This window comes from Streptomyces sp. NPDC001714 (assembly GCF_042892755.1).
Taxonomy (GTDB): Bacteria; Actinomycetota; Actinomycetes; order Streptomycetales; family Streptomycetaceae; genus Streptomyces.
Genome location: NZ_JBIAUL010000025.1, coordinates 56,429 through 112,778, shown reverse-complemented (window position 1 = coordinate 112,778; position 56,350 = coordinate 56,429). Strand labels below are relative to the sequence as shown.

Genomic DNA, 56,350 nt, shown 5'->3' with positions numbered 1-56,350 from the left:
GGTTGCTGCGGCCTGCGGCGATCTCGTCGCCGAAGCCGGGGACGAAGCGGTAGATCATCGCGCTGGCGAAGATGGCGAGCAGGATGATGGCGAGGCCGGAGACGACGGCGGAGAAGGAGTCGGGGCCGCCGTCGGAGGACAGGGCGCCGGCGAGGCCGAGCACTATCACGATGACCGGCTTCACGAGGATGACGGCGATCATGATGCCGGCCCAGCGGCGGACGTGGCCCCAGAGGTTCTTGTCGACGAGGCCGGCGTAGACGACGGTGCCGAGGAGGGCGCCGACGTAGAGCAGGGCGGCCCTGATGACGAGCTCCAGCCAGAGGACGCCGGCGGCGAGGATGCTGACGAGGGAGACGACGATCAGCATGATCGGGCCGCCGCCGATGTTGTCGCCCTTGCTGAGGGCGCCGGAGAAGGTGCCGAAGAACGTGTCGGTCTGGTCGCCGGTGGTCCTGGCGAGTACGTCGGTGACGCCGTCGGTGGCCGAGACGACCGTGTAGAGGATCAGCGGGGTGAAGGCGGAGGCCAGGACGGTCAGCCAGAGGAAGCCGATGGCCTCGGAGATGGCGGTGGTGAGGGGGACGCCTCGTACCGCGCGCTTGGCCACGGCCAGCAGCCACAGGAGCAGGGTCAGGATCGTCGACGCGGCGAAGACGACGGCGTACTGCTGGAGGAACTTCTCGTTGGTGAAGTCGACGTTGGCGGTCTCCTTGACGGCGTCGCTGAGCTTGTCGACGGTCCAGGAGGCGGCCTTGGCGCAGCCCTGGGCGAGGGAGGAGAGGGGGTCGAGGGTGGAGGTGAGAGGGTCGGTGGTGGAGCCGCCGCCGCTGCCGCCGGAGCCGCTCTCGCAGAGCTGCAGGGACGGGCCGGTGATTCCGGCGCAGTTGTCGCTGCTCGGCGTGGCGGACGGGGTCGCGGAGGGGGTCGGCGTCGGGGCCGCGAAGGCGCGGGCGGCCAGGAGGACGGCGGAGGCCTGTACGGAGGCCACCAGGCCGGTCAGCTTGAGCACGCGGTGCTGGCTAGCGGGCATAGGTGAACCCTCCGAATTCCTGGACCGCCTTGCTGATCTCGTCGGTCCCGGAGACGGGATTGTCTCCGTTGACCGGGGTGGGGCCGGTTCTCTGACTGGACTCCAGGACCTTCCAGTCGCCGCCGCTCCAGCTCAGCTTCATGGTGATGGTGAACCAGTTGCTGGTGACAGGGGTGGTCGACTTCTCGCCGGCCATGCCGAACAGGCCGTTGCACCAGACCTCGACGGTGGCGGCGGCGTCGGTGTACGACGTGACCTTGGTACCGGCGGGCAGCGTGCGGTTGACGAAGGTGCTGCCCTGGGGGGCCGTACCGTCGGTGTTGAGGCCGGCCTTCTTCAGGAAGTCGGCCGAGTAGTCGGCGTCGAAGCCGGACTGCATGCTGTTCATGACGCCGGGGTCGGCGACGGTCTGCACGATCGCGTGCCGGGTGGCGGTGATGAACATGCCGTCGGAGCCCAGCGCGGTCGCGTAGTTGGCCGCCGCGCTCTGCGCTCCCTGCCTGCTGTGTGCGTACCCCGTCGGGATTCCGTCGCTCTTCGTCTCCACCGGCTTGGTCCCGCTGGCCGCGGTCGAGGAGGTCACCGGCCCGCCGTTGCCGGTGCTGTTGGTGTCGGCGCTGTTCGAGGAGGTGTCGTTCCCGCCTCTGTTCGCGAAGGCGATCGCCGCGATGAGGAGGACGACCACGCCGACGACCGTGACCAGGCTCCGGGAGGAGGACCGGCCGCCGCGGCGGGAGGCGCCGCCGTACGGGTCGCCCTCGGGCAGGCGGGTGCGCGTGTGGCCGGTCTCCGGGTAGCCGGGCTCGTCTCCGAGGCTCATGCCGGGTGCTCCCCCTCCACGTCGTACCGGAACGCGTAGCAGTACGACGGTAGCCGTGCTGGTTCCCGCGCGGGCGCGGTGTGGTGACTCGACATCAGGGAAACGCAACCTCGGAGCGGGGGATACGGAGGTCCAGGCGGCTAGACGGCCATGCCGTACACGATGGTGAACAGGGTGCCGAGTGAGCCGATGATGAAGACTCCGGTCAGTCCGGCGATGATGAGGCCCTTGCCCTGTTCGGCACTGAAGGTGTCACGGAGGGCCGTGGCGCCGATGCGCTGTTTGGCGGCACCCCAGACGGCGATGCCGAGGCAGAGCAGGATGGCGACGGCCATGACCACCTGGATCATCGTCTTCGCTTCGTTGCCCAGGCTGCCGAAGGGGCCCCAGTCCGGAGCGATTCCGCCGATGATGGTGTTGATGTCGCCCTTGTCGGCTGCAAGGAACATGTAAGTCACCGCCCCTGGTGGGTAGTTCTGTCCGCCCCTGCTCGGTGCAGAGGTCACGCATCATTGTCGCCGACAACGTCGCCGGAGTATGTCGACTTGACGTCATTGATTGGCGGGTTTCGTACGAAGGGTTCGTACGGTCACTCTGTGTATCACGGCAGGTCACGCCGGGCAATGAGGCCTGGGCGGAACCTGTGGTGCAGTTCCGTCGTTGACACCTTTTACGACCTGGCGGGGTTTTTGACGGCCAGTCGGGTGAATACCACCGTCCCGATGTTCTCATGACGAACGGGTCGCGGCTGGTTGCCGCGACCCGTGAGCCCGTGAGAGGGAGGAGCGCCGGTACTAGTTGGCGAAGGCGGTGATGCCCTCGGGGGTGCCCCAGCCGGTCGGGCCGTCGTAGCCGGTGCCCGCGGTGCAGAAGTACGAGGTGGAGCAGGAGCCGTTGTTGCCGCTCGTCACGTCGTTGAGGTACGAGGTGCCGGCGTAGTCGTACGGGTACTGCGCGGGGTAGGTGCCGCTCGCCGGGGTGCCGGCGAGGGCGTAGACGCCGGCGATGATCGGCGCGGAGACGCTGGTGCCGCCGAAGGTGTACCAGCCGGCGGTGACGCCGTAGGAGTCGTAGACGGAGACTCCGGTGGCGGGGTCGGCGACGGCGGAGACGTCGGACTCCATGCGCTTGGTGCAGCCGGTGTCGGTCTGCCAGCTGGGCTTGGCGTCGTAGGAGGAGCAGCCGGAGCCGGTGCCCTCGGTGCTGGACGTCTTCCAGACGGTCTCGGTCCAGCCGCGGGTGGTGGAGGACGTGGACAGCTTGGTGCCGCCGACCGCGGTGACGTACCGGGAGGTCGCCGGGTACTCGGCGCCGTAGGCGCTGTCACCGGAGGAGACGGTGATGGCTACGCCGGGGTGGTTGTAGTACGAGGTGTCGTACGAGGTCTGCGAGGAGGACTCGGAGCCGCCGTAGCTGTTGGAGACGAACTTGGCGCCGAGGGTGACGGCCTCGTTCTCCGCGGTGCCGAGGTTGGCGTAGCTGGCGCTGGTGGCCTCGACGAGCAGGATCTTGCAGTTCGGGCAGATCGCAGAGGCCATGTCGAGGTCGAGGGAGATCTCCTCGGCCCAGCCGCTGTCGGAGGAGGGCAGCGAGGTGGTGGAGCCGGTCTGGCTGACCTTCTTGAAGCAGCCGTTGGCCGTCGTGCAGGCCGACAGGCCGTAGTACGAGCGGTAGGTGGCGAGGTCGGACTCGGCGTTCGGGTCGTTGTAAGCGTCGACGATCGCGATGGTCTCGCCCGAGCCGTTGGAGGCCGAGGCGGAGGTGAGGCCGTAGGCCGACCGGAGGTTGGTCGGGCTGTAGCCGGAGGGGGTCGACGCGTCGGCCGCCTTCGGGGTGATGCCGGTCTTCGCGGCCTGCATCTTCTGGAAGGCGGTGAGACCGCCGGTGACGCGGTAGGACTTGCAGGTGAGGTCACCCGTGTGCTTGGGGGTGGCACAGGGGGTCGAGACGTAGGTCACTTTGGTGGACGCGGTGGCAGCCGCGTCGGCCTGGGCGGCGGTGCCGAGGCCGGTGAAGACCAGCGCGGCCGTGGCCACTGCTGCGGCGCCGATCCGGCGCCAGCTACCGTGGGTGGACGGTCTGTTGGGGGGAGTGGAACGCATACGTGCAGCCTCCTGAGTTCCGGAACTGGGGTGGGAACAGGGGCGGTGCGGGTGGTCGGTACGGGTTCCCCGGCGGCGGGGCGGCGGCCCGCGAAGAGAATCCTTTGTTGAGTACGTGACAACAAGAGGCTGCTGGAATCCTGACTTCCGCATTGCCGAACGGGGCCTTCGCGTGACCTTTCGATGGCCGCCCGTTGGATTGCGGGTGACGGGCGTTTGACTCAACTCACAGGAACCTCACGGGAGTTGCCAAGGACAGGAAAAACGGGCCACGGCCGGCTGCCGTGGCCCGTCTCTCTTTCCCTGCCGCCGAGGGGACCCCACGTCCCCCTCACGGTGGCGGCTCCCCGTGACCCGACGGGGAGGTCAATCGGTGCGGGGCTCAGCCGGTGAAGGCGTCGGTCCCCTCGGGGGTGCCCCAGCCGGTCGGGCCGTCGTAGCCCGACTTCGCGGTGCAGTAGTACGAGACGGAGCAGGAGCCGTTGTTGCCGCTGGTCACGTCGTTCAGGGCGGAGGTGCCGGCCGCCGCGTACGGGTACTCGGCCGGGTAGTCGCTGCTGCCCGGGGTGCCGGCCAGCGCGTAGACCGAGGCGATCAGCGGCGAGGAGGCGCTGGTGCCGCCGTAGGTGTTCCAGCCGGTGCCGTCGGAGCCGTAGGAGTCGTAGACGGAGACTCCGGTGGCGGGGTCGGCGACGGCGGAGACGTCGGCGATCATGCGCTTGGAGCAGCTGGTGTCGGTCTGCCAGCTGGGCTTGGCGTCGTAGGCGGAGCAGCCGGAACCGGTGCCCTCGGTGCTCGACGTCTTCCACACCGACTCGGTCCAGCCGCGGCTGTTGGAGGAGGTCTTCAGGGCGGTGCCGCCGACGGCGGTCACGTACCGGGAGGCGGCCGGGTACTCGGCGCCGTAGCCCTCGTCACCGGCGCTCGCGGTGATGGCCACGCCCGCGTGCTTGTAGTACGAGGTGTCGTACGACGTGTCCGAGGACGACTCGGAGCCGCCGTAGCTGTTCGACACGAACTTGGCGCCCAGCTTGACGGCCTCGTTCACCGCGGTGCCCAGGTTGGCGTCGGAGGCCGACTTGGCCTCGACGAGCAGGATGTTGCAGTTCGGGCAGGTCGCGCTGACCATGTCGAGGTCGAGCGACTCCTCGCCGGCCCAGCCGCTGTCGGCGGAGGGGAGCGAGGTGGTGGAGCCGGTCTGGGAGACCTTCTTGAAGCAGCCGTTGTCGGTCGTGCAGTCCGACAGGCCGTAGTACGAGCGGTAGGTCGCCAGGTCTTCCTCGGCGTTCGGGTCGTCGTAGGCGTCGACGATGGCGACGGTCTCGCCCGAGCCGTTGGAGGCGGCGGCGTCCGTCAGGCCGTAGGCGGACTGGATGTCGCTCGGGCCGTATCCGGTGGGGGAGTCGGATGCGGCGTTCGGCTTGACGGTCTTCGGCGCGATGCCCTTGAGGGCGGCCTGCTTCTCCATGAAGGCGGTGGTGCCGCCGGTGACCCGCAGGGCGTTGCACGCGGCGTAGCCCGTCTTCGGGGTGGCGCCGCAGCCGGCCTTCTCGTACCGGACGTGGGCCTTGGCGACCTGGGCGGCGATGGCCTTGGCGCTGACCTTGTGGGTCGCGGTGGCGGTCGCGGTGGCCGCGCTGGCGTGGGCCGCGGTGCCGAAGCCGGCCACGAGGAGCGCGGCGGTGGCGGCCGCTGCCGAGCCGAGCTGGCGCCATCTACCGCGTATGTGGGGGGAGTTGGGGGTGGGCGTGCGCAACGTACAGCCTCCTGGGAGAGGTGGGACAGAGGCCTGCGGGTGGGGGACCACCGGTGTGGTTGCCGGTGGGGGCGGCGGCCCGCGACGAACCATCCCCTTGTTGAGTACGCGACAACAAGGTGGGTTTCGGAATCCTGACTTCCGCGTTACTGAAGGGCGGGAAGGACTTACTGATCATTGGGGCCCGGATGGCCGGAAGTTGGGGTTCGATTGACCCGAAGGCCCTCCGGGGCGGGGTTCAATGCGCGTTGATCGGGGCGTACCGAGCCCCCGTAAGCCCTCAAGTGGGCCGGGATCAGCGGGGCTTGAGGCCGTGCAGGACGAGGTGGACGTGCTGGTCCAGAGCGGCGAGGACCGCGTCCGGCGGGAGGGTGCCGTTGGTGGCCAGCGCGGCCAGGCCGTGGATGCAGGCCGCGGCCGTGAGGGTGACGGTCTCCGGGTCGCCCTGGACGATCTCGCCGCGCCGCTGGGCGTCGGTCACCAGCAGGACGAAGGAGCCCAGGGAGTGCTCGGCGGCGGCGGCCAGGTCGGTGCCGATGCCCGGCTCGTGCTTGCGGGAGTACATCAGCTCCAGCAGCTCGGGGTTGCCGACGGCGAAGCCGACGTAGGCGCGGGCGAGCGCGGTCATGCGCGGTTCTAGCGCGGCGTCCGGGAGGTCCGCCGAGGCCAGGGCCTGATTCAGCCGCTCGTAACCGCTGAGGGCGAGCGCGTCCAGCAGGGCCTGCTTGTCCTTGAAGTGCCGGCCGGGGGCCGCGTGGCTCACCCCGATGTCGCGGGCCAGTTCGCGCAGGGACAGGGCGGCGGTGCCCTTCTCGCGCAGGGTTCGCTCGGCGCTCGTGAGCAGGGCGGCGCGCAGGTCTCCGTGGTGGTAGGGGCGGCTTTGCGGCATGGGGGCCATCGTATCCCGATGTAGTCGACGTCAGCTTTGTTGTCGTTGCCATCTTTGTTGTCGTTGACAGCATTGTTGTCGACGCCTACATTGGCGGACATGGCTGAGAAGAATCGCAAATGGAACGTTTCCGACCTGCCCGCCCTCTCCGGCCGTACGGCCGTGGTCACCGGTGCCAACAGCGGGATCGGTTTCACGGCCGCGGACGCGCTGGCCCGGGCCGGTGCGCATGTGGTGCTGGCGGTACGGGACCCGGAGCGCGGGCGGGCCGCCGCGGCGCGGGTGAACGGCAGCACCGAGGTCCGCCGCCTGGACCTGGCCGACCTGGCCTCGGTACGGGAGTTCGCCGCGGGCTGGGACCGGCCGCTGGACCTCCTGGTCAACAACGCGGGCGTGATGATGCTCCCGGAGCTGCGCACCAAGGACGGCTTCGAGATGCAGTTCGGCACGAACCATCTGGGCCACTTCGCGCTGACCAACCTGCTCCTGCCGTACCTCACGGACCGCGTGGTGACGGTCTCCTCGGGCCTGCACCGGGGCGGCGACGGAGTGATCCACTTCGAGAACGTGAACCTCGAGGGCGCCTACAACCCGACCCGCGCCTACGCCCAGTCCAAGCTGGCGAACCTGTTGTTCGTGCTGGAACTCCAGCGCCGGCTGACGGCGGCCGGCTCCCGCGTCCGCGCTCTCGCCGCCCACCCCGGCTACGCGGCCACCAACCTGCAGAGCCACACCGCCAACCCGCTGGCCCGCCTGGGCATGCGGGTCGGCAACCGCCTCTTCGCCCAGGACGACCGCGCGGGCACCCTCCCCACGCTGTACGCGGCGACCCAGGACCTGCCGGGCGCCAGCTTCGTCGGCCCGGACGGCCTGGGTGAGATGCGCGGAGCGCCGACCCTGGTCGGCCGCAGCGCGGCGGCGAGCGACCCGGCGGCGGCCCGCAGGCTGTGGACGCTGTCGGAGGAGATGACGGGGGTGACGTGGCCGCTCGGCGTCGAGGCCGCGTGAAGGTGCCGTGCCCGGGGTGACCGCCCAGTTTCTGGACGCCCGGCGGGCCCGTCTCGGCACCCGGATACGGTGAGCGGACACGACGGACACGACGATTCTCCGGGAGGTGGCCGGATGAGCGGCGGCGCCGTGGACTTCGCGCTCGACGGGCGTACGGCCCTGGTGACCGGCTCCGTGCGGGGGCTGGGCCTGGAGATGGCGCGGGGTCTGGCGGGCGCCGGTGCGCGGGTGGTCCTCAACGGCCGGGACGCGGCCACGCTCGAGGAGATGGCGGCGGCCCTGCGCGAGGACGACGGCCTGGACGTCACGGCCGCCGCCTTCGACGTCACCGACCGCGAGGCGGCCGAGGAGGCGGTGACCGCCCTCGGCGCGATCGACATCCTTGTCAACAACGTGGGCCACCGGGACCGCAGGGGCGTCGAGGAGATGGCCCCCGACGAGCTGTCCGCGCTGCTCGACGTCCACCTGACGTCGGCGTACGCGCTGAGCCAGACGGTCGCCCGGGGCCTGGCCGCACGGGGCACCCCGGGCCGCATCATCAACGTCTCGTCCGTCGTCGGCCAGCTCGGCCGCATCGGCGACGTCGCCTACGCCACCGCGAAGGCGGGCCTCGACGGCCTGACCCGGGCGCTCGCGGCCGACCTGGGCCCCAGCGGCACCACGGTCAACTCGGTGGCCCCGGGCACCTTCGCCACCGACGTCAACGCGGAACTCGCCGAGGACCCGGAGTGGGGCAGGTGGCTGCGGACCCGGACCGCACTGGGGCGATGGGGCCGCCCGGCCGAGATCGCGGGCATCGTCGTCTTCCTGGCGAGCGACGCGGCGTCGTTCATCACGGGGCAGACGATCGCGGTGGACGGGGGGATGACTACGACGTTCTGAGCGCGGGGGCGGCGCATGACGCCTTCGCGTCGCCGGCCCTCAGGAAGACGGGCCTCAGAGGCAGTCCGAGGCGCGATGCCGTGACCGACGGGTTCCCTCTCCACGGCGAGGCCGGTCGGCCGCAAGGGCGGTTCCCGGAAAAAACTCAGTGAAGTCGGGAACCGTTTCTCACCTTTGTGGGGGACAGTAGGCGCTGATGAAGCGCACCTCACGCATCTCTGCCACCTCGCGACGCGTCGCGCTCTGCGCCGTCGTCGTGCTGGCCGCCACCTCGGCCTCCGTCGCGGCCGCCGACGAAGCTGCGGGGCCGTTCGGGGTGACCGCGGTGGTCGGGGCCACCGCCGAGAGCGCGAAAGTCGGGGCGCTGTTCGGCGCCGACAAGGCCGGGAGCCTGTCCGGCAACCACTTCTGCACCGCCTCCGTCGTGCACAGCCCGCAGCGGGACCTGATCGTCACCGCCGCGCACTGCATCGACGGGGACGGCGACGCCACGGGGCTGGTGTTCGTGCCCGGGTACCGGGACGGGCAGGCGCCGTACGGGGTGTGGAAGGTCGGGAAGCGGTATCTGCCCGACGGGTGGGCCCACGGGCAGAGCGAGGACAGCGACGTCGCCTTCGCCGTCGTGGAGAAGCGGGACGGGAAGCAGGTCGAGGACGTGACCGGGAGCAATCGGTTCGCCGCCGGGGTGGCCACCGGCGCCACCGCGGTCACCGTCACCGGGTACCCCGACCTGCGTGAGGTGCCCGTCAGCTGCACCAACAAGCCCGTCGCCCACAGCGCCACCCAACAGCGCATCGACTGCCCGGAGTTCACGGGGGGCACGAGTGGGAGTCCGTGGGTGAACGGGGACCACGAGGTGGTCGGGGTGCTGGGCGGGCACGAGCAGGGCGGCTCGACCCCCGACGTCTCGTACAGCGTGGTGCTCGGCCGGGAGGCCGCCGAGCTGTACAAGGACGCCACGGGTGACTGAGACGGCCTGCTGAGGGCGCGTCATGTGCGCCGTCTTCCTGTGAAATAGCGCCACTCTCGGCCGAAATGGCGTTGAACAGCCCTGACATGGGGGAGGGTTGGGGCGTGCGGAAAGTATGGGTGGTCGGTGGCGCGGTGACGGCGCTCGGGGTGAGCTTCGTCATGCTGCTCGTCGTCGGCGTGTACGTCGTCGCCGGGAACCTCCTCAACGGGGTCGGCGGCGCCTCCAAGACCCTGGCCAAGGGAGCCGTGCCGGCCGCGTACTCCACCCTCGTGCAGAAGTGGGGCAACCTCTGCTCCGCCATCAACCCCGCCCTGCTCGCCGCACAGCTCTACCAGGAGAGCGGGTTCAACCCGCACGCGCAGAGTGCGGCGGCCGCGCAGGGGATAGCTCAGTTCATCCCCGGCACCTGGGCCACGCACGGCATCGACGGCGACGGCGACGGCGACCGGGACGTCTGGGACCCGAACGACGCGATTCCGTCGGCCGCCTCCTACGACTGCCAACTGGCGTCCTACGTGAAGGAGGTGCCCGGCAACATCTCCGACAACATGCTCGCCGCCTACAACGCGGGGGCGTACGCGGTCATCAAGTACCAGGGCGTGCCGCCGTACAAGGAGACCCAGAACTACGTCAAGACCATCACCACCCTGGAGCAGAGCTTCGCCGCGCCCGTCAGCCGGCTCTCGCCGACCAAGCAGGCCGCCGGGGCCATCAACTACGCCCAGAAGAAGCTCGGCACCCCCTACCTCTGGGGCGGCAACGGCACCGCCGCGGACGGCGGCCGCTTCGACTGCTCCGGGCTGACCAAGGCGGCGTACGCCAGTGTCGGTATCACGCTGCCGCGGGTCGCCAACGACCAGTACAACGCGGGACCGCATCCCTCGCGGGGCGAGCTGCTCCCCGGGGACCTCGTCTTCTTCTCCACCGACCTCTCGAACTCCCGCGCCATCCACCACGTGGGGATCTACGTCGGCGGCGGCTACATGATCGACGCGCCCTACACCGGGGCCGTGATCCGTTTCGACCCCATCGACTCGGCCGACTACTTCGGGGCCACCCGGGTCACCGAGGATGGCGCGAAAGCACTCCCCACCACGGTGTGAACGGAGCGTATAACCCACCCCCTGAGCTGGGGGTTTGTGTTTCTCTTCGATAACGTCTGCGTGATCATTCGGTGGAACCTGGAACGTAGTGGTGTCGGCCGTGCGTTCCTGTTGACGTAGCCGACCACGGGGGTGGCAGCGAGCGACGCACACCAGGTGCGTCCCGGAACGACGACGAAGGGGCCGCAGCGCGATGGCTGTAATCGCCGAATCCGGGTCGAACCCTGACGTCGACCTGCTCTACGACATCAATGGCCTGGCCAAGGACGCACCGCACTGGTTCGACCGGGCCATGGAGTTCGTCGGGGAGTACGGGCTGCTGGTCGCGATGGTGCTGCTGGTGGTGTGGTGCTGGTGGTCCGTGCGGCGCCGTGGCGACGAGGACGCCCCGTCCACCATGGCCGCGCTGGTCTGGGCGCCGCTCGCCGCCGCGATCGCCGTCCTCGTGAACGTTCCCATCCGCGGCTTTGTCGAGCGGCCCCGGCCCTTCCTCACCCACCAGGGGATCGACGTCCTCGTCTCCGGCAAGACCGACTACTCCTTCGTGAGCGACCACGCGACGATCACCATGGCGCTGGGGGTCGGGCTGTTCGTCGCCAACCGGAGGTTCGGGGTGGCGGGGATAGGGCTGGCGCTGGTGGAGGGGTTCTGCCGGGTGTACATGGGGGTGCACTACCCGACGGACGTGGTCGGCGGGTTCGCGCTGGGTACGGCGGTCGTCCTGCTGCTGTCTCCGCCGGCGACCGCGCTGCTGACGCCGGTGATGAAGGCGGTCGGGGGGTCGGCGCGGGTGGGATGGATCGTGCGGGGCCGGTCGGCGCGGGTGGGACTGGTGCCGGGGGCCCGGGCGTCGGTGAAGGCCGAGGAGCGGGACCTGGCGGCGTAGGCGGGGGCCGAGGTCGGGGGGTTTCACTCGCCCGCGTTGGCGGGGTGCCTCCCCCAGCCTTCGGCCGGGGGAGGAACTGCGCGATCAGCCCCCACGCACCCGCGGATGCACGACCCGCCGAGCCACCCCTTCTTACAACCCCTGCGGAGAAGAGAAGAACCGATTCGGGTCGTACTGCTGCTTCACCTTGCCGAGCTTCGTCACGGCGTCGCCGTAGTACGCCTTCTTCCAGTCCGTCAGCGTCGGGTCCGTGTAGTTCTGGTAGGCCGCGCCGGAGGCGTACGGCTTCATGGCCGTGTGCGCAGCGTTCAGCCAGGACTGACCCGTGCTGCCGGAGGACCCGGCACCCCACGACACGATGTACTGCGCCAGCATCCGCGACCGGCGGTGCACGAACGCCGTCGCCGTCGGCGAGACCCTGTTCACCGCTCCGCCCAGCGCCGTGAACGCGATGCTGCCCGCGCCGCCCCGGACGGCGGCGATCTGCCGCAGCGCCGTCTGGATGCCGGCCGCGGACAGGGAGCGGTCGAAGAAGTCGGAGCGGGCGGTGTAGGTCTCGCGGCCGAGCCTGCCCTGGGGGGAGCGGCCGGGGGTGGAGCCGGGCAGGTGGCACTGGGGCTCGGTGGAGAAGGAGGAGCAGCCGGCGTAGATCTCCATCGCCTCCTCGTAGCCGTGGCGGCGCAGAGAGACGGAGGAGGCGTTGGCGCCTGCCCGGTGGGCGAGGGCGTCGACCGCGTTCTGGAGCTCGCCGTACGTGCCCATCGAGAAGCAGGCCACCGAGACGCGCGGGCCGCTGCCCGAGTTCTCCAGGTGCAGGGACGACCAGATCTCGTCCGGCTGGGACGGGCCCCACTCCTGCCAGGCCTTGAACACCTGCGCCGCCTTCGACCACGGCCAGGTCAGGTACGCCGTCACCCCCTGCGGGGTCGGGTGGGTCCTGAACTGCAGCTCCGTGACGACGCCGAAGTTGCCGTTGCCGGCGCCGCGCAGCGCCCAGAAGAGGTCCTTGTTCGTCGCCGCGTTGGCCACGACCTGCGTGCCGTCCGCGGTGATCAGCGTCGCCTGGGTGAGGCTGTCGCAGGTCAGGCCGTACGCGCGGGACGCGACCCCGTGGCCGCCGCCGAGGACCAGGCCGGAGACACCGACGGTGGGGCAGGAGCCTGCCGGTATGGTCACGCCCTTGGCCGCCAGGCCCCGGTAGACGTCGATCAGCTTGGAGCCGGCGCCGACGACCGCCGTACCGCCGCTGACGCGGATGCGGTTCAGTTTCGAGACGTCGAGGATCAGGCGGCCGTCGCCGGAGGAGTAGCCCGCGTAGGAGTGGCCGCCGTTGCGGATCGAGACCTTCAGCGCGATGGGCCTGGGCGTACGACAGCGTGGTGCGTATGTCGCCGGCGTGCGCCACGTACGCGACCGCCGCCGGCTTCAGGCCGTCGAACCGGGTGTTGTAGAGCTGGTGGGCGGTGGTCCAGGAGGCGTCGCCGGGGCGGACCAGGGTGCCGTCCAGGGCGTGGGCGAGGGCCGTCCAGTTGGCCGCGGCCGCTGCGCTGGTGGTCTTCAGCGCCGTACGAGAGGATGTGGTCGCGAGTGGCGCGCCGGTCGTGTGGGTGGCGGTGGCGCTGCCGGAGCTGCACCCCGTCAGGGCGGTCGCCGCGAGGGCGGCCGCTCCGCCAGATATGAACGTACGCCGTTCCATGCCCGTGCCTTTCGCGTCGGCTTTCGTGGGACGAGACGGCGTCCGTCGCACACGGGTTCCCGTGCGGTGTAACGAACGCTGTGACGTCGTAACGACTGCGATGGCGAACGGCGAAGAAATGTTCGCGTAACCCGCCTGTTGGAACCGGCGTGTGCCCTCACCGTAAGCGTTCCGTGACCTAACCGGGTTGACGGCAGGGGTTCACCCTCCGTTCACCTATGGCCATCGGCCGCTTCACCTGTTCTGCCTAATTTCGGCCTTACCGGGTGCGGTGAGCGGCCATGAATGCCCAGTCAGGAGGTCCTCGCCCACCACTTACTTCGCACGCCGCCGAAGGTGGCGCCCCTGGAAGGAACTCCCGAAAGTGAAGCTTCAGCGCAAGAACCGGCTGCGCGCCCTGTCTCTCGGTGCTGTCGCTGTCTCCGGCGCCCTGGCCCTGACGGCGTGCGGCTCGGACGACAACGGCGGCGGCAGCGGTTCGAGCACGTCTTCGGCCTCCGCCAACGCCAGCTCCATCAAGTGTGACGACGCCAAGGGTCAGCTCCTCGCCGACGGCTCCTCCGCGCAGAAGAACGCGATCGACGCCTGGGTGAAGAACTTCTCCCAGGCCTGTGGCGTGCAGATCAACTACAAGGGCTCCGGCTCCGGCGCCGGTGTGACCGCCTTCACGCAGGGCCAGGTCGCCTTCGCCGGTTCCGACTCCGCGCTCAAGCCGGAGGAGATCACCGCCTCCAAGAAGGTCTGCACCGGCGGCGGCCAGGGCATCGACCTCCCGATGGTCGGCGGTGCCATCGCGATCGGCTACAACGTCCCGGGTGTTGACAACCTGGTTCTGGACGCGCCGACCCTCGCCAAGATCTTCGACAGCAAGATCACCAACTGGAACGACGCGGCGATCAAGAAGCTGAACCCGACCGCGAAGCTCCCGAACCTGAAGATCCAGGCGTTCCACCGCTCGGACGAGTCGGGTACGACGGACAACCTGACCAAGTACCTGATCGCCACCACCCCGTCCAACTGGAAGTACTCGGGCGGCAAGGCCTGGCAGGCCAAGGGCGGCCAGTCCGCTCCGCAGTCCGCGGGTGTGGCCCAGCAGGTCAAGCAGACCTCCGGCGCCATCGGCTACTTCGAGCTCTCCTACGTCTCGGACGGCATCAAGGCCGCCAGCATCGACACGGGCGCCAGCAAGCCGGTCGCCCCGTCCACCGAGTCCGCCACCGCCGACATCGCGGCCGCCAAGGTCGTCGGCGTGGGCAAGGACCTCGCGCTGCAGCTCGACTACAAGACCAAGGCCGAGGGCGCGTACCCGATCAGCCTGGTCACCTACGAGATCGCCTGTGACAAGGGCAACAAGGCCGACACCCTCCCGGCGACCAAGGCGTTCCTGCGCTACATCGCCTCTGCGGACGGCCAGAAGATCCTGTCCACGATCGACTACGCCCCCGTCCCCGACGAGATCATCGCCAAGGTCCGCACCACCATCGAGGGCCTGAGCTAAAGATTCCGAGAGTGCGGCCGAGTTCCGGAGGGAACCCGGCCGCACCGTCCGGTGCACCGCCGCCCGGAGCCGTACACCCCTACGTGCGGGACGTACGGCTCCTCCGAGCCGCCCCCCAGGGCGACTCCGCAGACCGGAGAACCCGATGGACATATCGACGCAGACAGCAGACGCATCTCCCCCGACGCCCCCACAGCCCTCCGCGGCCCAGCAGAAGCGCAACGCGCGCGGTGCCACCCGGGTCGGTGACCGAGTCTTCCTCGGTCTCTCCCGCGGTTCCGGTGTCCTGCTCCTGGTGATCATGGCCGCGATCGCGGTCTTCCTCACCTACCGGGCCGCCCTCGCGATCAACCGCGACCACGGCAACTTCCTCACCACCTTCGAGTGGAACACCAACCTCATCCCGCCGAGCTTCGGCATCGCGGTCCTCGCCTTCGGCACGATCGTCTCCTCGATCATCGCCATGGCCATCGCGGTCCCGATCGCGGTCGCGATCGCGCTGTTCATCACGCACTACGCGCCGCGCCGCCTCGCCGGCCCGGTCGCCTACGTGATCGACCTGCTCGCCGCCGTGCCCTCCATCGTGTACGGCCTGTGGGGCGGCCTGGTCCTCGTACCGCACATGACCGGCCTGTTCGGCTGGCTGAACGACTACTTCGGCTGGACCGGGATCTTCTCCTGGGACGGCGGCGCCCCGCGCTCGATCCTGACCGTCTCCATCCTGCTCGCGATCATGATCCTGCCGGTTATCACCAACGTGAGCCGCGAGGTCTTCCGTCAGGTCCCGCAGATGCACGAAGAGGCCGCCCTGGCCCTCGGCGCCACCCGCTGGGAGGTCATCCGCATGTCGGTGCTGCCCTTCGGGCGCTCCGGCGTGATCTCCGCCTCGATGCTCGGCCTCGGCCGCGCGCTCGGCGAGACGATGGCCGTCGCCACCGTGCTCTCCCCGGACTTCGACATCCACGCCAGCCTGCTCAACCCGGGCGGCGGCACCTTCGCCCAGAACATCGCCAGCAAGTTCGGCGAGGCGACCTCGGACGGCCGTGACGCGCTCATCGCCTCCGGTCTGGTCCTCTTCGTCATCACCCTGCTGGTCAACGGCGCGGCCCGCATCATCATCCAGCGCCGCGCAGAGTACTCGGGGGCCAACGCATGAGCACCGCAGCAGCCAGCACCCTGCGCGGTGCCACCCTCCCCAAGTGGTCCTCCTACGCCATCGTCGCCGGGGCCATCGTGCTCGGCGTGGCCATCGGCCTGGTGGGCGGCCTGGACAGCAAGATCCAGTGGGGCCTGATCGCCGGCCTCCTCTACGTCCTCGGCACCTATGTCATCGCCGCCCGGGTCGAGGGCCGCCGGCAGGCCAAGGACCGCGTCGCCACCTCCCTGGTCTGGGTCGCCTTCATCGTCGCCGTGGTCCCGCTGGTCTCTCTGCTCTGGGTGACCATCTCGCGCGGTGTGAAGGTCCTGGACCCCTACTTCCTCTCCCACTCCATGGGCGTCGTCGCCGACTCCCAGCCCGGTGGCGGTGCCTACGCGGCCATCATCGGCTCCCTGGAGCAGGTCGGCCTCGCCACCCTGATCGGCGCCCCGATCGGCATCCTCACCGCGGTCTACCTCGTCGAGTACGGGCGCGGACGCCTCGCCAAGTCCGTCACGTTCTTCGTGGACGTGATGACCGGTATCCCGTCGATCGTCGCGGGTCTGTTCATCCTCAGCCTCATGCTGATCTTCGACATGCAGCCCTTCGGCTTCGCCGGATCGCTCGCCCTGGCCATCCTGATGATGCCGGTGGTCGTGCGCTCCACCGAGGAGATGCTCAAGCTCGTCCCGAACGAGTTGCGCGAGGCGTCCCTGGCGCTCGGCGTGCCCAAGTGGCGCACCATCCTGAAGGTGGTCCTGCCGACCTCGATCGGCGGCATCACGACCGGTGTCATGCTGGCCATCGCCCGTATCGCGGGCGAGACCGCGCCGGTGCTGCTGCTGGTGTTCGGCAACCCGTTCATCAACAACAACCCCTTCGAGGGTGCGCAGTCGTCGCTGCCGCTGTTCATCTACCAGCAGTACGCGAACAGCGCAGGTGCCAACGCGGCCTACGACCGTGCCTGGGCGGCCTCGCTCACGCTGATCGCCTTCGTGATGATCCTGAACCTGGTGGCCCGCGGCATCGCCCGCTGGAAGGCCCCCAAGACCGGTCGCTGACCGGCCGACAGCGACCGACTCCCTGGAAGTGAAGAAGTAATGTCCAAGCGAATCGACGTAAGTGGGCTCACCGCCTACTACGGCTCCCACAAGGCCATCGAAGACATCTCGATGAACATCGAGCCGCGCACCGTCACGGCGTTCATCGGCCCCTCCGGCTGCGGCAAGTCCACGTTCCTGCGCACGCTCAACCGCATGCACGAGGTCACCCCCGGCGGCCGCGTCGAGGGCAAGGTCCTCCTCGACGACGAGAACCTGTACGCCGCCAACATCGACCCGGTGGCGGTGCGCCGCGAGATCGGCATGGTGTTCCAGCGCCCGAACCCCTTCCCCACGATGTCGATCTTCGACAACGTGGCCGCGGGACTGCGGCTGAACGGCAACTTCAAGAAGAGCGAGCTCTCCGACATCGTCGAGAAGTCGCTCAAGGGCGCGAACCTCTGGAACGAGGTCAAGGACCGCCTGAACAAGCCGGGCTCCGGCCTCTCCGGTGGTCAGCAGCAGCGTCTGTGCATCGCCCGCGCGATCGCGGTCGAGCCGAAGGTGCTGCTCATGGACGAGCCCTGCTCGGCGCTCGACCCGATCTCGACCCTCGCCATCGAGGACCTGATCGGTGAGCTGAAGGAGCGCTTCACGATCGTCATCGTGACGCACAACATGCAGCAGGCGGCGCGGGTCTCCGACCGCACGGCGTTCTTCAACCTGGCCGCCGTCGGCCAGCCCGGCAAGCTGATCGAGATCGACGACACGGAGCGCATCTTCTCCAACCCGTCGGTCCAGGCCACCGAGGACTACATCTCGGGCCGCTTCGGCTGAGCCGTACCTGACCCCTCGCGGTGCTGCATGGCGGTGCCACCGCGAGGACGCAAAAGGGCCCGCCCCTGGCTCCCGGGGGCGGGCCCGACTTGCGCGTCTTCCTGCCCACCCGCCCACCCGACTCGGTTCGCCGAGAGGCGAGGCTTGGGGCGGGTGGGGATGCCGTCCGGCGGCTGCGGGCAGTGGTGGGGAGGGGCCGCAGAGGGTGGGGGGACCTGTTGTACGGCGGCTGCCGGCCGGTGGGGGCTCGTCGCGCAGTTCCTCCCCCAGCCTTCGGCCGGGGGTACCCCCAGCGCCCCTTTGGGGCGCTGTTGCGAGCGCGCTTTGAGATGTCAGCGGCCGCCGCCACAAGCCCCGCTCCGACGGATCACTCCCGTTGGCAGGTCCGGACCGCCCCGATCCATCCGCGCGCTGGCTGCCTGGGGACGCGTCCCTCCATCGACCGCCGCCATCACCCCCTGGGGGCGCTGGCCTCCAGGCGGACCGGGTCGGGTGGGTGGGGGGGACCGGTTACAGGAACGCCAGGTGCACGATGCCGTACGCCGCCGCTGCCACCAGTGCCGCCGCCGGCATCGTGATGAACCAGCCCAGGACGATGTTCTTGGCCACGCCCCAGCGGACCGCGTTCACGCGCTTCGTCGCGCCGACGCCCATGATGGCCGAGGTGATGACGTGGGTCGTGGAGATCGGCGCCTTGAAGAGGAACGCCGTGGTGAACATGATCGACGCGCCGGTCGCCTCGGCCGCGAAGCCCTGCGGGGGGTCGAGTTCGATGATCTTGCGGCCGAGGGTGCGCATGATGCGCCAGCCGCCCGCGTAGGTGCCGAGGGAGAGCATCACGGCACAGACGATCTTGACCCAGACCGGGATCGGGTCGCCGTACGTCTCATGGCCGGAAATCACCAGTGCCATCACGACGACGCCCATCGTCTTCTGGGCGTCCTGGAGGCCGTGGCCGAGGGCCATGCCGGCCGCCGAGACGGTCTGCGCTATCCGGAAGCCCCGCTTCGCCTTGTGCGGGTTGGAGCGGCGGAACAGCCACATGATGGCCGTCATGACCAGGTAGCCGAGGATCAGACCGACGACGGGGGACAGGAACATCGGGATGATGACCTTGTCGATGACGCCGTTCCAGAGCACCTCCGTGCCGCCGGCCAGCGCCGCGCCCACCAGGCCGCCGAACAGCGCGTGCGAGGAGGACGAGGGCAGGCCGAAGTACCACGTGACGAGGTTCCAGACGATCGCGCCGACCAGCGCCGCGAAGAGGATGCCCATGCCCGTGGAGCCCTTGGGGGTCTCGATCAGGCCCTCGCTGACGGTCTTGGCGACGCCGGAGCCCAGGAAGGCGCCCCAGAGGTTCATCACGGCGGCCATGGCGAGGGCCGCGCGCGGCGTCAGCGCCCGGGTGGAGACGGAGGTCGCGATGGCGTTCGCCGAGTCGTGGAAACCGTTCGTGTAGGTGAAGAAGAGCGCGACCAGGATGGTCACGACGAGCGCGAAGGTGTCCATCGACGGTTCAGGACTCCTTGACGGCGATGGTCTCCACCGTGTTCGCCACGTGCTCGAACGCGTCCGCCGCCTCTTCCAGGACGTCCACGATCTGCTTGAGCTTCAGCACCTCGATCGCCTCGTACTTGCCGTTGAAGAGATGGGCGAGAAGCTTGCGGTGGATCTGGTCCGCCTGGTTCTCCAGGCGGTTCACCTCGATCCAGTACTCGGTGAGGTTGTCCAGCGTGCGCAGGTGGGGCATGGCCTCGGCCGTCAGGTCGGCGGCCCGGGCCAGCACCTCGATCTGCTGCTCGACGCCCTTCGGCAGTTCCTCGACGTTGTAGAGGACGACCAGGTCGACGGCCTCCTCCATGAAGTCCATGATGTCGTCGAGGGACGACGCGAGGTTGTAGATGTCCTCGCGGTCGAAGGGCGTGATGAACGAGGAGTTCAGCTGGTGGAAGATCGCGTGCGTGGCGTCGTCACCCGCGTGTTCCGCTGCCCGCATACGCTCTGCGATCTCGGCCCGGGCGGACGGGTCCGCCCCGAGCAGTTCCATCAGGAGTTTCGAGCCCGTGACGATGTTGTCCGCGGACGCGGCGAACATGTCGTAGAAGCTCGTCTCCCTGGGGGTCAGACGAAAGCGCACTTGGGGTCCTCGGTATGCATGGGTTTCGGTCAGGGTGATGCTAAGCGCATCATCCGGCCACGGCTAATGGGCCGCCCTCCAGTTTCGCCCATCGGGCTTGGTGATCATGAAGGGGGCGTCCCGAGGGCCCTATACCCAGCAAAGTTCGTTACCATATACCCACCAGGGGTATATGAATCGACGATGCGGAGGACGCGATGACGACCACCGAGGCCGGCGCCACGACGCCCTCCGGAAGCGGAGCGCCGGCGACCACGCACGGCTACCACAAGCAGAAGGACGAGCACCTCAAACGGCTGCGCCGGATCGAGGGCCAGATCCGCGGTCTCCAGCGCATGGTCGACGAGGACACCTACTGCATCGACATACTCACCCAGGTCTCCGCCTCCACCAAGGCCCTGCAGTCCTTCGCCCTGCAACTCCTCGAGGAACACCTGCGGCACTGCGTCGCCGACGCGGCCGTCAAGGGCGGGTCGGAGATCGACGCGAAGGTCGAGGAGGCCACCCAGGCCATCGCCCGCCTGCTGCGGACCTGAGCGAGTCCGCCTCTGGACCTGACCGGCGGCTGGCCTGAATCAGCGGTTCTCGCGCTCCTCGGCCACGCGCAGCACCTCGTCGATGCTCTCCAGGCTGAGCCGGTCCTCGGCGGCCGACGCCGCGATGATCAGTTCTCCGCACAGCTCGATCTCGGCGAGGGCCACGTGGTCCTGAACTGCCGTACCGCCGACCGGAGCCACGTGCATCACCTCTTCTCTGCCGTCACCGACTCTCTAGAGTAGGCAGCGGTCTACACAACGCGCATGGCACGGACGGGCTAGTTCACAGGTTGTACAGAGCCGTTCCCTGACTAGTGCGTCGGCTGGTTTTCGGCGATCCGGCCCGCGTAGATGTCCTCGGAGCGTGGCAGTTTCACGTCCACCGGAGTGCCGAAACCGTACAGCAGGGTCGTCGAGGCGACCGCCACCGTGCCCTTGCCGCTGTCGTTGACGAAGCTGAACCGCTGCCGCAGTTTCCGGATCCGGCCCTGGTCGTCGAGGTACACGTCGAACGGGACCTCGGGAGTGGCGAACCCTTTCGCCGCGGCGGCCAGTGCGGCCCGGTCGCCGGCGGACGCCGAGCGGGCGGCGGCCGCGAGGTCGGCGGTGCCCCGGTAGTGCCGGACCTCGGTCCCGGCGAGGTCGGTCTCTCCCACGTAGGTCGCGGTACGGGTGCCGCGCAGCAACTCGGCAGCCGCGAAGGGGTCGGTCGCGCCGCCGGTGACCAGGTTGCCGTCGGAGAGGGTCGCGGTCTCCACGCGGACCCACTTGTCGGCGGGCACCCCGGCGCCCCGGTTCTTCATGAACAGCGCGCCCGGGGCGAGGAGTTCGGTGATCGGGCGGTGCTCCGAGGCACCGGCGGGGTCCTGCGGGAGGACGACCGTGAGCCTGCCGAGCTGCCGGTCGTAGTCGTAGACGCCCTTGCCGCGGATGGTGACGCGGGTGCCGCCGGTGGCCATCTCCATCGAGGTCGTGGCCTTGGAGGTACGGGTGGCGCGCAGGGTGTCCGCCGTCCGCTTGAGGAGGGTGACCGGGTTGTCGCCGGGGGAGCCGCCGACCCCTTCCGCCCTGGCGCCGCCACAGCCGGTGGCGCATGCGCCGAGGCCGACCACGAGCCCTACGGTGACGGCCGTCTTCCCAGCGCGCCAGTGCTGCCGCCGATCCATTGCCTGCCTACCCCCAGCCGGTACGTCCGTCACGGGTCCCGCGTCGTTCCGCTTAACGAGGGGTGGGTGGGGCCGTCACGCATACCAGCGCTTTACCGAGCGTGGGTAACGTTGTCGGGGTGGCGCAGGACGACGGTTCCGAGCGGGCTTTGCAGGGGCAGGAACATCACACGAGCATGGTCGAGCAGGGGCGGTTCTGTTTCGCCCGGTGCACGTGTGGGTGGCGGGGACCGGCGCGGCGGGCTAGAAGCCTTGCGCGGACGGACGGGGAAGGCCACAGAACCCAGCTGTGAGGCGGGGCCGGTGGCCGGACCGGCCCTAGCTCTCCAAGGCGCGCAAGGCGTCCGCGAGTTGGCGGCGGGACGAGATGCCGAGCTTGGCGTAGATGTGGGACAGGTGGTACTCGACCGTCTTCTGGCTGACGTAGAGCTCGGCCGCCGCTTCCTGGTTCGTGCGACCGCCGGCCACGACGTAGGCCACGGACAGTTCGCGTTCGGTGAGGGCCAGCAACTGGCTGGGGGCCTGCTGGGGTGCGGTGAGCCCGCTGGCCGCCAGGTGGGCGTCGCAGCGCTGCACGAACGGGGTGGCCCGCAGCGCGCTGAAACGGCCGTGCGCCGTGTTCAGCCACAACGCGGCCGTGCGCCGTGAGGCGGCCTTGGTGGCCAGCAGGAGTCTGCCGTAGGCCTGTTCCAGCAGAGCGCGGTGGAGCGGGGACGCGTCGGTGGGGTCCGCAGCGGCGACGGCGGCGACGCCCTGCTCGTAGACCTCCAGGGCGTCGTGCGGACGGCCCTGGGCCTCGGCGACGAGGCCGGTGAGTCTGGCCACCACCACCCCGAGGTAGCCGGTGCCGTCGAACGCCTGCCGCATGTCGTGCAGCGCGGCCGCGGCGGCTTCCGGCTGTCCGCAGCCGGTGAGGGCTTCGACGAGCAGCGACTGCTGCCAGAGCCCGAACGGCTTGTACCGGAGCCGGATCCCGCCGCCCGCCGAGTCCGGCGTGCCGTCGAGCAGCGGGGTGAGCGCGCGCAGCATCGCCGGGTGGTCGGCCCGGGCCTGCGCCAGGGTGGCACCGGCGAGCGACCAGTAGACGATCTCGGTCGACGCGCCGAGGCTCTTCGCGAGGCGTGCGAGGTTGTCGACGTGGTGCAGGGCGGCGTCCCACTCGCCCCGGCCGGCCAGCACGCAGACGGCCGAGAAGCGGGCCGCCGCGTCGCCGAGCAGCTGGTCGTGGGTGGCCGCCACCGCGAGCGCCCGGTCCGCCACCGACTCGCTCTCGTTCCAGTCGCCCGCGAGGTAGTGGACGACGGACAGCAGGGCGAGCGTGAGCGGGCCCATCTTGGCGCCGGCGCCCTGCCGGTCGCGCGCCGCCGCGGTCTGCAGATCGGCGCGCGCGGGGACGAGTTCGCCGAGGAAGAGCCGCAGGACTCCGCGGGTGGCGAGCGTGTCGAGGCTGTGGTCGGGGACCGCCGAGCCGTCGTCCGGCAGGTGTGTGAGGTCCTCGAGGGCGGCACGCGGGCCCCGATGCCAGAGCCGTCCGGTGGCCAGGGCGGCCCGGGTGAAGTCCGTGGTGGCCGGGTCCAGATCGCCGATCGCGAGGGTCCGGCGGGCGACCTCCACCGTCTGGGCGCCGCGGCCGTGCCAGAGGGTGATGTTGGCGAGGAAGGTGCCCGCCAGCACGGCGACCCAGTCGGCGGCCGGCTGCGCCAGGGCGTCCTGCCAGGCCCCCTCGAGGTGGGCCTCGGCGGCGGCGAACTGGCCCGCCATCATGTCCATCACGCCCAGCACGCAGCTTCGCAGCGGACCCGGAGCACACTCCTCGACCTGCGGCCGCAGCTTGGCGGACCAGCCGGGCTGCATGGTGAGCAGCGACTGGGCGCAGGCGGTCAGGAGCCGCCGCTCGTGCTCCTCGCGGTTCTCCGACAGCGAGGAGGCCCACAGCAGCCGGGTGGCGGCCAGGGCGTTGCGCCCGTTCGCGGCCTCCCGCATGCCGGACTCCTCCAGTTCGTCGGCGAGGCGGGCGTCGGGGCCGCCGGCCGCGGCGACCCGGTGCGCCCAGCCGGCGGCCGTGCTGACGACGGCCGCCGCGCCGGCGTGCAGGGCCCGGCGCCGTTCGGGAGTGAGCGTCTCGTAGACGGCGTCGCGGTGCAGGGCGTGTACCAGGGCGACGGGGCTCTGGTGTTCCATCGGCCACCACTGGGCGAGCCCCGACGCCAGCGCGGGGCCGAGGGCGCGGACCGGATCCGCGACCCCGGCCAGTTGTCCGGCCGTCGCCAGCGGCACCCGCGCGTCCAGCACCGCCATCGCCGCGAGCAGGTCGCGCGAGCCCTTCGGGAGGCGGTTGAGCTGGGCCCGGATCCCGACCCGCAGTGAGGGCGGCACCGGCCAGCGCTCCAGCACGCCGTCGTGGAGCGCCGCGGCGGGCACCTCGGCCAGCACCATGCGGACGTACAGCGGATGTCCCTGGGTGTAGGTGTACAGCCGCTCGATCAGGCCCGCCGCCAACTGGCCCTCCACCAGCCCCTGGGCGAGCTGGGCCACCTCGCCGTCGCCGAGGCCGCGCAGCTCCAGCTTGACCGCGCGGTCCAGGGACCGCAGCAGCCGGTCCAGGGGCTCCGCCGAGGCCTCCGCGTCCGGGCGGGTGGCCACCACGGTCAGCACCCGGTCCGCCCACAGGCGCCGCAGCACGAAGCCCAGGGCCTGGATCGACAGCCGGTCCGCCCAGTGCAGGTCGTCCACCACGACGGCGACCGGCCGCCCGGACTCCTGGAGCGCGCCCAGCAGGAGCAGCAGCTGCCCGCCGACCGCATGGGGGGTCGCTCCGGCCGGCGGCTCCCCGGCCAGCAGCGGGAACTGCGCGAGCAGTTCGCGGTCCACCCGCCGGGTCAGCTGACCGATGACCCCGCCCGAGAAGCCCGTCTCCGAGGCGTCGGCGGTGGCCCACAGGACGGTGTGGTCCGCCAGCGAGGCGGCGAACCGGCGCAGCAGAGCGCTCTTGCCGATCCCGGCCTCTCCTTCGACCACCGCGAGCCACGACTCCCCGGCCCGCACCCGGTCGGCGCACTCCGCCAGCCGGGCCGACTCACCGAGGCGGCCCACGAACAGACCCTCCGAACCAGCGCGCTCCAACACGAACCTCCGGGGGCTGGGCCTGCCGCAACCCGCAGGATACCGCCAGGAGATGGCCATTCGGGGCACAAGATCGTCAAGCCACCGGCAATCGCACGCCGTTCAGTGCCCGCGCGGGGGTGGCGAACCGCCCCGACCCCAGCGGCCCGCGTGCCCCGGGACTGTGGCCCCACCCCGATTCGAACGGCACCGCCCGAGTGGTGTGGTGAGCCGAGGCAAATCCGCCTGTTCCTTCTCCCAGGAGTTGCCCGTGCGACACCTCTCCGCTGTGTCCACCCCGAGAGCCCTGACCCTGCTGGCGACGGCCGCCGCGCTCGGCCTCACCTCCGCCGGGGCCACCCAGTACGCCACCGCCGCACCGGCCACCCGAGCCGCCGCCGTACAGGAGGACCTGCCGGCCGGCTTCACCCAGCACAAGACACAGGTCGGTGCGCTCGGCCTCAACTACGTGATCGGCGGGCACGGTCCGACCCTGGTCCTCCTGCACGGCTACCCGCAGACCTGGTACGAGTGGCGGCACATCATGCCCGCGCTCGCCGAGCACTACACGGTCATCGCCCCCGACCTGCCCGGCGCCGGCCGCAGCGACGCCCCGGCGGCCGGCTACGACAAGAAGAGCATGGCCGCGGACATCCACGGCCTGCTCGCCAAGATCGGCCGGGACAAGGACATCCGGCTGGTCGGGCACGACATCGGCACGATGGTCGCCTACTCCTACGCCGCCGCGCACCCCGCCGACGTGAAGAAGCTCGTGCTCAGCGAGGCCCCGATCCCGGACCCGAGCATCTACACCTTCCCGTCGCTGACGGCGAACGGCCCCGGCGCCTGGCACTTCGGCTTCTTCGCCCTCGGCAACGGCCTGCCCGAGGACCTCATCCAGGGCCGCGAGGAGGTGTGGACGGACCGGTTCATCGACGACCTGGAGGTCCACAAGGGCGCGGTCACCCCCGACGAGGTCGCCGTCTTCGCCGGCTACCTGAAGGACCCGGCCCATCTCAAGGCGAGCCTGGCCTGGTTCCGGACGCTGCCGCAGGACATGAAGAACGACGCCGTCTACCGGAAGACCAAGCTCACCATGCCGGTGCTCGCGATCGGGGCCGACGGCAGCCTCGGCGACTCCGTGGCCGAGCAGGTCAAGAAGTACGCGACCCATGTCACCGGGGTCGTCGTCCCCGATTCCGGCCACTGGCTCTACGAGGAACACCCGGCGGAGACGACCGGGATCCTGCTCACCTTCCTGAAGGGACGGTCATGACCTCTCCACACACGGCCGCGGAACCGTTCTGGTTCCTCGGCGGACAGGCCCGCGTGCTGGTGCCCAGCCGGGCGACCGGCGGATCGATCAGCGTCATGGAGTTCACCGACGCCGCGGGCCACGCACCCCCGCTGCACATACACGACGACGAGGAGGAGGTCTGGATCGTCCTGGACGGCAAGGTGACCTTCTTCGTAGGCGACCAGAAGTTCGACCTCGAACCCGGGCAGGCCGCGCACGGCCCGCGGGGTGTCGCGCACAGCTACCTCGTGCGCAGCAAGTCCGCCCGGCTGGCCACCGTCTTCTCGCCGGCCAACGTCGAGGACTGGTTCGTGGCCAACGGCACGCCGGTGTCCAGCGTCGACGAAGCCCCGGCCGCCTTCGACATCGGCGCGATCATCGCCTCGGCGCAGGCGTACCGCGTACGGGTCGCGGGACCTCCGCCCACCGAGTAGCACCGCTCAGGGCCGGGCCTCGGCGTCCAGCACGGACGTCAGCTGACGCCGTGAGGTGACGCCGAGCTTCCGGAAGACCTTGCCGAGGTGGTACTCGACGGTCGAGACGCCGATGAACAGCCGGACCGCGATGTCGGCGTTCGTGACCCCGCCGGCCGCGAGCCGGGCCACCTCCCGCTCCCGGGGCGTCAGTTCGCGATCGGCCGACGCGGTGTGGGTGCGGACCCGTTCGCCCGTGACCGCGAGCTCGGTGCGGGCCCGCTCGGCGAAGGCCACTGCCCCCATGCCGGTGAACATCCGGTGGGCCGTGCGCAGGTGGTCCCGGGCGTGGCCGCGCCGTTTGCGCCGCCGCAGCCACTCGCCGAACAGCAGATGGGACCGGGCCGCCTCGGTGGCGACCTCGGTGCGGCCGAGCAGCTCCACGGACTCGGCATAGTACGCCTCCGCCTGGTCGTCGTCGGCCATCAGCGCCCGGCAGCGGGCCAGCAGGCCCCTCGCCCAGGGAGTGCCGCTCACCGCCGCGCGCTCCTCCAGACGGGCCAGTGCCGCCTTCGCCGCGCGGTGGTCGCCGCTGCGCACGCCGGCCTCGACCACCTCGTGGAGCACCCGGCTCCCCGTGCCCGGGCGGTCCTTCTCCAGCGCCACGCGCGCGCAGGCCAACGCCTGCGGATAGCGTCCGAGGCTCGTCTCCAGCACGGCCAGACAGGTCCGGGCCCGGTCGCCGAAGTCGTCGTTGCCGTGCTGCCTCACCCAGACCTCCGCGATCTCGGCCGCGGCCGCCCGCGTCTCGGCCTCCCGGCCGCTCCAGGCCAGCAGCTCGATCCGGTGGGCGGGCCCCTGCGGGGGCAGGCCCATGCCGGCGGCCAGCTCCGCGGCCTCCTCGAAGCCGGCCCGGGCCGCGCCGAACCGGCCCGCCCGCACGTCCCACAGGGCCCGGACCATCAGAGCGGTCTGGAGGGCGCCCTGCGCGCCGGTGTCCCGGCCGTGGCCGACCAAGCGGGTGCAGGCCTCCCGTCCGCCCGCCTCGTCCCACACGTCCTCGGCCGCGAACAGGGCGAGCACCGCCAGCGGAACACCGTTCCCGTCCGGCGCCGCCTCGCTTCCGAACGCCTCGCCTCCCAATGCCTCGTTTCCGATGGCCCCGTTTCCGATGGCCCCGTTTCCGAATGCCTCGTTTGCGAATGCCTCGTTTGCGAATGCCTCGTTTCCGATGGCCCCGTTTCCGATCGCCTCGGTTCTGATGGCCTCGCTCCCGAACGCCTCGCCTGCGAAAGCCCGGAGCGCCTGCCGCAACAGCGGCACGGCCGACGGGTAGTCGGCGTGCAGCCGCGCGGCGAGGCCCCTGAGCAGGAGATCGGCGGGCGCGGAACCCGCCGACCGCATCGCCGGGGACGCCAGCACCGCGGCTGCGAACTCGTACGGCGTGGTGCCACCGTCGGTGGCGTCGGTGCCGTCGGTGCTGCCGTGGCCCACCACCGTTGCGGCGAGCCCCTCGATCAGCAGCCGGCGGGCCAGCGGGGCGTCGGCCTCGGCGACGGAGTCGGCCGCGTCCAGCAGGCGGGCCGGTACGCCCGTCAGCCGAGCGAGGTACAGGTCCACCCTCGCCCGCGTCTGCCGGACGCGGGCGCGCAGCAGGGCGTCGGCGGGGCCCAGTTCGGTCTCGGCCCGGTCCAGGGCGGCCTGTGCGGACACCGGATTCCCGAGTGCGAGGTGGGCGCGGGCGGCGGCGAGGAACCGCGGGGCCCGGTCGGTGGGGGACAACTCGGCCGCACGGGAGAGGAACGCCGCCTGTGCGCCGGGTCCGCCGCCGGCACGTGCCTGGGGCGCGGCCGCTTCGAGTTCGTCGGCGACGTCCGCGTCGAGTCCGACCGTCGCCTCGGCGCGATGCCATGCCCGGCGGTCCGGGGCGCGCGCCGGGTCGGTGACCGCGGCGAGCGCCGCGTGCACGAGCCGGCGGTCCGCGGCCTCGGCGCCCCAGTAGACGGCGGACCGGAACACCGGGTGCCGGAACCCGGTCGGGTGGTCGCGGGTGAGGACACCCGCGGACATGGCCGCGTCCGCGGCGTGCGCGGGTACGCCGAGATACCCGGCCGCACGCCAGCGTTCCACCGGTTCCTGCGGCGAAGCCGCCGACATGACCAGCAGAAGTGTCCGGGTCTCGGCGGGCAGGGCGCGGACCCGGCGCAGATGGTGAGCTCGGAGCGGGGCGGGGACCGGCAGCGCCACGGGCAGCGGCGCGGTGCCGGAGAGCTGCTCCGCGGTCAGTGTGCCGGTGAGCCGGAGCAGCGCCAGCGGGTTGCCGCCGGTCTCGGCGGCGATCCGGTCGGCCACCCCCGGATCGAGCCGTCCACAGCTGTGCGCCGCGAGCAGGTCGCGGGCGTCGGCCGGGGACAGCCCCGTCAGGGACACGACGGGTATCCCGTCGAACGGGCTCGGCTCGTCACGGTCGTCGCGGCCGGCGAGCACCAGGCCGACGGCGTCGCCGTGCAGACACCGGCCGACGAACGCCAGTACGTCGGCCGACTCGCGGTCCAGCCACTGCACGTCGTCGACCAGCACAAGCAGCGGGTGGGCCGAGGCGGCGTCGGCGAGCAGCGTGAGGGTCGCCAGGCCGACCAGGTAGCGGTCGGCGACGGCCCCGGGCACCAGGCCGAACGCGGCGCCGAGGGCCTCGCGCTGCGGCGGCGGAAGCGTGTCGAGGCCGCCAAGGAAGGGCCGGAGCAGACTGTGCAGGGCCGCGAAGCCGAGCCCTGCCTCCGAGCGCACCCCGGCGATCCTGACGACCCGGTGGTCAGGGCACGTCCCGGCCAGCCGGTCCAGCAGCCGGGTCTTGCCGATGCCGGGCTCACCGACCAGCAGGACCGCGCCGCTTTGCCCTTCCCGCGCATCGGTCACATGGCGGGCGAGCAACCGCAGTTCCTCGTCACGGCCGACGAGCGGAACCCGGCGGAGGGTCCGAGCGTGCGCGAGCGGAAGTCCGGTCATGCCCGAACCCAAGCACCTGCCGCCGTTCGACTCCCCAGGGCCGGACCCCAGTCGGACCCTGGTTCCGTCGAGCCCCCTAGGGCCTGTCCGACAATTCCCGCCTGCCTCGCGGCGCCATGCACGCACTCTCGACGCACCGGGCCCTGACCCAAGTACGTCCAGTACGTGGATCAGGGCCCGGCACGCCGAGAGCACGCACCTGACGCCGCGAGGCCGCCCTCCGGGCGACGACTGGAATTGTCGGACAGGCCCTAGGGGGTGCGGTGCAGCGAGGCCAGCAGCTCGTCCACCAACTCCGCGTCCCGCGGCTGGGTCAGGCGCTGCCGGGCGTCCGCCGGGCGGAGCCACAGGATCCTGTCCACCTCGTGGTTCGGGGTGAAGTGGCCCTCGCCCGCCTCGCCGGCCCAGTAACGGACCTCCTTGGGGCGGCCGTTGGCGTAGTAGAGGGCGGTGGAGAGTTCGCTGCCGAGGACGGCGGTGTAGCCGGTCTCCTCCGCCACCTCGCGCAACGCGCCCGCGCTCGCCTCCTCGCCACGCTTGAGCTTGCCCTTGGGGTGGGACCAGTCGTCGTACTTGGGGCGGTGGACGAGGCAGACCTCCAGGCCGCCGTCGACCGGGGAGCGGCGCCACAGGACGCAGCCCGCCGCCAGCACCGGGGTGTCGGTCACACGGCCTCCACCCGCTGCTTCTGCCACGCCTGCTGGAACGCGAACCTGGCAGCCTCCACCTCGTGCCGCTGGTCGGCGTGGAGGACACCGAGGGCGTAGGCCGTCGCGGGGGCGATGCGCGGGGTGCGGGCCGCTGCCGCCGCCGCGGCGGCAGCTTCCGAGGCGTCCCGGTGCCGGTTGAGGGCCTGTCCGGCCGCGAGCAGCCGTACGTCCACGGGTGCGCCCTCGCCGCACAGCACCTCGCGGGCGTAGCGGTGCAGGCGCAGCAGGAGGCGGACCTGGTGCCAGGGGCCGTCCTGGGGGTGCGGGGCCGGGTCCGGGGACAGGCCGTGGACCAGGGCCTCCGCGTTGTAGGGGTGGCCCGCGGTGACCAGGGGAAGCGCGGTAATGGCGTCGGTGAGGCGCTCCTCGGCCGCCGACGCCAGCGGGCGCAGGTCGGTCGAGGGCGCCGCGGGCGTCAGCGGGACCTCGCTGGCGAGCACCGCGACCTTGTCGGCGACCGCGTGGAAGCGGGCGGAGCCGAGCGCCTGGAGGGCCGTGGAGTGGGCCCGGGTGCGGGCGAGGGTGAGCTGGCGGTCGAGGAGGGCGCCCGCTTTGGCCGCGCCCACCGTGAGGTTGCCGCGCTCGGGCACCGCCTCCGAAGTGGCCTGGCTGGGCAGGGATGTCGAGCCGGAGAGGCGGTGCAGCGCCAGCAACAGGCGCTCCAGCCGGGCCTCGTAGGCGTGCTCAAGGCCCAACGTGCCCGACAGCCAAGCCAGTTCGGGGCGGATCTCCTCGGACCAGTCGGCCTCCAGGAGTGGTCGGAAGGTGTGCAGGCTGCCGCTGATGCGCCGGGCCGAGCGGCGCAGGGCGCGGGCCGCGTCGACGGACTCCTCCGTCGCGCTCACCGTCCCGGTCTCCCGGTGCAGGCGCAGCGCGCGGAGGAACTCCGTGGCCTGGGCGCGCAGGTAGCCCGCGAGGGCGTCCCCGGTCGTCACCCGGGCCGTCGGGTCCGTCGGTTCAAGGTGTTGCTGTGCCACGCCGGCGCCTCCGGGCGTCTATGAGCATCTCCTGGATGTTGCGCAGGGGCTGGCCGTCCGCGTCGGTCGCGTGCCGGGTCCATTCGCCGTCCGGGCCCAGGTGCCAGGAGGAGGTGGAGTCGGACATGCCGGATTCGAGGAACCGGTTGAGCGCGGCCCGGTGAGCCGGGTCGACGACCCGGACCAGCGCCTCTATCCGGCGGTCGAGGTTGCGGTGCATCATGTCGGCGCTGCCTATCCACACCTCGGGCTCGCCGCCGTTGCCGAACGCGAAGACCCGGGAGTGCTCCAGGAAGCGGCCGAGGATCGAGCGGACCCGGACGGTCTCCGACAGGCCCGCGACACCCGGGCGGATCGCGCAGATGCCGCGCACCCAGATGTCGACCGGCACGCCCGCCATGGAAGCGCGGTACAGGGCGTCGATGATCGCCTCGTCCACCATCGAGTTGACCTTGATGCGGATGAACGCGGGGCGGCCGGCCCGGTGGTGCTGTATTTCCTTCTCGATGCGCGCGATCAGGCCGTCGCGCAGCGACTTGGGGGCCACCAGCAGGCGGCGGTAGGTCTCCCGGCGGGAGTAGCCGGAGAGCCGGTTGAACAGGTCGGACAGGTCCGCGCCGACCTGCGGGTCGGCGGTGAGCAGGCCGAGGTCCTCGTACAGGCGCGCGGTCTTCGGGTGGTAGTTGCCGGTGCCCACGTGGCTGTAGCGGCGGAGCGTCTCGCCCTCCTGGCGGACCACCAGGGACAGCTTGCAGTGGGTCTTCAGACCGACCAGGCCGTAGACGACGTGGCAGCCGGCCTCTTCCAGGCGCTTGGCCCACTTGATGTTGGCGTGCTCGTCGAAGCGGGCCTTGATCTCGACCAGGACGAGGACCTGCTTGCCGGCCTCGGCGGCGTCGATGAGCGCGTTGACGATCGGGGAGTCGCCGGAGGTCCGGTACAGGGTCTGCTTGATCGCGAGGACGTCCGGGTCCTCGGCGGCCTGCTCGACGAAGGCCTGCACGGAGGTGGAGAAGCTGTCGTACGGGTGGTGCAGCAGCACGTCCCGCTCGCGCAGTGCGGCGAATATGTCGGGCGCGGACGCCGACTCGACCTCGGCGAGGTCGCGGTGGGTGCCCGCGATGAACTTGCGGTACTTCAGCTCCGGACGGTCCAGGCTCGCGATGCGGAACAGGCCGGTGAGGTCGAGCGGTCCGGGCAGCGGGTACACCTCGGCCTCGGAGATCTTCAGCTCGCGCACCAGCAGGTCCAGGACCTCGCGGTCGATGGACTCCTCGACCTCCAGGCGCACCGGCGGCCCGAAGCGGCGTCGCATGAGCTCCTTCTCCAGGGCCTGGAGCAGGTTCTCCGCGTCGTCCTCCTCGACCTCCAGGTCCTCGTTCCGCGTCAGCCGGAAGGCGTGGTGCTCCACGACCTCCATGCCCGGGAACAGCTCCTCCAGGTGGGCGGCGATGACGTCCTCGATCGGGACGTACCGGCCCGGGGAGCTCTCCAGGAAGCGGGACAGCGACGGCGGCACCTTCACGCGGGCGAAGTGCTTGTGACCGCTGACCGGGTTGCGGACGACCACGGCCAGATTCAGGGAGAGGCCCGAGATGTACGGGAAGGGGTGCGCCGGGTCGACCGCCAGCGGGGTCAGCACCGGGAAGATCTGGTGCCGGAAGAGCGTGAAGAGCCGCGCCTGCTCCTTCTCGGTCAGCTCGGCCCAGCGGACCAGGTGGATGCCCTCCTCCGCGAGTGCGGGGGCGACGTCCTCGTGGTAGCAGGCGGAGTGCCGGGCCATCAGCTCGCGGGAGCGGGCCCAGATCATCTCCAGCACCTCGCGGGGCTGCAGCCCGGAGGCGGAGCGGGTGGCCACACCGGTGGCGATCCGGCGCTTCAGGCCCGCCACCCGGACCATGAAGAACTCGTCCAGGTTGCTCGCGAAGATCGCCAGGAAGTTCGCCCGCTCCAGCAGCGGCGTGTCCGGGTCCTCCGCCAGCTCGAGAACCCGCTCGTTGAACGCGAGCCAGCTGCGCTCCCGGTCGAGGAAGCGCCCCTGGGGCAGCAGGGCCCCGTCGACCTGCGTCTCCTCGTACGTGTCGAGGTCGGCGTCGATGTCGGGTTCCAGGTCGGAGACCACGGCGGCCACGGTGTGCGGGCGGTGTGCGGCTATGGAGCCCACGGAGGGCTGGGCGTGCTGAACCTCGGCTGCCTGGGTGTTCTGCTGACTCATGACACCATTCTTCCGCGCCCGGGGCGTGACAGGCGCGTCGGAACGTGCGGGTGGGAGCTGGACGACCCCGTTTCCCGCGGACCCCTCGGGGGGCGGCGAAGGCTCTGGCACGGCGGGCTTCATTGCCTGAGCGTCGCAAGTCCGTCTGAACCATTGGTTACGAAGACATGGCGTATGGGATAGCGGAGGGCGGCTCGCCGACGTCTGTGATCAGCCCCGGCAGGCCTTCGGGATCACGAAAGCGACGATCCTGTACGACCTTCCCACCGGCCCCGTACGTCCTTCCCCCGTCCGGGGTACGCCCGGGACCGACGGTCCCTCAGCGGGCCCGGCGGCGCAAGAGGAGGAAGGCGCCGGCCGTGGCCGCGGCGGTCAGTGCGAGCACCATCGCGGTGGCGCTGAGATGAACGGCCCAGAAGCCGTGCAGCGGGCCGTGCAGCGGCTTCCACGCCGCGCGCAGATACAGCCTGGTCACCAGGGTCACCGCGGCGGCCGCGCCGAGCGCCGGGAGGGTGCGGCGCAGCGCGATCCCGGCGAGGGCGCCGACGGCGAGGCCGAGCAGGAGCAGGGCCGGCAGCAGCGGTCCGCGCGGGATGAAGACACGGTCCCAGGTCCAGTTCGTGACCAGGGCGCCCTGGTCGGAGCTCCACACCCAGCCGAAGGCCAGCGCGAGCAGCCCACCCCCGGCGACCAGCGGGAGGGCGGCCGCGATCAGCCTGTCGGCCAGCCAGCGGGCCGGGGACACGGACTGGGTCCAGGCGAGCCGGGCGGTTCCGGACTCCAGCTCCCGGCCGATCAGCGCCCCGCCGGCCCAGGCGGCGACGGCGACGCAGGAGTAGGTGAGGGCTTCACCGAGGAAGTTGAAGACGTTGTCGGCGTCGGTGAACGCCGTGTAGTCGCAGCTGGGGAGGGCGCCCTCGGCGGAGTAGTGGAAGCCCTGGCAGGCCCGCTCGGCCGGCACCTCCGAGAGGTGCAGCCAGAGCAGCCCGCCCGTTCCGAGCAGCACGAACACGGCCCAGACGAGCAGCGCCGGGCGGTGCAGCCGGCGCAGCGAGCGGTGGGGCGCGGGCGCCGGGCGCGCGGCGGTGAGGGCGGTCATGCGGGGGACTCCGTGCGGTGCTTGAGGAGGCGGAAGGAGAGGAGGGTGGCGAGGACGGCGACGGCGAGGACGATCGCGGTCTCGGTGAGGTGCAGGGGCCAGTAGTGGGAGGGGGGCTGGTAGGTGGCGAAGCGGCTGTTGCCGTCCCCGCCCTCGCGCACCAGCCAGAAGCCGTCGGGGATGTCCCAGGCGTGCGGCCCGGTGCGGGTGAGGGGCGGCCACAGGCGGAAGCGGTAGATGGTCAGCACGGCGTTGAGCAGCCACATCGCCCCGGCGGCGGCCCCGAGCGCGGCCAGTGTGCGGCGCAGCAGCAGGCCGGTGAGGGTGCCGACGGCGAGCGCGCACAGGGCGTACGCGACCAGCAGTGGGCCGCGCGCCATGAACGCCATGTTCCAGGTCCAGTCGGACTCCCAGGTCAGGTCCGGGTGGGCGGCGAAGGCCCAGCGGAACACCAGGATCAGGACCGTGCCGCCGACGGTGACCGCGAGCGCGGGCAGCGCGAGCTTGGCGGTCAGCCAGCGGACCGGGGTGATGCCCTGCGTCCAGGCCAACTGCGCGGTTCCGGACTCCAGTTCACGGCCGATGAGGGCGCCGCCCGCGAAGGCGGCGACGGCGACGAAGCCGTAGCCGATCAGGTCACCGGCCCAGTTCAGCTGCATCGGATAGTCGAGCAGGAGGTACGGACGGTCGCAGGCGTCGACGCAGGGCAGGCCCTGCAGGTCCGGGTCCTTCGCGGTGACCTCGGTCAGCCACACCAGCCAGCCGCACATCCCCACCACGAACACGGTCCAGGTCAGCAGCGCCGGCCGGTGCAGCCGCAGCACGGTCCGGGGCAGGCCGCCGCGGGTCAGGGGCAGGGTGCTCATCGGGCGGCCGCCTTGCCGGTCAGGCGGCGCAGGACCGCGAAGCAGGCGAGGGTGAGCAGGGCCGTCACGGTGAGGAGGAGGGCCGTGGCGGTCAGCTGGAGCGGCCAGTAGTGGGAGTAGGGGTGGTATGTGACATGGTACTGAGCCGCGTTCCCGCCCTGGCTCACCGTCCAGGAGCCGGCGGGCGATGCCACATCGCCATGTCCGCTGCGGCCCAGGGTCGGCCACAGATGGGGCAGCAGCACCAGGGTGGTGCCCCAGACCGCGCCCGTCAGCAGCAGGCCGACGCCCAGCGCGGGCAGCGACCGCCGCAGCATCAGCCCCGCCAGCGCGCCCGCCGCGAGCCCGGCCAGGGAGAGGGCGACGAGGGTGGGGCCGCCGGTGTGGAAGGTCCCGACGTCGTACCAGTCCTTGGCGCTGTGGATACGGCCACGGCCCGCGGCCCAGGCCAGATGATGCAGCCAGGCCAGCAGGCCCGTCCCCGCCGTGACGAGGGCGGCCGGGGCGGCCAGCCGCACGGTGAGCCAGCGGCCCGGGGTGCTGGACTGGGCCCAGGACAGCTGGGCGGTGCCGGATTCCAGCTCCCTGCCGAGGAGCGCGCCGCCCGCCCAGGCGCCGATGAGGAAGGGCACCGCGGCCGCGGCCAGGGTGGCGTAGTTGTACCAGTCCTTGTAGCGCAGGATCGCGCTCTGGTCGTACGCGCACGTGGTGTTGAACGCGCAGTGGTTGTACTGCCGCCAGCCCTCGGCCGCCGCGTCGGCGAACGGGCCCTGCAGCAGGATCAGCACGGTGGCGGTGAGGAGGGCCAGGGCCGCCCAGACGTACAGCGCGGGGCGGTGCAGGCGCAGCAGCCAGCGGGTCAGCTGGGGCCTGGCGGTGGGCGCCGGTGCCGGTGCCGGTGCGGACAGGGCGGTCACGCGAGGACCTCCTCGGTCGGGGCCAGGACCGGGGCCCCGGGGTTGCGGAGGTGGGCGAGGACCAGTTCCTCCAGGGAGGGGGTGCCGGTGCGCCAGTCGGCGGGGAGCGGGCCGGAGGGGCGGATCAGGGCGCTGAGCTGGCGGCCGGTGGCGCGGGACTCGACGACGGTGTGCGGCGTGAGGTCGGCGTCGGCGCCGGTGGCGACCCGGGTGTGGGCGGCCAGCAGGTCGTCGATCTCGCCGGCCAGCCGGACCCGGCCGCCGCCGATCAGCAGCAGGTGGTCGCAGGAGTCCTCCAGTTCGGCGACCACGTGCGAGGACATCGCGATGGTGGTGCCGTGCTGGGCGGCCTGCACCATCAGCACGCCCATCAGCTCGTGCCGGGCGAGCGGGTCGAGGTCGGCCATCGGCTCGTCGAGGAGGAGCAGTTCGGGCCGCTTGCCGAGGGCGAGGGCGAGCGCGACCCGGGTGCGCTGGCCGCCGGAGAGGGCGCGGACCCGGGACTTCGGGTGCAGGTCCCCGGCGGCCACGACCTCCTGGGCGGCGGCCGCGTCCCAGCGCCCGGGGTTGAGGTCGGCGCCCATCTCCAGCGTCTCGGCGACCGTGAGCTGCGGGTAGAGCGGCTTGTCCTGGGCGACGTAGCCGACCCGGGTGCGGGCTCCGGCCGGGGTGGTGCCGAGGACGGTCAGCCCGCCCTCGGTGGCGCCGAGCAGACCGGCGGCGAGGGCGAGGAGCGTGGACTTGCCCGCCCCGTTGGGGCCGACGACGGCACAGACCCGCCCGGCCGGGAGCCGGAAGGTGCAGTCGCGCAGCGCCCAGCCCCCGCGCCGGCCGAACCGCTTGCCGAGCGCGGACGCCGCTATCGCGGTGTCGGTCATGAACTCTCTCCTTGGAAGTGCTTCTCGTGCACGGCGAAGTGCGTCTCGAGTACGGCGGTGAAGAGTGCGGCCACGTCGTCGCGGTCCAGGCCGGCCGCGCGGGCCCGGGCGGCCCAGTCGTCCAGCTCCCCGTGCAGGGGGGACTCGGCGGCCGGGGCGGCGCCGAGCGAGCGCTTCACGAAGGTGCCGAGGCCGCGCCGGGCCTCGACCAGGCCCTCGCGCTCCAGCTCCCGGTAGGCCTTCAGGACCGTGTTGGGGTTGATGGCGGTGGCCTCGACCACCTCACGGGCGGTGGGCAGCTTGTCTCCCGGCTGAAGGTGCCCCAGGCGCAGGGCCTGCTTGGTCTGCTGGACGATCTGGACGTAGGTGGCGACGCCGGAGCGCCGGTCGATGCGGTACTCGACCACCCGTACAACCACCCTTTCACTAATTGAGTAGTGAAAGGGTGGTGCAAGATTCTCCGGAAAGTCAAGGCCGGTTCCGTGAACCGATCGGCCGGGCCCGTGCGATGAGGAGACGTGAGCGGAACGAGAAGCGACGGGGAGCTGCTGCGCGCGGTCGCGGCGGATTCGGACCGGCGCGCCTTCGAGGAGCTGTACCGGCGGTACGCGCCGTGGCTGACCGCGCGGCTGCGCGGCCGGTGCGCGGACCCCGCGGTCGTGGACGACGTCGTGCAGGAGACCTTCCTCGCGGTGTGGCGGGGGACCGCCCGGTACCGCGAGGACGTCGAGAACGCCGACGCGGCCGGGTGGCTGTGGCGGATCGGGTCGCGGCGGCTGGTCGACGCGCTGCGCGGCGACGGGGCCCGCGGCCGGCTGCGGCAGGCGCTGGCCCGGCTGCGCCACCGGGACGAGGCCTCGGCGGAGGAACGCGTGCTCGCGGGGGTGGAGCACGGGGACCTCGCCGGGGCCCTGGTCCGGCTCTCGCCCGAACTGCGGGCGGTGCTCCAGGCGACGGTGATCGACGGACTGACCACCCGGGAGGCCGCGGTCCTGCTCGGCATCCCGCCCGGGACGGTCAAGACCCGCGCGATGCGGGCGCGCAAGCAGCTGCGGGAGGAGCTGGCATGACCTGGCACATGTCTCAAGAGGATCTACGGGCGTACGCGCACGGCGAGTTGGCGCCGCCGCTGCTGTGGTCGGCCGACACCCATGTCGGCTCCTGCGCCGACTGCCGCGCGGTGCTCGCGTCGGTGTCCGACCCGGTCGCGCTCGACGCCGGCTGGGAGCGCCTGGACGCCGAACTGGACGCGCCGAAGCCCGGCTTGGGCGAACGGCTGCTGGCCCGCGCCGGCGTTCCGGAGCCCACCGCGCGGCTTCTCACCGCCACCCCGGTGCTGCGCCGCTCCTGGCTGGTGTCGGTGGCGTTCGTGCTGGCGGCGACGGTCCTCGTGGTCCACGCGGTGGACGCCCCGGCCCTGTTCCTGGCCCTCGCCCCGCTGCTCCCGCTCGCCGCGGTGGCCCTGTCGTACGGACCGGTCCTCGACCCGACGTACGAGATCGCCGCGGTCGCCCCGACGCACGGCTTCCGGCTGCTGATGATCCGCACGGTGGCGGCGCTGACCGCCTCGCTCGGCCTCAACTGCCTGGCCGCGCTGGCCCTGCCCGGCTACGGCCTGCTCGCCTTCGGCTGGCTGCTGCCCGCCCTCGCGCTCACCGCGGCCGGTCTCGCCCTCTCCGTGCGGCTGGGCCCGCTGCTCGGGCCCGGACTGGTCGGCGGGGCGTGGACGGCCCTGATGGCGGTGGCGGCGATGCACCCGGCGAACACGCCGGCCGCCTTCACCACGGCCGGGCAGTCGGTGGCCGCCGCTCTCGCCGCGCTGGCGACGGTCCTGCTGCACCAGGTGCGGGACCGCTTCGACGCCAAGCCCTACTGACCACTGACCCACTGACCCACTGACCGACTGATCGCTGGAGTCCCACGTTGAACACCTCTGTCTCCGCCACGGGCCTCACCGTGCGCTACGGCGGCACCCCGGCGCTCGACGGCGTCACCCTGTCCCTGACGGACGGCGTCACCGGCCTGCTCGGGCCCAACGGCGCAGGGAAGACCACCCTGTTGAAGGTCCTCGCCACCGCCGTACCGCCGGACGGCGGCGCCTTCACGGTGCACGGCGAGGATCCGGCCACCCCGGCCGGCCGGCTCGCGGTCCGCCGCACGCTCGGCTACCTCCCGCAGACCCCCGGCTTCCACCCGGACTTCACGGCCTTCGAGTTCGTCGACTACGTCGCGATCCTCAAGGAGCTCACCGACCGCGGCGGCCGCCACCGCGAGGTGCGGCGCGTCCTGGACCAGGTCGGCCTGGCCGACGTACGCGGCAGGCGGATCAAGCGGCTGTCCGGCGGGATGCGGCAGCGGGTCGCGCTGGCCGCCGCGCTCGTCGGCGACCCCCGGTTCCTGGTCCTGGACGAGCCGACGGTCGGACTCGACCCCGAACAGCGGATGCGGTTCCGGGAGCTGATCGCGGAGGCGGGCGAGGGCCGCACGGTACTGCTGTCCACCCACCAGACCGAGGACGTGGCGATGCTCTGCAACCGGGTGATCGTGCTGGCCGGCGGCCGGGTCCGCTTCGACGGCACGCCGGCCGAGCTGACGGCCCGCGCGGCCGGACGCGTGTGGAGCAGCACGGAACGCGCCCCGGGCGCACGGGCGGGCTGGCGCACCGGCACCGGCACCTTCCGCAACGTCGGCGACCCGCCCACCGGCGCCGACCTGCTCGAACCCACCCTGGAGGACGGCTACCTGCTGGTCCTCGACGCCGAGAACACGGCGGGCCCGGAGGTGGCGGCGGCATGACGACCGTACTCGTGAGGGAGACGGCCGGGCGCCCGGCCCACGAACGCGACACCGCGTCCGCCTCCGTCTTCGCCCTGGCCGCCTTCGAGGCCCGCCAGCTCCTCCTCCAGCTCCCGCTGCTGGTCTTCGGCCTGGTGTATCTCGCCTACGTCGGGTACGGGCTGTTCGGCCGGGACGAGGGCATGGACGCGTATCCCGTCCTGCACGACGTGGACCGCTCCACCCAGGGCGGTCCGGAGCTCTTCGCCGTGGCCCTGCTGGTGTGCGTGCACCGGGCGGCGCTGCTCAACCGGCGGCGCGGCCTGGAGGAGCAGTTCGGGGTACTGGCGATGTCGCCCGCGCGCCGCACGCTCGCCCACGCCCTGTCCGCCGTGCCCTTCGCCGTCGGCGTGGCCCTGGTGGTCGACGTCCAGTTCGCCTGGGCGGCGCTGCGGCCGGGTGCGGTCGGCCACGGCTCGGTCTTCGAACTGGCGGTGGCCCCGCTGACCGTCCTGCTGGCCGGCGCGCTCGGTGTGCTGCTGGCCCGGGTCCTGCCCCACCCGGCGGCCCCGCTGCTCTTCCTGCTCGCGATCGGGTTCGTCACCAGCCTGCTGCCCGGCGGCTCCGGCACGCACGCCGTGGACTGGCTGTGGCCGGCGGTGCTGCAGAACGGCGGCACCCCGGTCCCCGGCGAACTGCTGGGCCGTCCGGCAAGCTGGCACGCGCTGTACCTGCTGGGGCTCACGGTGCTGGTGGTGTGCGCGGCGATGCTGGTGGCCGGCGGCCGGGCTCGGCTCCTGAAGGCGGCGACGGCAGTGGCCCTCGCGGCGGCGGTGGCCGGCGTGGCCGGTCAGGCACCGGGGGACTCTGCCGGTCTGCAGGCCGCGCGGAAGGCGGAGGCGGACCACCCGGCGAAGTTCCAGACGTGCGTCGAGCGGGCCGGCTCCCGGTACTGCGCGTACCCGGACTGGAAGGGCTGGACGGTCGACTGGGCGGGAGTGGTGGACCGGGTCCGGTCGGAAGCAGGCGGCGAGCAGGCCACGACCCGCCTCACCGTCCGCCAGCGCATCCAGGAGATCACCGACCTGACCGCGGACGCCACCCTCCCGACGAGCTCCACCCCGGGCACGGTGACCGTCGGCACCCAGTGGGGCGGCAACCGGGTCCCCGAGTTCGCGGTCGGGGTCGCCCGGGTCCTGGTGGCGGGCAACGAGCGGGCGTCCGTCGAGATGTGCGACGCCCGGCCGGTGACGACGATGTGGCTCGCCCTGGCCACCGACCCCACCCCCGAGGACACCTTCCGCCACCTCCGCATCGACGACAGCCTCGCGAGCTCGGCCGCGGTCCTCACCCCGGACGGCGGCAGCATGTCCGTCTCGGCCCAGCAGACGCAGGTCGTACGGGAGCTGTTCCGCCAGCCGCACGACACGGTGGCGGCCCGGGTGAAGGCCCACTGGCAGCAACTGGTCTCACCGCACACGACGACGGCCGAGGCGGCCCGCCTGCTCGGCGTGCGGGTGCCGAAGGGGCCGGACGACTGCCTGACGGGCTGACGGCGACTGCCGGGCGGGCTCACGCGGGCATGATGGAGGCGACAGGCGACAGGCGACAGGCGCCGAGGCGGACGAGGAGACGGGCATGGACAAGCCCTTCCGTGACAACCCCTTCCGCGACGGAGGGCCGGCCGAACGGGCGATGCCCTGGCTCTCGGCCGCCGTCGTCCTCGTCCTCGCCGGGGCCACCCTGGCGGGCGGCGCCGGTCCCCTCGTCAAGGTGCTCGCCGCGGCGGTCGCCGTCGCCGTGATCGGCAGGTCCGCCCACCTGATCAACCGCAGGCGGCCGCCGAACCGGTGACTGGCCCTCGGGTCCGTCAGGTCTCCGTCCGGTACATCAGGTCCGTCTCGTGCGTCACGAAGCCCAGCCGCTCGTAGACCGCGACCGCCGCCGTGTTGTCGGCGTCGACGTACAGCATCGCCGTGGGCAGGCCGCGCTCGGCCAGATACCGCAGTCCGATGGTCGTGAGGGACTTGCCGAGGCCGCCGCCCTGGGCGGCGGGGGAGACGCCGAGGACGTAGACCTCGCCGAGGCGTTCCGCGTCGTGGACCTTCGTCCAGTGGAAGCCGAGGAGTTCGCCGCCGCGCTCGGCGAGGAAGAAGCCGGCCGCGTCGAACCAGGGCTGTGCCTTGCGGTCGTCCAGGTCGCGCTGGGTGAGCGAGCCCTGTTCCGGGTGGTGGGCGAAGGCGGCGGCGTTGACGGCGAGCCAGGCCGCGTCGTCCTGGCCGGGGACGAAGGCGCGGACGGTGACGCCTTCGGGCAGCTTCGGGTCCGGCAGGTCCAGGTCCGTCAACGGGCGGCGCATCTGGCGCAGTTCGCGGAACAGGGTGAGGCCGAGGACCTGCGCGAGGTGCCGGGCCGCCGAGTGGCCGCCGTGCGCCCAGACCCGCAGCCGCTTGCCGGAGGCGGCCAGCAGGGCGGCGCCCAGCGCGCGGCCGTGGCCGTGGCCCCGGTGGGCCGGGTGGACGACCAGCTCCGCGGCCGGTGCCTCCACCGGGTCGGTGTCCTCCAGCTGGGCGTAGCCGACGAGTTCGCCGCCGAGGGAGAGGAGCAGATGGGAGACGCCCTCCCGGGCGCCGCCGCTCAGCTGGAGGCGGCCCTGCTCGGACACCGGCTGCTGGCCGTCGGCCCGCGCGGCCTCCGCCAGCAGTTCCCGCACGGCCTCGGCCTGATCCGGGGTGAGCGCGGAGTAGGTGTCGATGGAGCGGGAGTACATGGGCGGCCGTGCGGTGTCGTCGCTGGTCATGCGTACGAGGGTACGGGGCCGGGTGGGCAAAGGGGGGAGCCCTGGAAAGGCGGAGGGCAGGGCACCAAGGTGTAACCATGAACCGTTCCTGGAGGCTGAGTGGGAGTGAGTCCTGTTTCCAGGTCTCGTGCTCAGCCGAACGCCCCGGACGGTGTTGGGCGTTCTGGTCGACCGCGTTCGCTCCGCGTCCGGGCGGCACGGATCGTGTCCGTGGTCCGGGGATGCGGGGGCGGTGTCCTTCACGCCCTGGGCTGCTCGGTTCGGCCTGGACGGTCCGATGCCCGCATCCATCGCTCTGGTGGGTACGGGGCGGTGCCGTCCGTCGCCGGATCGGGTGACCCAGGGCGCGTCTTCCGATCGCCCCGGCGGCTGCGTCGTGGCGGCTGGTCTTTCTGTTCTCGCTGGTGAGCGGTTTCTTGGCCACCCGACGACCACTACTGGCGAAGGTCACGCATTCGATGCAAGAACCTTCGTTCTCCACCTGACGAGTGCCCTTGCCCTCGCCGGAGACCTGCTCATCCAGACGCTATCGACCGCCAGGGCACCGACGACCTCTCGGCCCTCGCCGAAGCACCTGACGCCCAACTCCTCGCCGTCCGCCCCGCTCGCGCCGCCGGCCACGGACCGGATCACGATCGTGCAGTAGGCGCCTGCTCCTGCGGCAGCACGCCCCACGGCCCGGTACGCACCCCCGTGCGTACCGGGCCCTTTCTGCCGGCTCCGCTGGATCTGCTGGATAAAACCTATGTGAGGCGGCGAACGGTTCCCGGTTGCTCCTGAAAATTCATCTCAGCCGCAATTCATCGAGGTCTAACTGAAAATGGCTTTCTCGGGCTCCCGGACCGCGTAATGTTTTCCATGTCGAAAGCGAACGGCGCGGACGACAGAACGAAGGAGAAGATCATGAGCTTCCACAAGATCGTCCCGGTGAAGAAGGCCGAGAAGCCCGCCCCGAAGCCGGCTCCGAAGAAGAAGGACTGCAAGAAGTCCCAGCCCAAGCGCCCCGTGGGCAGCCGTTAACTCGCCAGCCCAGAGGAGGGAATTTCCATGAGCTTCCACAAGATCGTCCCCGTCAAGAAGCACCGAAAGCCCGCTCCGGCCCCGAAGAAGCCCGCGCCGAAGAAGCCGGAGCTGAAGCGTCGTCCGGTCGGCGACGAGCGCTGACAAAGAATTTACAGACGTAATTCAAGTCAATTCACAGGTTATTGCAGCGGGGCAGTAGAGAAACTGTTGCAGAACCAGGACAGAAGTCATCGCAGAGAGGTAGAACACCATGAGCTTCCACAAGATCGTCCCCGTCAAGAAGCACCGCAAGCCGGCCCCCGCCCCGAAGAAGCCCGCGCCGAAGAAGCCGGAGCCGAAGCGCCCCGTCGGCGACAAGCACTGAGAAGCGCCGTGAGGCGGGGGCACCGGTTACGCGTGGTCGCACCGGTGGCCCCGCCTCGGCCATGCGCGCCCCGTGCGCGCAGAGACAAGAAGGGAGTTGTCGACCATGAGAGAAGCCCGCGCGGCCTTCCGCCGCTTCTGGCCGCTGACCCGCGGCGACCGCAGGTGGCTGTGGATGATCATCGCGTGCGTGGTGGTGTCCGCCCTCGCCGAGACCGCGGCGATCCTGCTCTTCGCCGACCTCACCGACAACGCCCTGAAGGCCGGTTCGCTCTCCGCCTTCTGGGGACCGGCCGGCGCCTGGCTGGCCGTCGCCGTACTCGGCGCGGTCGTCGGCTACTTCGGCAACTCACTGGCCACCTGGACCGCCGAGCGGTTCGTGCTGCGGCTGCGCGCCAAGGTCTTCCGCCACGTACAGGACCTCCCCCCGCACTTCTTCCAGCGGCACCGCCAGGGCGACCTGGTGGAACGCCTCACCGGTGACGTCGAGGCCATCGAGCAGATGGTCGTGTCGGGTGTCGTCGGCACCATCGCCGCCGTGTTCTCCGCCGTCTTCTACGCGGCCGTCGCCTTCTGGATCCGCTGGGACCTGGCCCTGGCCACCTTCGTCCTCGCGCCCCTGTTCCTGCTCGCCGCCCGCCGCTTCTCCGGCCGGATCAGGACGGCCTCCCAGGACGAGCGGGTCGCCGACGGCGCGATCACCTCGGTGGTCGAGGAGTCCCTCGGCAACGTCCTCCTCACCCAGGCGTACAACCGCCGCCGGGACGAGGAGAAGCGCCTGGACGTCGAGGCCCGCGCATGGATGCGGGCGAGCGTGCGCGGCGCCCGCCTCAGCGAGATGTACGCCCAGTTCGTCGAGGTCGTCGAGACCCTCTGCGTCCTGGCCGTCATCGGTCTGGGCGTCTGGGAGATCTCCGCCGACCGCATGACCCTCGGCCAGCTCCTCGCCTTCGCCGCCTTCATCGGCTACCTCTACCCGCCGATCCGCAACCTCGGCCAGCTCGGCCTCACCCTCACCGCGGCCACCGCCGGCGCGGAACGCATCGGCGAGATCCTGGACGCCGAGCCCTCCGTCACCGACCCCGCCGAGCCCGTCGGCCCCTGGCCGGTGCGCGGCTGGGTCAGCTTCCACAACGTCTCCTTCCGCTACCCGGAGTCCCGCCGCGCCTCCCTCCGCGACATCGACCTCACGGCGGGTCCCGGCGAGCTGGTCCTGGTCACGGGCCGCAGCGGCGCCGGCAAGTCCACCCTCTCCAAGCTCCTCACCCGCTTCTACGACCCCTCGGCCGGCGTGATCTGCCTGGACGGCGTCCCGCTCACCGACGTACCCCTGGAGTTCCTCCGTGAGAACGTCGCCCTGCTCCCGCAGCAGACGCTGATCCTCAACGGCACCGTCCGCGAGAACATCGAGTGCGGCCGCCCCGGCGCGACGGACGAGGAGATCGAGCACGCGGCCCGCGACGCCGCCGCCCACGACTTCGTCGCCGCCCTCCCCGAGGGCTACGACACCCGCATCGCCCCCGGCACGGCCGCCCTCTCCGGCGGCCAGCTGCAACGCATCGCCATCGCCCGTGCGATGCTCCGCGCCGCCCCGGTCCTCGTCCTCGACGAGCCGACGGCCGGCCTGGACGCGATCGCCGCCCGCCAGGTGGTGGCCCCGCTGCGCAGGCTGATGGCGGGCCGTACGACCATCATGATCACGCACGACCTCACCCTCGCCCCCGACGCCGACCGCATCCTGGTCGTCGACCGCGGCCGACTGGTGGAGGCGGGCACCCACGCCGAACTCCTCGCCCGCAACGGCGCCTACGCCGCCCTGGCCCACCCGCTCCCGGAGGCCGTCGCGGCGGAACCGGCGCCGGTCCCGGACGAGACGATGATCCTCAGGTGGTAGGAACCGTCCGCAGGGTGTAGCCCAGCCCGCGCACGGTGTGGATGAGCCGCGGTTCGCCGCGGCTCTCCAGTTTCCGCCGCAGGTACATGATGTAGACGTCCAGCGTGTTGGACGCGGGCGCGAACTCGAAACCCCACACGTCCCGCAGGATCCGCTCCCGGCTGAGCACCCGCCCGGGCTGCCGCAGCAGGAACTCCAGCAGCGCGTACTCGGTCTTCGTCAGGTCCAGGGCCCGGTCCCCGCGGTGCACGGTCCGGCTCCGCAGATCCATCGAGACATCGTCGAACCCGAGGAACCGGTCCCCGCCGCCCGTCTCCGTCGCCACCTCCCGCCGCGGGCTGCGCCGCAGCAACGCCCGTACTCGGGCGAGGAGTTCCTCGGCGGCGAACGGCTTGGCCAGATACCCGTCGGCGCCGTTGTCGAGGGCGACGATGCGGTCCCCCACGGCATTCCGCCCGGTGATCATGAGAATCGGCACGGTGGACCCGGACGCCCGGATCCGCCGCGTGGCCGCCAGCCCGTCGAGACCCGGCATCTCCACGTCCATCAGCACCAGGTCCGGCTCGCCCTCCGGAACCCCGAGGAGATCGAGGGCCACTCTGCCGTCCCCGGCGAGGACCGTCTCGTATCCCTCGAACCTCAGCAGCCGGCCGATCCCGTCCCGCACGGCCGCGTCGTCGTCGGCCAGCAAAATCTTCCTCGCCATCTGACTCGCCATCCGACAAAAGTGTGACGAGGGGCTGTGACGGGGCTGGGGGTGGGATGTGGATGGGCTACGGCTGCCGTACCGGGGAGCGCGGCGGCCGGATGCTCCAGTACCGGTCGAGTACGACGGCGAAGGCGATGCCCGAGGCCACGGGCACGCACACCATGAGCAGGAACGGGTGGTCCGGGCGCCCCGCGGCGACCCGCCAGATGTCGACCACGAACATGAGGCAGAAGACCGCGACCGCGGCGTACGACCCCCACGCCCACGCCCTGCGCCGCAGGGCCCCGCGCAGGATCCGCTCCTCGACGTCCGGACGGCGCTCCCAGGTGAGGCTGCGGAGCGGGGCGGCGGCCAGGCACAGCTCGGCGACCTCGGCGTAGGGGTCGTCCAGCTGCCAGTCGTTGAGATGCGGGAGCAGGAAGCGGCGGCCCCGGAAGTCGTACAGGTAGGTGAGCCACTGCGGGGCTGCCCGCCCGGAACCGCGCGGCGCCTGCTCGACCCGGATGTCGTACACCTCGGACCAGGCCCAGCTCCGCGCACGCACCGGCCCCTGCGCGGTGATCCCGGCGGCCGTGACCCTGGTGCGCGCCCGGAAGTGATCCAGCGCGATCCGCGCGATCGTGAGGCCCATCAGCAGCGCGAAGACCGGCGGCCCCCACCGGACCCCGCCGCCGTCGCGCGAGACCCGGCTGGTCTGGATGAACGCGTTCATCATCAGCAGCCCCGGCAGGAGGAGGTATGCCAGGGGCGGCTTGCGCCGCCTTCGGTACTCCCGCTCGACTCCACCCTCGTCCACGATCGAACCCCTCCCCTACGCACCGAACGGGTGCGCGACTGGGGAGAGGATATGGCCGCCGCCTGAGGCGTCAGGAGGCGGTGGGCGTCCCGCTCGGTACGGCCGTGCTGAGAGCGAAGCGCACGGCGGGCTCAGGGCGGAGCCTCGTCCTCAGCGGACGCGTCACGCCGAGTCCGGCGGAGCCGTGGGCGCCCCCGGCAGTCGCACCGTCGCCACCGTGCCGCCGCCGTTCGCGCGGGCCAGGGTGACGTCGCCGCCGGCCTGCTGGACCGTGCGGGCCACGATGGAGAGGCCGAGGCCCGAGCCGGGCAGGGCCCGCGCGCTCGGTGAGCGCCAGAAGCGGTCGAAGACGTGGGGGAGTTCGTCCTCGGCGATGCCGGGGCCGTGGTCGCGGACCGTGAGGACGCCGCGTTCGAGGGTGACCTCGATCTTGCCGCCCTCGGGGCTGAACTTCACCGCGTTGTCGAGGATGTTGACGATCGCCCGCTCCAGCGCGGAGGGCTCCGCCCGTACGAACCACGGCTGCACGTCCGCCGTGATCGTCAGCTCCGGGCCGCGCAGGCGGGCGCGGCGCAGGGCCGCCTCGACCGTGTCCTGAAGCGCCACGATCTGCACGCGCTCACCGCGCTGCCCCTCCGAGCGGGACAGCTCCTGGAGGTCGCCGATCAGCGACGCCAACTCCGTCATCTGCGCCTTCACCGAGGCGAGCAGCGCCTTGCGGTCCGCTGGGGGGATCGGGCGGCCCGTCTCCTCACTCCGGGTGAGGAGTTCGATGTTCGTGCGGAGCGAGGTCAGGGGGGTGCGGAGTTCGTGGCCGGCGTCCGCGATGAGCTGCTGCTGGAGCTCCCGGGAGCTGGCCAGGGAACTGGTCATGCTGTTGAAGGAGCGGGACAGGCGGGCGATCTCGTCTTCCGACTCCTCCTCCACGGGGATCCTGACACTCAGGTCCTCGGTACGGGCGACGTGCTCGACGGCCTCGGTGAGCTTGTCCACGGGGCGGAGCCCGGCACGGGCGACTGCCAGGCCGGCGGCTCCGGCGCCGACGACTCCTACGCCGGAGACGAGGAGGAGGATCAGGGCGAGGTCTTTGAGGGTGTCCTGGGTGCTCTTCAGGGGGACGGCGGTGATCAGTCCGACATAGGAGCCACCTTCGGTGGGGAACACCTGGGTCATCACACGCAGCGGGTTGCCGTCCTCGTCGGTGCCGTTGCGGAAGTAGAGGGTGTCGGTGGTCCCGGCCTTGATGACGTCCTTGTCGGACTGACTGACTTTGATCACCCCTGTCGAGTCACGGGTGAGGCAGATCGTGCCGTCCGTCTTGACCACCTGGCCGTAGCTGATTCGCAGGCCGTTCGTGTCCTGAACCGTGTCGGTGCACTCGATGAGAGCGTTTTGGGCGGCCATGTACGCGGGCCCGCGCACCTTCTGCAGGTCGCTCTCAAGCTGGTCGTACAGCTTCCCCTGCACGATGAACCAGCACGTCACCGACACCGCCGCCACCGCGAACGCCACCGCTGCCGCGACCAGCATCGACAGGCGGGCGCGGATCGGGAGGGTGCGGAAGCGGGCGGTGAGCCTGTTCACTCGGCGCCGCCCTGGCGCAGGACGTACCCGACGCCGCGCACGGTGTGGACGAGGCGGGGCTCGCCTCCGGCCTCGGTCTTGCGGCGGAGGTACATGACGTAGACGTCGAGGGAGTTGGAAGAGGGCTCGAAGTCGAAGCCCCAGACGGCCTTGAGGATCTGCTCGCGGGTGAGGACCTGGCGCGGGTGCGCCATGAACATCTCGAGGAGGGTGAACTCGGTGCGGGTCAGCTCGACCTGGCGGCCGGACCGGGTGACCTCGCGGGTCGCGAGGTCCATGCGCAGGTCTCCGAAGGTGAGCGCCTCGTCCTCGTGGACGCCGTCGGCGACCGTGGCCGCGTAGGAGCTGCGGCGCAGGAGGGCTCGGATGCGGGCGAAGAGTTCGTCGAGTTCGAACGGCTTGACCAGGTAGTCGTCGGCCCCCGCGTCGAGGCCGGTGACGCGGTCGCCGACCGTGTCGCGGGCCGTCAGCATCAGGATCGGGGTGGTGTCGCCGGCGCCGCGGATGCGGCGGGCGGCCGTCATGCCGTCCATCCGCGGCATCTGGATGTCGAGGACGATCAGGTCCGGCTTGTAGGCCGTCGCCTTCTCCAGCGCGTCCGCGCCGTCGACGGCGACCTCGGTCTCGTACCCCTCGAAGGCGAGGCTGCGCTGGAGGGCTTCGCGTACGGCCGGCTCGTCGTCGACGATCAGGATGCGCTGGGGTTCACGGTCGCCATCGGCGGGGCTCATCGCTCGCGGTTCCTCGGGGTGCGGTGGGTCTCGGTCGGGACGCCTCTCAGCCTCGCATGTTTCCGGGCTGTCGGGTATGCACGCTGGTGGGGTGGTACGCCCCTAGCCGCGTACCAGGGTCATGCGGCTCAGCGGCACCTTGCGCTGGTGCGGCCGGGCCGCCGAGGTGCGCAGGCCCATCAGCTGCGGGGCCGGTGCGACCTCCGGGGCACGCGGAGCCGGGGTCGGTGCGACCTCCGGGGCGCGCGGGGCCGGGGTCGGGGCCACCGGCGCCTCCGTCGGTGCGTGGAGCTCGTATGCCACGGCAAGGGCCAGGCTGAAACCGGCCGGGCTGTCGGAGGCCATCGTGTGCGAAACCTGCTTGATCATGACGTGCTCCCTACGTGCTCGTGCCGGTGGTTCAGCTGGTAGAGCCCGACCGCAGCTTGGCCAGGTCGGACTTGACGGTGTTGATCGGGATGGCGAAGCCGAGGCCGACGCTGCCCGCGTCCGAGGAAGACGACGAGGAGTCGGAACTGGCCGAGTACATCGCGGAGTTGATGCCGACGATGTCGCCGCTGGCGTCGATCAGCGCGCCGCCGGAGTTGCCGGGGTTCAGGGACGCGTCGGTCTGGATCGCCTTGTAGGTCGTGGTGGAGGAGCCGGTGTCGCCGTTGAACTGCTGGCCGCCGAAGGAGAACGGCCACTGGCCGCTGCCGCCGCCCTGCTGCTGTTGCTGCTGGCCCTCGTCGGTGGAGACGGTGACGTCCCGGTTGAGCGCGGAGACGATGCCGCTGGTGACGGTGCCGGTCAGGCCCTCGGGCGAGCCGATTGCCACGACCGTGTCGCCGACCTGGACCCCGTCGGAGTTGCCGAGGGTGGCGGGCTGGAGGCCGGAGGCGTTCTTGAGCTTGAGGAGGGCGAGGTCCTTGGAGCTGTCGGTGCCGACCACCTCGGCGGTGTACGACTTGCCGTCGCTGGTGGAGACCTTGACCGACTGGGCGCCGGAGATCACGTGGTTGTTCGTGATGATCTCGCCGTCGCTGGTGATGACGACGCCGGAGCCGGTGGAGGTGCCGTTGCTGAGGGTCGCGTTGACCTCGACGACGCTCGGGCTGACCTTGGCGGCGATGGTGGCGACGTCGCCCTTCTTGCTGGAGGGCACCACGCTGGTGGTGGTGCTGCTGGAGACGACGTCGTTCTTGCCGGTGAGCTCCTGGAAGGCGTACGCGGTGCCGCCGCCGACGGCGGCCGCGACGATCGCGACCGCGGCGAGGAGGGCTATCGGGCCCCGGGTGCGCTTCTTGGGCGCCGAGTGCACGCCGTGCTCCGGGTGCTCCGCCGGGTGCTCAGCGTCGGCGCCGACCGTGGGGAGTACGGCCGTACCGCCGCCGTAGCCGCCCTGGCCGCCGTCGGCCGCCGCCGGCTCCACGGTCACCGGCTGCTGCGCCGGCTGGTGGGTGGGCGGGGGCGGCCACTCCGGGTTCACGGGGGAGGAGGCGTGCTGCTGCCGGGGGTACGCGCCCTGGTAGGCGTCACCCTGGGGACCCTGCGGGTTCTCGTACTCGCCGCTGCGGCGGAAGCTCTCGGTCATGACAAGTAGCTTGTCCCGTGACCATGAGAGCCTCCTGAGTACCCGCTGAGAACGCCGCGAGAAGCGTGTTTGCCCGATATAAGGAAGCTTCTCGCAGGTCGGCCGAGGTTCTCAGACGCCGTTCATGAAGTTCTTGCTGTGGATGTCCGGGTGCGGGCCGGTGGGGCTTGTCGCGCAGTTCCCCCCGCCCCCAAAAGAAGGGGCGCTGCAGCGAGCGCCCCTTCGGGGGCGCGGGGAACTGCGCGCGCAACCACGACGCACTCGCAGTCGGAGAACCACGCGCACCACGGTCAAAAACCCACCACGCACCGGAACCCGAGGAACTACCCGCACCCGCAGGACCCACGCACCACCAGCCGTGAAGGAAACGTCTTCAGGCGCTCCCTCCGCGACCCGGCGACCCGCAGGCCGTCGTCGAGGACCAGGTCCACCGCCGCGCGGGCCATCGCCGGGCGGTCGGAGGCGATCGTCGTCAGCGGGGGATCCGCGAGCGCCGCCTCCTTGATGTCGTCGAAGCCGGCCACCGCCAGCTCCCCGGGCACGTCGATGCGCAGCTCGCGCGCCGCCCGCAGCACGCCGAGGGCCTGGTCGTCGGTGGAGCAGAAGATCGCCGGGGGACGGTGGGGGCCGGCGAGGATGTCGAGGGCGACCCGGTACGCGTCGTACCGGTTGTACGGCGCCTCGAACAGCCGGCCCTCCGTCGGCAGGCCCGCCTCGGCCATCGCCCGCTTCCAGCCCTCGACGTGGTCGGAGACCGGGTCGCCGACGGCCGGGGTCTCGGCGGTGCCGCCCATACAGGCCACGTACTCGTAGCCGTGCTCCAGCAGGTGGCGGACGGCGAGCTGGGCGCCGCCGAGGTCGTCCGTCACCACCGCCACGTCGTCGATCGCCTCCGGCCGCTCGTGCAGCAGCACCACCCGGGCGTCCCAGGCCTCGATCTCGGCGGCGGCCAGGTCGTTCAGCGCGTGGGAGACGAGGATGAGGCCGGAGACCCGCATCCCGAGGAACGCGCGCAGGTAGTGGACCTCGCGCTCGCCGACGTAGTCGGTGTTGCCGACCAGCACCATCTTTCCGCGCTCGGACGCGGCCTGCTCGACCGCGTGCGCCATCTCACCGAAGAACGGCTGCCGGGCGTCCGGGATGATGAGGCCTATGAGGTCGGTGCGCCGGGACGCCATCGCCTGGGCGACCCGGTCCGGGCGGTACCCCAGTTCCTTGATCGCCGCGAGGACACGCTCGCGCGTGGCCGGGGCGACCGGCCGGGGTCCGTTGTTGATGACATAACTGACAACGGCGGTGGAAGTCCCCGCCAGCCGCGCCACATCATCCCGAGTCACCTTGGCCACGCGCGGAGTCTACGCGGATGGACCCGCTCTGGGCAGGGCGTATCGAAGCTTCGCTTGCGTAAGCAATGCCCCGTCCGGGCGACGGCCATGCCTCGCCCGGACGACGACTACGCCTCGGCCGGTACCTCGGCCGCGTCCAGGGCCGCCGATGCGTCCGCATCCTCCGGCTTTGGCCGGTCGGCGGGCGCCTTGGCCGCGTCAGCGGCCCGGTCGCCCTTCTCCGGCGTAACGAATCGATAACCGACGTTCCGGACGGTTCCGATCAAGGACTCGTGCTCCACGCCGAGCTTGGCGCGCAGCCGCCGTACGTGCACGTCGACGGTCCGGGTGCCGCCGAAGTAGTCGTAGCCCCAGACCTCCTGGAGCAGCTGTGCACGAGTGAACACCCGGCCCGGGTGCTGGGCGAGGTATTTCAGCAGCTCGAACTCCTTGAAGGTGAGGTCGAGGACCCGTCCCTTCAGCTTCGCGCTGTACGTCGCCTCGTCGACCGACAGGTCGCCGTTGCGGATCTCCATGGGGGAGTCGTCGGCGACGATCTGCTGCCGGCCCATGGCCAGCCGCAGCCGGGCCTCGACCTCGGCGGGGCCCGCGGTGTCGAGGAGGACGTCGTCGATGCCCCAGTCGGCGGTGACTGCGGCGAGCCCGCCCTCCGTCACGACGAGGATGAGCGGGCAGCCGGGGCCGGTGGAGCGGAGCAGCTGGCAGAGGCTGCGGACCTGCGGGAGGTCACGGCGGCCGTCGATCAGGATGACGTCGGCACCCGGGGTGTCGACGAGGGCGGGCCCTTCGGCCGGTGCGACCCGCACGTTGTGCAGGAGCAGGCCGAGGGCCGGGAGCACCTCCGTCGACGGCTGGAGGGCGTTGGTCAGGAGCAGCAGAGAACTCATATGTCTGGTTCCTCCTCGGTCCCTGCGAGGACTGTGTGCAACGACACTGCGCTGCGCTCCCGATGTTCCGTACATCCGCGGTCACCTGGAGTTTCCCGCTTCGTATACAGCCCTTCCGAAAGCACAAAAGGACCCGGTGGCGGCGCTGCCCGAGTCCTCTGCCCAGCAGAATAGCCCACATGAGCATCGGTCCGGCAGGTCATGTGGCACGTTCCGTCGTTCGTCCGACATATGAGACGAGCAGAAACGCCTCTATGCGGACGTTTCTGCGCACGGACGACGGGATTTCCATCGATTCCGTATACGATCCCGCCTCCGCCGTATACGACGGCTCCCGGTCACCTTCCCGTGACCTGGTGTTCGTCATGGCCCACGGTTTCACGGGAGACGTGGACCGGCCACACGTACGACGGGTGGTGGCCGCCCTGACGGATTACGCGCCGGTGGTCAGCTTCTCCTTCCGCGGCCACGGCCGGTCCGGCGGCCGCACCACCGTCGGCGACCGCGAGGTCCTCGACCTGACGGCGGCGGTGGCGTGGGCCCGGGACCTCGGCCACGCGCGCGTCGTCACCGTCGGCTTCTCGATGGGCGGCTCGGTCGTCCTGCGGCACGCGGCGCTGCACGCCGGTGTGGACGCCGTGGTCTCCGTGTCGTCCCCCGCCCGCTGGTACTACCGGGGCACCGCCCCCATGCGCCGCGTCCACTGGCTGGTCACCAGACCGGAGGGCCGGCTGGTCGGCCGCTACGGCTTCCGCACCCGGATCCACCACCGCGACTGGGACCCGGTGCCGCTCTCCCCGGTGGAGGCGGTGCCGAAGATCGCCCCGACCCCGCTGCTGATCGTGCACGGCGACAGCGACGGCTACTTCCCGGTCGACCACCCCCGGATGCTGGCCGACGCCGCAGCCGGCGCCGCCGAGCTCTGGCTGGAGCCCGGCATGGGCCACGCCGAACACGCGGCGAGCGACCGGCTGCTGGCCAGGATCGGCGACTGGGCGGCCGCCCGGGCGGGCTAGCCTGACCCTGTACACAGACAGGTACACAGCCGACTGATTGTTCTATCGAGTCTCCAGAGGAACCGGATGCCCAAGGTCACGGTGCGCTACTGGGCCGCCGCGAAGGCCGCGGCCGGCGTCGCCGAGGAGCCGTACGACGCGGACACCCTCGCCGAGGCGCTGACCGCGGTGCGCACGCGACACCCCGGGGAACTGGCGCGCGTCCTGCGGCGATGCTCCTTCCTCATCGACGGTGACCCCGTGGGCACGCGCGGACATGAGACGGTACGGCTGGCCGAGGGCGGCACGGTCGAGGTGCTCCCGCCGTTCGCAGGAGGGTGAGCGAGAGCGATGACCAACCAGCCGTACGAGCCGTACGAGGGCTACGACCCCTACCAGCCGCAGCAGCCGCAGCAGCCGCAGGCCCCCGCCCAGCAGCAGTGGGGGTACGACGAGCAGCAGTACGCCACGCAGCAGTGGCAGGGCCAGACCTGGGAGACGCAGACGCACGCCCCGGTGCAGGCCGCGCCCGCCCCGCCGATGGCGCCGGCCGCGGAGACGGCGTACCTGCCGCCGCAGTCGTACGAACGGCCGTACGTCGCCGAGCAGCAGCCGGCGCCGGCGCAGGCGTACAGCGCGCCCCCGCCCGACCCGGCATCCGCCCCCGCTCCCGCCGAACCTGAGACCGGCTACGGTCCCGCGACCCTCTCCGGCAACGCGCGCATCACGGACGCCCAGCGGGCCCGCCTGGAGGGCCGCTCGCCGATCATCGAGCCCGGCATGCAGCCGGCGCTGCTCACGGCGCTGCTGGGCCTGCTGCTCGCGGTGACGGCGCCGATCTCCTCGTACGCCCTCGTCGTCCCCCTGGTGATCCTCCAGGCCGTGACGGCGGCGGGCTGGTTCCGTCTGAACGGCATGTGGCCGGCCCGGCAGGGCATCGCGCTCGCCTTCCTGGGCGGGGTCACGGCCGACGTGGCGGTGCTGGTGGCGGGCCGCGACCAGGCCCCGGCGGCGATCCTGGGGCCCCTGGGCATCTGGGTCCTCCTCACTCTCGTCCTCCAGCTCCGCTCGCACGCGGACCCCGACACCCGTATGTACGGCCTGATGGCCACGGTCGCCTCCTCCGCACTGGCGATCATCGCGACCGGCTACCTGGGCGCGGACCCCGACGCGGTGTCGGTCGGCGCGGCCGCGGTCGCGGTGGCGGTCCTGGCCCGGGCGCTGCCCCTGCCGACCCCGGCCTCGGTGGTCGTCTCCCTGCTGGCCGCGGCCGGCGCGGGCATCGCGGTGGGCGGCATGACGGGGCTGGGCGCGAAGGGCGCGCTGATCGGGGCGTCGGCCGCGGTCTGCGCCCTCGCAGGCCACCGCGCGGCGAGCTACGACTACCCGTCGAGGTTCGTCCACTTCACGGCGGGCGTGGCCCTCCCCCTGACGGCGGCGGCCCCGGTGATCTGGATCCTCCACTGACCTTCGCCCACCCACCCACCCGACTCGCTTCGTAGAGAGGTCACGCCCAGGGAGGCCAAGCCGGACTCCGTCCCGAAGCGGCGCCCCTCAGACGCCGCCTACGGCAGCTGCCCCCAAGGGGCGCGGGGAACTGCGCGACCAGCCCCCACCGGCCCGCACCCGGACGTGGACCTGCACGCCCCCACTGCGGCCCCGCAAGGGGGGCGCTGGGGTCCCCCGGCCGAAGGCTAGGGGAGGAACTGCGTGCTCGGCCCCCACCGGCCCGCACCCGGACGTGGACCTGCACGCCCCCACTGCGGCCCCGCAAGGGGCGCGGGGAACTGTGCGCTCGGCCCCCACCGGCCCGCACCCGGACGTGGACCTGCACGCCCCCACTGCGGCCCCGCAAGGGGGGCGCTGGGGTCCCCCGGCCGAAGGCTAGGGGAGG

General features: G+C 71.5%; 50 protein-coding genes and 2 pseudogenes (1 of these 52 only partly in view). 21 read left to right on the top strand and 31 right to left on the bottom strand.

Translation table 11 applies throughout. The annotated features are described in order from the left end of the window. From ACFY0P_RS44395 to ACFY0P_RS44370, 6 genes are all read right to left on the bottom strand, one after another. On the bottom strand, positions 1-1,033 hold the 5' portion of the coding sequence (locus ACFY0P_RS44395) for a hypothetical protein (RefSeq protein WP_388927408.1). 305 nt of this gene lie to the left of the window's left edge; the window shows 1,033 of its 1,338 coding nt (coding positions 1-1,033); it begins with the start codon at positions 1,031-1,033; its stop codon lies beyond the left edge, outside the window. Further along, positions 1,023-1,853: a hypothetical protein gene (locus tag ACFY0P_RS44390; RefSeq protein ID WP_388927405.1), complete on the bottom strand. Its 831-nt coding sequence runs from the start codon at positions 1,851-1,853 to the stop codon at positions 1,023-1,025. Before ACFY0P_RS44390 ends, ACFY0P_RS44395 begins: the two co-directional genes overlap by 11 nt. Positions 1,854-1,993: 140 nt before the next feature. Further along, positions 1,994-2,302, bottom strand: a complete 309-nt coding sequence (locus ACFY0P_RS44385) for a hypothetical protein (RefSeq protein WP_089101683.1) — start codon at positions 2,300-2,302, stop codon at positions 1,994-1,996. 345 nt (positions 2,303-2,647) lie between these two features. Beyond that, positions 2,648-3,955: a peptidase S8 gene (locus ACFY0P_RS44380; protein WP_388927402.1), complete on the bottom strand. Its 1,308-nt coding sequence runs from the start codon at positions 3,953-3,955 to the stop codon at positions 2,648-2,650. A 382-nt stretch (positions 3,956-4,337) separates the two neighbouring features. Next, entirely contained in the window at positions 4,338-5,711 is a 1,374-nt protein-coding gene (locus ACFY0P_RS44375; protein WP_388927399.1) for a peptidase S8, read from the bottom strand. Positions 5,712-6,006: 295 nt separating this feature from the next. After that, entirely contained in the window at positions 6,007-6,609 is a 603-nt protein-coding gene (locus ACFY0P_RS44370; RefSeq protein ID WP_388927396.1) for a TetR/AcrR family transcriptional regulator, read from the bottom strand. Between the two features lie 90 nt (positions 6,610-6,699). Between ACFY0P_RS44370 and ACFY0P_RS44365 the strand changes: the two genes are divergently transcribed. From ACFY0P_RS44365 to ACFY0P_RS44345, 5 genes are all read left to right on the top strand, one after another. Continuing rightward, a complete protein-coding gene (locus ACFY0P_RS44365) occupies positions 6,700-7,608 on the top strand; it encodes an oxidoreductase (RefSeq protein ID WP_388927393.1) in 909 nt (302 codons plus the stop codon). A 114-nt stretch (positions 7,609-7,722) separates the two neighbouring features. After that, on the top strand, positions 7,723-8,490 hold the full coding sequence (locus ACFY0P_RS44360; protein ID WP_388927390.1) for an SDR family oxidoreductase: 768 nt from the start codon (positions 7,723-7,725) through the stop codon (positions 8,488-8,490). A 196-nt stretch (positions 8,491-8,686) separates the two neighbouring features. Continuing rightward, positions 8,687-9,460: a trypsin-like serine peptidase gene (locus ACFY0P_RS44355; protein WP_388927387.1), complete on the top strand. Its 774-nt coding sequence runs from the start codon at positions 8,687-8,689 to the stop codon at positions 9,458-9,460. An 86-nt stretch (positions 9,461-9,546) separates the two neighbouring features. Further along, positions 9,547-10,566: an NlpC/P60 family protein gene (locus tag ACFY0P_RS44350; protein ID WP_388927384.1), complete on the top strand. Its 1,020-nt coding sequence runs from the start codon at positions 9,547-9,549 to the stop codon at positions 10,564-10,566. 193 nt (positions 10,567-10,759) lie between these two features. Further along, positions 10,760-11,452, top strand: coding sequence for a phosphatase PAP2 family protein (locus ACFY0P_RS44345; protein WP_388927381.1), 693 nt, complete (start codon positions 10,760-10,762; stop codon positions 11,450-11,452). A gap of 132 nt (positions 11,453-11,584) precedes the next feature. Here the strand turns inward: ACFY0P_RS44345 and ACFY0P_RS44340 are convergent. Then, positions 11,585-13,148 (bottom strand): annotated as a pseudogene (locus ACFY0P_RS44340) (FAD-binding oxidoreductase). Between the two features lie 364 nt (positions 13,149-13,512). Here ACFY0P_RS44340 and pstS point away from each other — a divergent pair. From pstS to pstB, 4 genes are all read left to right on the top strand, one after another. Then, positions 13,513-14,646: a phosphate ABC transporter substrate-binding protein PstS gene (gene pstS / locus ACFY0P_RS44335; RefSeq protein ID WP_388927378.1), complete on the top strand. Its 1,134-nt coding sequence runs from the start codon at positions 13,513-13,515 to the stop codon at positions 14,644-14,646. Between the two features lie 145 nt (positions 14,647-14,791). After that, positions 14,792-15,802, top strand: a complete 1,011-nt coding sequence (gene pstC / locus ACFY0P_RS44330) for a phosphate ABC transporter permease subunit PstC (RefSeq protein ID WP_388927375.1) — start codon at positions 14,792-14,794, stop codon at positions 15,800-15,802. Next, positions 15,799-16,845, top strand: coding sequence for a phosphate ABC transporter permease PstA (gene pstA, locus ACFY0P_RS44325; RefSeq protein ID WP_388927372.1), 1,047 nt, complete (start codon positions 15,799-15,801; stop codon positions 16,843-16,845). The genes pstC and pstA overlap by 4 nt, the downstream gene beginning before the upstream one ends. Before the next feature lie 39 nt (positions 16,846-16,884). Next, entirely contained in the window at positions 16,885-17,661 is a 777-nt protein-coding gene (pstB, locus tag ACFY0P_RS44320; protein ID WP_388927369.1) for a phosphate ABC transporter ATP-binding protein PstB, read from the top strand. Positions 17,662-18,171: 510 nt separating this feature from the next. Here the strand turns inward: pstB and ACFY0P_RS44315 are convergent. Next, entirely contained in the window at positions 18,172-19,170 is a 999-nt protein-coding gene (locus ACFY0P_RS44315; protein WP_388927366.1) for an anion permease, read from the bottom strand. Positions 19,171-19,177: 7 nt separating this feature from the next. Next, complete coding sequence (locus ACFY0P_RS44310) at positions 19,178-19,798, bottom strand: DUF47 family protein (RefSeq protein ID WP_366364526.1); 621 nt, start codon at positions 19,796-19,798, stop codon at positions 19,178-19,180. Between the two features lie 197 nt (positions 19,799-19,995). Between ACFY0P_RS44310 and ACFY0P_RS44305 the strand changes: the two genes are divergently transcribed. Further along, complete coding sequence (locus tag ACFY0P_RS44305; protein ID WP_352089325.1) at positions 19,996-20,334, top strand: metal-sensitive transcriptional regulator; 339 nt, start codon at positions 19,996-19,998, stop codon at positions 20,332-20,334. A 39-nt stretch (positions 20,335-20,373) separates the two neighbouring features. On the opposite strand, the gene ACFY0P_RS44300 is transcribed toward ACFY0P_RS44305, so the two are convergent. The 3 genes from ACFY0P_RS44300 to ACFY0P_RS44290 all read right to left on the bottom strand — a co-directional run bounded on the left by ACFY0P_RS44300 (position 20,374) and on the right by ACFY0P_RS44290 (position 24,593). Next, positions 20,374-20,541, bottom strand: coding sequence for a hypothetical protein (locus ACFY0P_RS44300; RefSeq protein WP_388927363.1), 168 nt, complete (start codon positions 20,539-20,541; stop codon positions 20,374-20,376). 104 nt (positions 20,542-20,645) lie between these two features. Continuing rightward, positions 20,646-21,500: a hypothetical protein gene (locus ACFY0P_RS44295; RefSeq protein ID WP_388927360.1), complete on the bottom strand. Its 855-nt coding sequence runs from the start codon at positions 21,498-21,500 to the stop codon at positions 20,646-20,648. 318 nt (positions 21,501-21,818) lie between these two features. Further along, a complete protein-coding gene (locus ACFY0P_RS44290; protein ID WP_388927357.1) occupies positions 21,819-24,593 on the bottom strand; it encodes an AAA family ATPase in 2,775 nt (924 codons plus the stop codon). Between the two features lie 280 nt (positions 24,594-24,873). Here ACFY0P_RS44290 and ACFY0P_RS44285 point away from each other — a divergent pair, with 280 nt between their 5' ends. Both ACFY0P_RS44285 and ACFY0P_RS44280 read left to right on the top strand, forming a co-directional pair. Next, complete coding sequence (locus ACFY0P_RS44285) at positions 24,874-25,878, top strand: alpha/beta fold hydrolase (protein ID WP_388927354.1); 1,005 nt, start codon at positions 24,874-24,876, stop codon at positions 25,876-25,878. Beyond that, positions 25,875-26,333 carry a cupin domain-containing protein gene (locus ACFY0P_RS44280; protein ID WP_388927351.1) on the top strand — a complete coding sequence of 153 codons (459 nt, stop codon included), beginning with the start codon at positions 25,875-25,877 and terminating at the stop codon, positions 26,331-26,333. Before ACFY0P_RS44285 ends, ACFY0P_RS44280 begins: the two co-directional genes overlap by 4 nt. A gap of 6 nt (positions 26,334-26,339) precedes the next feature. On the opposite strand, the gene ACFY0P_RS44275 is transcribed toward ACFY0P_RS44280, so the two are convergent. From ACFY0P_RS44275 to ACFY0P_RS44235, 9 genes are all read right to left on the bottom strand, one after another. Next, complete coding sequence (locus tag ACFY0P_RS44275) at positions 26,340-29,318, bottom strand: AAA family ATPase (protein ID WP_388927348.1); 2,979 nt, start codon at positions 29,316-29,318, stop codon at positions 26,340-26,342. Positions 29,319-29,569: 251 nt separating this feature from the next. Beyond that, positions 29,570-29,986, bottom strand: coding sequence for an NUDIX hydrolase (locus ACFY0P_RS44270; RefSeq protein WP_388927344.1), 417 nt, complete (start codon positions 29,984-29,986; stop codon positions 29,570-29,572). Then, a complete protein-coding gene (locus ACFY0P_RS44265) occupies positions 29,983-31,005 on the bottom strand; it encodes a CHAD domain-containing protein (protein ID WP_388927341.1) in 1,023 nt (340 codons plus the stop codon). Before ACFY0P_RS44265 ends, ACFY0P_RS44270 begins: the two co-directional genes overlap by 4 nt. Next, positions 30,986-33,343, bottom strand: coding sequence for an RNA degradosome polyphosphate kinase (locus ACFY0P_RS44260; protein WP_388927338.1), 2,358 nt, complete (start codon positions 33,341-33,343; stop codon positions 30,986-30,988). Before ACFY0P_RS44260 ends, ACFY0P_RS44265 begins: the two co-directional genes overlap by 20 nt. 196 nt (positions 33,344-33,539) lie before the next feature. Then, positions 33,540-34,319 carry a hypothetical protein gene (locus ACFY0P_RS44255; RefSeq protein ID WP_388927335.1) on the bottom strand — a complete coding sequence of 260 codons (780 nt, stop codon included), beginning with the start codon at positions 34,317-34,319 and terminating at the stop codon, positions 33,540-33,542. Further along, positions 34,316-35,185: a hypothetical protein gene (locus tag ACFY0P_RS44250; RefSeq protein ID WP_388927332.1), complete on the bottom strand. Its 870-nt coding sequence runs from the start codon at positions 35,183-35,185 to the stop codon at positions 34,316-34,318. The genes ACFY0P_RS44255 and ACFY0P_RS44250 overlap by 4 nt, the downstream gene beginning before the upstream one ends. After that, the gene (locus ACFY0P_RS44245) at positions 35,182-36,102 is read right to left on the bottom strand and encodes an ABC transporter permease (protein WP_388927329.1); all 921 of its coding nucleotides are present in this window, start codon (positions 36,100-36,102) and stop codon (positions 35,182-35,184) included. The genes ACFY0P_RS44250 and ACFY0P_RS44245 overlap by 4 nt, the downstream gene beginning before the upstream one ends. Then, complete coding sequence (locus ACFY0P_RS44240) at positions 36,099-36,980, bottom strand: ABC transporter ATP-binding protein (protein WP_388927326.1); 882 nt, start codon at positions 36,978-36,980, stop codon at positions 36,099-36,101. Before ACFY0P_RS44240 ends, ACFY0P_RS44245 begins: the two co-directional genes overlap by 4 nt. Continuing rightward, positions 36,977-37,387, bottom strand: a complete 411-nt coding sequence (locus tag ACFY0P_RS44235; protein WP_388927323.1) for a GntR family transcriptional regulator — start codon at positions 37,385-37,387, stop codon at positions 36,977-36,979. Before ACFY0P_RS44235 ends, ACFY0P_RS44240 begins: the two co-directional genes overlap by 4 nt. Positions 37,388-37,498: 111 nt before the next feature. On the opposite strand from ACFY0P_RS44235, the gene ACFY0P_RS44230 reads away from it, so the two are divergent. From ACFY0P_RS44230 to ACFY0P_RS44210, 5 genes are all read left to right on the top strand, one after another. Next, positions 37,499-38,050 carry an RNA polymerase sigma factor gene (locus ACFY0P_RS44230; RefSeq protein WP_388927320.1) on the top strand — a complete coding sequence of 184 codons (552 nt, stop codon included), beginning with the start codon at positions 37,499-37,501 and terminating at the stop codon, positions 38,048-38,050. Then, the gene (locus tag ACFY0P_RS44225) at positions 38,047-38,856 is read left to right on the top strand and encodes a zf-HC2 domain-containing protein (protein ID WP_388927317.1); all 810 of its coding nucleotides are present in this window, start codon (positions 38,047-38,049) and stop codon (positions 38,854-38,856) included. The genes ACFY0P_RS44230 and ACFY0P_RS44225 overlap by 4 nt, the downstream gene beginning before the upstream one ends. A 47-nt stretch (positions 38,857-38,903) precedes the next feature. Then, positions 38,904-39,776, top strand: coding sequence for an ABC transporter ATP-binding protein (locus ACFY0P_RS44220; protein ID WP_388927314.1), 873 nt, complete (start codon positions 38,904-38,906; stop codon positions 39,774-39,776). Beyond that, complete coding sequence (locus ACFY0P_RS44215) at positions 39,773-41,308, top strand: ABC transporter permease (RefSeq protein ID WP_388927311.1); 1,536 nt, start codon at positions 39,773-39,775, stop codon at positions 41,306-41,308. Before ACFY0P_RS44220 ends, ACFY0P_RS44215 begins: the two co-directional genes overlap by 4 nt. An 85-nt stretch (positions 41,309-41,393) precedes the next feature. After that, on the top strand, positions 41,394-41,609 hold the full coding sequence (locus ACFY0P_RS44210; RefSeq protein WP_388927308.1) for a hypothetical protein: 216 nt from the start codon (positions 41,394-41,396) through the stop codon (positions 41,607-41,609). A gap of 16 nt (positions 41,610-41,625) precedes the next feature. Here ACFY0P_RS44210 and mshD read toward each other — a convergent pair whose 3' ends face one another. Together mshD and ACFY0P_RS44200 are read right to left on the bottom strand one after the other, a co-directional pair. Continuing rightward, complete coding sequence (gene mshD / locus ACFY0P_RS44205; protein ID WP_388927305.1) at positions 41,626-42,555, bottom strand: mycothiol synthase; 930 nt, start codon at positions 42,553-42,555, stop codon at positions 41,626-41,628. Between the two features lie 91 nt (positions 42,556-42,646). Beyond that, positions 42,647-42,973 (bottom strand): annotated as a pseudogene (locus tag ACFY0P_RS44200) (transposase); the annotation flags it as partial. Positions 42,974-44,047: 1,074 nt separating this feature from the next. On the opposite strand from ACFY0P_RS44200, the gene ACFY0P_RS44195 reads away from it, so the two are divergent. After that, positions 44,048-45,835 carry an ABC transporter ATP-binding protein gene (locus tag ACFY0P_RS44195; RefSeq protein ID WP_388927302.1) on the top strand — a complete coding sequence of 596 codons (1,788 nt, stop codon included), beginning with the start codon at positions 44,048-44,050 and terminating at the stop codon, positions 45,833-45,835. On the opposite strand, the gene ACFY0P_RS44190 is transcribed toward ACFY0P_RS44195, so the two are convergent. From ACFY0P_RS44190 to ACFY0P_RS44155, 8 genes are all read right to left on the bottom strand, one after another. Beyond that, a complete protein-coding gene (locus ACFY0P_RS44190; RefSeq protein ID WP_388927298.1) occupies positions 45,825-46,541 on the bottom strand; it encodes a response regulator transcription factor in 717 nt (238 codons plus the stop codon). The genes ACFY0P_RS44195 and ACFY0P_RS44190 overlap by 11 nt on opposite strands. 67 nt (positions 46,542-46,608) lie before the next feature. After that, the gene (locus ACFY0P_RS44185) at positions 46,609-47,340 is read right to left on the bottom strand and encodes a PH domain-containing protein (RefSeq protein ID WP_388927295.1); all 732 of its coding nucleotides are present in this window, start codon (positions 47,338-47,340) and stop codon (positions 46,609-46,611) included. A 162-nt stretch (positions 47,341-47,502) separates the two neighbouring features. After that, positions 47,503-48,924, bottom strand: a complete 1,422-nt coding sequence (locus ACFY0P_RS44180; RefSeq protein WP_388927292.1) for an ATP-binding protein — start codon at positions 48,922-48,924, stop codon at positions 47,503-47,505. Next, entirely contained in the window at positions 48,921-49,655 is a 735-nt protein-coding gene (locus ACFY0P_RS44175; protein WP_388927288.1) for a response regulator transcription factor, read from the bottom strand. The genes ACFY0P_RS44180 and ACFY0P_RS44175 overlap by 4 nt, the downstream gene beginning before the upstream one ends. Positions 49,656-49,757: 102 nt before the next feature. Next, on the bottom strand, positions 49,758-50,024 hold the full coding sequence (locus ACFY0P_RS44170) for a hypothetical protein (protein ID WP_388927285.1): 267 nt from the start codon (positions 50,022-50,024) through the stop codon (positions 49,758-49,760). A gap of 31 nt (positions 50,025-50,055) precedes the next feature. Further along, complete coding sequence (locus ACFY0P_RS44165) at positions 50,056-51,228, bottom strand: S1C family serine protease (RefSeq protein ID WP_388927282.1); 1,173 nt, start codon at positions 51,226-51,228, stop codon at positions 50,056-50,058. Positions 51,229-51,551: 323 nt separating this feature from the next. After that, on the bottom strand, positions 51,552-52,574 hold the full coding sequence (locus ACFY0P_RS44160) for a LacI family DNA-binding transcriptional regulator (RefSeq protein ID WP_388927279.1): 1,023 nt from the start codon (positions 52,572-52,574) through the stop codon (positions 51,552-51,554). Positions 52,575-52,681: 107 nt separating this feature from the next. Then, positions 52,682-53,461, bottom strand: coding sequence for a response regulator transcription factor (locus ACFY0P_RS44155; RefSeq protein WP_388927276.1), 780 nt, complete (start codon positions 53,459-53,461; stop codon positions 52,682-52,684). A gap of 179 nt (positions 53,462-53,640) precedes the next feature. On the opposite strand from ACFY0P_RS44155, the gene ACFY0P_RS44150 reads away from it, so the two are divergent. The 3 genes from ACFY0P_RS44150 (at position 53,641) to ACFY0P_RS44140 (ending at position 55,923) form a co-directional block, all read left to right on the top strand. Beyond that, a complete protein-coding gene (locus tag ACFY0P_RS44150) occupies positions 53,641-54,477 on the top strand; it encodes an alpha/beta hydrolase (RefSeq protein ID WP_388927273.1) in 837 nt (278 codons plus the stop codon). A gap of 66 nt (positions 54,478-54,543) precedes the next feature. Further along, positions 54,544-54,798, top strand: coding sequence for a MoaD/ThiS family protein (locus ACFY0P_RS44145; protein WP_388927270.1), 255 nt, complete (start codon positions 54,544-54,546; stop codon positions 54,796-54,798). A gap of 9 nt (positions 54,799-54,807) precedes the next feature. Then, on the top strand, positions 54,808-55,923 hold the full coding sequence (locus ACFY0P_RS44140) for a hypothetical protein (RefSeq protein WP_388927266.1): 1,116 nt from the start codon (positions 54,808-54,810) through the stop codon (positions 55,921-55,923). The last annotated feature ends 427 nt before the right edge of the window (positions 55,924-56,350 follow it).

Bases quoted from the DNA above. Each gene is read 5' to 3' on its own strand.
- ACFY0P_RS44275 (WP_388927348.1), bottom strand. From the start codon at position 29,318: ATGACCGGACTTCCGCTCGCGCACGCTCGGACCCTCCGCCGGGTTCCG.
- ACFY0P_RS44280 (WP_388927351.1), top strand. From the start codon at position 25,875: ATGACCTCTCCACACACGGCCGCGGAACCGTTCTGGTTCCTCGGCGGA.
- ACFY0P_RS44175 (WP_388927288.1), bottom strand. From the start codon at position 49,655: ATGAGCCCCGCCGATGGCGACCGTGAACCCCAGCGCATCCTGATCGTC.
- ACFY0P_RS44170 (WP_388927285.1), bottom strand. From the start codon at position 50,024: ATGATCAAGCAGGTTTCGCACACGATGGCCTCCGACAGCCCGGCCGGT.
- ACFY0P_RS44240 (WP_388927326.1), bottom strand. From the start codon at position 36,980: ATGACCGACACCGCGATAGCGGCGTCCGCGCTCGGCAAGCGGTTCGGC.
- ACFY0P_RS44215 (WP_388927311.1), top strand. From the start codon at position 39,773: ATGACGACCGTACTCGTGAGGGAGACGGCCGGGCGCCCGGCCCACGAA.
- ACFY0P_RS44250 (WP_388927332.1), bottom strand. From the start codon at position 35,185: ATGAGCACCCTGCCCCTGACCCGCGGCGGCCTGCCCCGGACCGTGCTG.
- ACFY0P_RS44190 (WP_388927298.1), bottom strand. From the start codon at position 46,541: ATGGCGAGGAAGATTTTGCTGGCCGACGACGACGCGGCCGTGCGGGAC.
- ACFY0P_RS44300 (WP_388927363.1), bottom strand. From the start codon at position 20,541: ATGCACGTGGCTCCGGTCGGCGGTACGGCAGTTCAGGACCACGTGGCC.
- pstB (WP_388927369.1), top strand. From the start codon at position 16,885: ATGTCCAAGCGAATCGACGTAAGTGGGCTCACCGCCTACTACGGCTCC.
- pstC (WP_388927375.1), top strand. From the start codon at position 14,792: ATGGACATATCGACGCAGACAGCAGACGCATCTCCCCCGACGCCCCCA.
- ACFY0P_RS44350 (WP_388927384.1), top strand. From the start codon at position 9,547: ATGGGGGAGGGTTGGGGCGTGCGGAAAGTATGGGTGGTCGGTGGCGCG.
- ACFY0P_RS44210 (WP_388927308.1), top strand. From the start codon at position 41,394: ATGGACAAGCCCTTCCGTGACAACCCCTTCCGCGACGGAGGGCCGGCC.
- ACFY0P_RS44295 (WP_388927360.1), bottom strand. From the start codon at position 21,500: ATGGATCGGCGGCAGCACTGGCGCGCTGGGAAGACGGCCGTCACCGTA.
- ACFY0P_RS44145 (WP_388927270.1), top strand. From the start codon at position 54,544: ATGCCCAAGGTCACGGTGCGCTACTGGGCCGCCGCGAAGGCCGCGGCC.
- pstA (WP_388927372.1), top strand. From the start codon at position 15,799: ATGAGCACCGCAGCAGCCAGCACCCTGCGCGGTGCCACCCTCCCCAAG.
- ACFY0P_RS44305 (WP_352089325.1), top strand. From the start codon at position 19,996: ATGACGACCACCGAGGCCGGCGCCACGACGCCCTCCGGAAGCGGAGCG.
- ACFY0P_RS44380 (WP_388927402.1), bottom strand. From the start codon at position 3,955: ATGCGTTCCACTCCCCCCAACAGACCGTCCACCCACGGTAGCTGGCGC.
- ACFY0P_RS44260 (WP_388927338.1), bottom strand. From the start codon at position 33,343: ATGAAGCCCGCCGTGCCAGAGCCTTCGCCGCCCCCCGAGGGGTCCGCG.
- ACFY0P_RS44370 (WP_388927396.1), bottom strand. From the start codon at position 6,609: ATGGCCCCCATGCCGCAAAGCCGCCCCTACCACCACGGAGACCTGCGC.
- ACFY0P_RS44355 (WP_388927387.1), top strand. From the start codon at position 8,687: ATGAAGCGCACCTCACGCATCTCTGCCACCTCGCGACGCGTCGCGCTC.
- ACFY0P_RS44150 (WP_388927273.1), top strand. From the start codon at position 53,641: ATGAGCATCGGTCCGGCAGGTCATGTGGCACGTTCCGTCGTTCGTCCG.
- ACFY0P_RS44165 (WP_388927282.1), bottom strand. From the start codon at position 51,228: ATGACCGAGAGCTTCCGCCGCAGCGGCGAGTACGAGAACCCGCAGGGT.
- ACFY0P_RS44385 (WP_089101683.1), bottom strand. From the start codon at position 2,302: ATGTTCCTTGCAGCCGACAAGGGCGACATCAACACCATCATCGGCGGA.
- ACFY0P_RS44255 (WP_388927335.1), bottom strand. From the start codon at position 34,319: ATGACCGCCCTCACCGCCGCGCGCCCGGCGCCCGCGCCCCACCGCTCG.
- ACFY0P_RS44155 (WP_388927276.1), bottom strand. From the start codon at position 53,461: ATGAGTTCTCTGCTGCTCCTGACCAACGCCCTCCAGCCGTCGACGGAG.
- ACFY0P_RS44365 (WP_388927393.1), top strand. From the start codon at position 6,700: ATGGCTGAGAAGAATCGCAAATGGAACGTTTCCGACCTGCCCGCCCTC.
- ACFY0P_RS44345 (WP_388927381.1), top strand. From the start codon at position 10,760: ATGGCTGTAATCGCCGAATCCGGGTCGAACCCTGACGTCGACCTGCTC.
- ACFY0P_RS44390 (WP_388927405.1), bottom strand. From the start codon at position 1,853: ATGAGCCTCGGAGACGAGCCCGGCTACCCGGAGACCGGCCACACGCGC.
- ACFY0P_RS44140 (WP_388927266.1), top strand. From the start codon at position 54,808: ATGACCAACCAGCCGTACGAGCCGTACGAGGGCTACGACCCCTACCAG.
- ACFY0P_RS44315 (WP_388927366.1), bottom strand. From the start codon at position 19,170: ATGGACACCTTCGCGCTCGTCGTGACCATCCTGGTCGCGCTCTTCTTC.
- ACFY0P_RS44360 (WP_388927390.1), top strand. From the start codon at position 7,723: ATGAGCGGCGGCGCCGTGGACTTCGCGCTCGACGGGCGTACGGCCCTG.
- ACFY0P_RS44195 (WP_388927302.1), top strand. From the start codon at position 44,048: ATGAGAGAAGCCCGCGCGGCCTTCCGCCGCTTCTGGCCGCTGACCCGC.
- mshD (WP_388927305.1), bottom strand. From the start codon at position 42,555: ATGACCAGCGACGACACCGCACGGCCGCCCATGTACTCCCGCTCCATC.
- ACFY0P_RS44225 (WP_388927317.1), top strand. From the start codon at position 38,047: ATGACCTGGCACATGTCTCAAGAGGATCTACGGGCGTACGCGCACGGC.